This is a genomic window from Acinetobacter sp. ANC 4636, assembly GCF_054454555.1.
In genome coordinates this window covers 1-53,456 of sequence record NZ_JBTKVD010000002.1, presented here as the reverse complement: position 1 = coordinate 53,456, position 53,456 = coordinate 1, and the positions used below count along the sequence as shown (strand labels likewise).

At 41.8% G+C, this 53,456-nt stretch carries 69 protein-coding genes, 4 tRNA genes and 1 pseudogene (1 of these 74 running past the window's edge); 51 read left to right on the top strand and 23 right to left on the bottom strand.

Features of this window, described 5'->3' with window-relative positions:
- Together ACX1N5_RS02415 and ACX1N5_RS02410 are read left to right on the top strand one after the other, a co-directional pair.
- A protein-coding gene (locus ACX1N5_RS02415; RefSeq protein ID WP_458799760.1) for a DUF6586 family protein crosses the window boundary here: on the top strand, window positions 1-49 show its 3' portion. It extends 455 nt beyond the left edge of the window; only the last 49 of its 504 coding nucleotides appear in the window; its start codon lies off the left edge, out of view; the stop codon is at window positions 47-49.
- 75 nt (window positions 50-124) lie between these two features.
- The gene (locus tag ACX1N5_RS02410; protein ID WP_004899321.1) at window positions 125-403 is read left to right on the top strand and encodes a hypothetical protein; all 279 of its coding nucleotides are present in this window, start codon (window positions 125-127) and stop codon (window positions 401-403) included.
- Between the two features lie 73 nt (window positions 404-476).
- Here the strand turns inward: ACX1N5_RS02410 and ACX1N5_RS02405 are convergent, their stop codons facing one another.
- The 4 genes from ACX1N5_RS02405 to ACX1N5_RS02390 all read right to left on the bottom strand — a co-directional run bounded on the left by ACX1N5_RS02405 (window position 477) and on the right by ACX1N5_RS02390 (window position 4,430).
- Window positions 477-2,186, bottom strand: coding sequence for a cation:proton antiporter (locus ACX1N5_RS02405; RefSeq protein WP_458799763.1), 1,710 nt, complete (start codon window positions 2,184-2,186; stop codon window positions 477-479).
- Window positions 2,187-2,421: 235 nt separating this feature from the next.
- A complete protein-coding gene (gene rpmG, locus ACX1N5_RS02400) occupies window positions 2,422-2,577 on the bottom strand; it encodes a 50S ribosomal protein L33 (RefSeq protein WP_001205031.1) in 156 nt (51 codons plus the stop codon).
- A 12-nt stretch (window positions 2,578-2,589) separates the two neighbouring features.
- On the bottom strand, window positions 2,590-2,826 hold the full coding sequence (gene rpmB, locus ACX1N5_RS02395) for a 50S ribosomal protein L28 (protein WP_004754274.1): 237 nt from the start codon (window positions 2,824-2,826) through the stop codon (window positions 2,590-2,592).
- A gap of 167 nt (window positions 2,827-2,993) precedes the next feature.
- Window positions 2,994-4,430 (bottom strand): coniferyl aldehyde dehydrogenase, encoded by a 1,437-nt coding sequence (locus tag ACX1N5_RS02390; RefSeq protein ID WP_458799774.1) that lies wholly within the window; start codon window positions 4,428-4,430, stop codon window positions 2,994-2,996.
- A 120-nt stretch (window positions 4,431-4,550) separates the two neighbouring features.
- Between ACX1N5_RS02390 and ACX1N5_RS02385 the strand changes: the two genes are divergently transcribed.
- Window positions 4,551-5,243 (top strand): TetR/AcrR family transcriptional regulator, encoded by a 693-nt coding sequence (locus tag ACX1N5_RS02385; RefSeq protein WP_131379431.1) that lies wholly within the window; start codon window positions 4,551-4,553, stop codon window positions 5,241-5,243.
- A gap of 78 nt (window positions 5,244-5,321) precedes the next feature.
- On the top strand, window positions 5,322-6,188 hold the full coding sequence (gene purU, locus ACX1N5_RS02380) for a formyltetrahydrofolate deformylase (protein ID WP_034426076.1): 867 nt from the start codon (window positions 5,322-5,324) through the stop codon (window positions 6,186-6,188).
- Between the two features lie 52 nt (window positions 6,189-6,240).
- On the opposite strand, the gene yihA is transcribed toward purU, so the two are convergent.
- The 4 genes from yihA to ACX1N5_RS02360 form a co-directional block, all read right to left on the bottom strand.
- Window positions 6,241-7,062: a ribosome biogenesis GTP-binding protein YihA/YsxC gene (yihA, locus tag ACX1N5_RS02375; protein WP_458799777.1), complete on the bottom strand. Its 822-nt coding sequence runs from the start codon at window positions 7,060-7,062 to the stop codon at window positions 6,241-6,243.
- A gap of 77 nt (window positions 7,063-7,139) precedes the next feature.
- Entirely contained in the window at window positions 7,140-7,583 is a 444-nt protein-coding gene (locus ACX1N5_RS02370) for an RrF2 family transcriptional regulator (RefSeq protein ID WP_131388540.1), read from the bottom strand.
- Window positions 7,584-7,676: 93 nt separating this feature from the next.
- The gene (locus tag ACX1N5_RS02365) at window positions 7,677-8,441 is read right to left on the bottom strand and encodes a globin domain-containing protein (RefSeq protein ID WP_458799779.1); all 765 of its coding nucleotides are present in this window, start codon (window positions 8,439-8,441) and stop codon (window positions 7,677-7,679) included.
- Between the two features lie 222 nt (window positions 8,442-8,663).
- Window positions 8,664-9,848 (bottom strand): PLP-dependent transferase, encoded by a 1,185-nt coding sequence (locus ACX1N5_RS02360; protein ID WP_458799781.1) that lies wholly within the window; start codon window positions 9,846-9,848, stop codon window positions 8,664-8,666.
- 160 nt (window positions 9,849-10,008) lie between these two features.
- Here ACX1N5_RS02360 and ACX1N5_RS02355 point away from each other — a divergent pair, with 160 nt between their 5' ends.
- The 32 genes from ACX1N5_RS02355 to ACX1N5_RS02200 all read left to right on the top strand — a co-directional run bounded on the left by ACX1N5_RS02355 (window position 10,009) and on the right by ACX1N5_RS02200 (window position 27,093).
- Complete coding sequence (locus tag ACX1N5_RS02355; RefSeq protein ID WP_458799783.1) at window positions 10,009-10,740, top strand: type 1 glutamine amidotransferase; 732 nt, start codon at window positions 10,009-10,011, stop codon at window positions 10,738-10,740.
- A gap of 510 nt (window positions 10,741-11,250) precedes the next feature.
- On the top strand, window positions 11,251-11,562 hold the full coding sequence (rpsJ, locus tag ACX1N5_RS02350; protein ID WP_000070912.1) for a 30S ribosomal protein S10: 312 nt from the start codon (window positions 11,251-11,253) through the stop codon (window positions 11,560-11,562).
- 60 nt (window positions 11,563-11,622) lie between these two features.
- On the top strand, window positions 11,623-12,261 hold the full coding sequence (rplC, locus tag ACX1N5_RS02345; RefSeq protein WP_004754255.1) for a 50S ribosomal protein L3: 639 nt from the start codon (window positions 11,623-11,625) through the stop codon (window positions 12,259-12,261).
- Window positions 12,262-12,272: 11 nt separating this feature from the next.
- Complete coding sequence (rplD, locus tag ACX1N5_RS02340; protein ID WP_004754254.1) at window positions 12,273-12,875, top strand: 50S ribosomal protein L4; 603 nt, start codon at window positions 12,273-12,275, stop codon at window positions 12,873-12,875.
- A complete protein-coding gene (gene rplW, locus ACX1N5_RS02335) occupies window positions 12,872-13,192 on the top strand; it encodes a 50S ribosomal protein L23 (protein WP_004754252.1) in 321 nt (106 codons plus the stop codon). Before rplD ends, rplW begins: the two co-directional genes overlap by 4 nt.
- A gap of 11 nt (window positions 13,193-13,203) precedes the next feature.
- Window positions 13,204-14,028, top strand: coding sequence for a 50S ribosomal protein L2 (gene rplB / locus ACX1N5_RS02330; RefSeq protein WP_004754250.1), 825 nt, complete (start codon window positions 13,204-13,206; stop codon window positions 14,026-14,028).
- A gap of 13 nt (window positions 14,029-14,041) precedes the next feature.
- Complete coding sequence (gene rpsS, locus ACX1N5_RS02325) at window positions 14,042-14,317, top strand: 30S ribosomal protein S19 (RefSeq protein ID WP_004754249.1); 276 nt, start codon at window positions 14,042-14,044, stop codon at window positions 14,315-14,317.
- A gap of 11 nt (window positions 14,318-14,328) precedes the next feature.
- Window positions 14,329-14,658, top strand: a complete 330-nt coding sequence (rplV, locus tag ACX1N5_RS02320) for a 50S ribosomal protein L22 (protein ID WP_004754247.1) — start codon at window positions 14,329-14,331, stop codon at window positions 14,656-14,658.
- A 1-nt stretch (window position 14,659) separates the two neighbouring features.
- The gene (rpsC, locus tag ACX1N5_RS02315) at window positions 14,660-15,412 is read left to right on the top strand and encodes a 30S ribosomal protein S3 (RefSeq protein WP_004754245.1); all 753 of its coding nucleotides are present in this window, start codon (window positions 14,660-14,662) and stop codon (window positions 15,410-15,412) included.
- A gap of 3 nt (window positions 15,413-15,415) precedes the next feature.
- On the top strand, window positions 15,416-15,829 hold the full coding sequence (rplP, locus tag ACX1N5_RS02310; RefSeq protein ID WP_004754244.1) for a 50S ribosomal protein L16: 414 nt from the start codon (window positions 15,416-15,418) through the stop codon (window positions 15,827-15,829).
- The gene (gene rpmC / locus ACX1N5_RS02305) at window positions 15,829-16,026 is read left to right on the top strand and encodes a 50S ribosomal protein L29 (protein ID WP_004754241.1); all 198 of its coding nucleotides are present in this window, start codon (window positions 15,829-15,831) and stop codon (window positions 16,024-16,026) included. Before rplP ends, rpmC begins: the two co-directional genes overlap by 1 nt.
- Complete coding sequence (gene rpsQ, locus ACX1N5_RS02300; RefSeq protein ID WP_458799796.1) at window positions 16,023-16,280, top strand: 30S ribosomal protein S17; 258 nt, start codon at window positions 16,023-16,025, stop codon at window positions 16,278-16,280. The genes rpmC and rpsQ overlap by 4 nt, the downstream gene beginning before the upstream one ends.
- A gap of 92 nt (window positions 16,281-16,372) precedes the next feature.
- Entirely contained in the window at window positions 16,373-16,741 is a 369-nt protein-coding gene (gene rplN, locus ACX1N5_RS02295) for a 50S ribosomal protein L14 (protein ID WP_004725701.1), read from the top strand.
- Between the two features lie 9 nt (window positions 16,742-16,750).
- Window positions 16,751-17,068 (top strand): 50S ribosomal protein L24, encoded by a 318-nt coding sequence (rplX, locus tag ACX1N5_RS02290; RefSeq protein ID WP_131379418.1) that lies wholly within the window; start codon window positions 16,751-16,753, stop codon window positions 17,066-17,068.
- A 15-nt stretch (window positions 17,069-17,083) separates the two neighbouring features.
- Window positions 17,084-17,620, top strand: coding sequence for a 50S ribosomal protein L5 (gene rplE, locus ACX1N5_RS02285; RefSeq protein ID WP_004754236.1), 537 nt, complete (start codon window positions 17,084-17,086; stop codon window positions 17,618-17,620).
- A gap of 9 nt (window positions 17,621-17,629) precedes the next feature.
- Complete coding sequence (rpsN, locus tag ACX1N5_RS02280) at window positions 17,630-17,935, top strand: 30S ribosomal protein S14 (protein ID WP_131379416.1); 306 nt, start codon at window positions 17,630-17,632, stop codon at window positions 17,933-17,935.
- A gap of 11 nt (window positions 17,936-17,946) precedes the next feature.
- A complete protein-coding gene (gene rpsH / locus ACX1N5_RS02275; RefSeq protein ID WP_004754231.1) occupies window positions 17,947-18,342 on the top strand; it encodes a 30S ribosomal protein S8 in 396 nt (131 codons plus the stop codon).
- 13 nt (window positions 18,343-18,355) lie between these two features.
- On the top strand, window positions 18,356-18,889 hold the full coding sequence (gene rplF, locus ACX1N5_RS02270; RefSeq protein ID WP_004754229.1) for a 50S ribosomal protein L6: 534 nt from the start codon (window positions 18,356-18,358) through the stop codon (window positions 18,887-18,889).
- A gap of 14 nt (window positions 18,890-18,903) precedes the next feature.
- Window positions 18,904-19,254, top strand: coding sequence for a 50S ribosomal protein L18 (gene rplR / locus ACX1N5_RS02265; RefSeq protein WP_004754227.1), 351 nt, complete (start codon window positions 18,904-18,906; stop codon window positions 19,252-19,254).
- Between the two features lie 2 nt (window positions 19,255-19,256).
- Window positions 19,257-19,754 carry a 30S ribosomal protein S5 gene (rpsE, locus tag ACX1N5_RS02260; RefSeq protein ID WP_004754225.1) on the top strand — a complete coding sequence of 166 codons (498 nt, stop codon included), beginning with the start codon at window positions 19,257-19,259 and terminating at the stop codon, window positions 19,752-19,754.
- 6 nt (window positions 19,755-19,760) lie between these two features.
- Window positions 19,761-19,937: a 50S ribosomal protein L30 gene (rpmD, locus tag ACX1N5_RS02255; RefSeq protein WP_000849088.1), complete on the top strand. Its 177-nt coding sequence runs from the start codon at window positions 19,761-19,763 to the stop codon at window positions 19,935-19,937.
- Between the two features lie 3 nt (window positions 19,938-19,940).
- Window positions 19,941-20,381 (top strand): 50S ribosomal protein L15, encoded by a 441-nt coding sequence (gene rplO / locus ACX1N5_RS02250; protein WP_045792483.1) that lies wholly within the window; start codon window positions 19,941-19,943, stop codon window positions 20,379-20,381.
- A gap of 45 nt (window positions 20,382-20,426) precedes the next feature.
- Window positions 20,427-21,740, top strand: a complete 1,314-nt coding sequence (gene secY, locus ACX1N5_RS02245) for a preprotein translocase subunit SecY (protein ID WP_171063188.1) — start codon at window positions 20,427-20,429, stop codon at window positions 21,738-21,740.
- A gap of 20 nt (window positions 21,741-21,760) precedes the next feature.
- A complete protein-coding gene (gene rpmJ / locus ACX1N5_RS02240) occupies window positions 21,761-21,877 on the top strand; it encodes a 50S ribosomal protein L36 (protein WP_004754219.1) in 117 nt (38 codons plus the stop codon).
- 109 nt (window positions 21,878-21,986) lie between these two features.
- Window positions 21,987-22,343 (top strand): 30S ribosomal protein S13, encoded by a 357-nt coding sequence (rpsM, locus tag ACX1N5_RS02235; RefSeq protein WP_004754218.1) that lies wholly within the window; start codon window positions 21,987-21,989, stop codon window positions 22,341-22,343.
- Between the two features lie 19 nt (window positions 22,344-22,362).
- Window positions 22,363-22,749, top strand: a complete 387-nt coding sequence (gene rpsK / locus ACX1N5_RS02230; RefSeq protein WP_001040166.1) for a 30S ribosomal protein S11 — start codon at window positions 22,363-22,365, stop codon at window positions 22,747-22,749.
- 12 nt (window positions 22,750-22,761) lie between these two features.
- Window positions 22,762-23,385, top strand: a complete 624-nt coding sequence (gene rpsD / locus ACX1N5_RS02225) for a 30S ribosomal protein S4 (RefSeq protein WP_004754216.1) — start codon at window positions 22,762-22,764, stop codon at window positions 23,383-23,385.
- 18 nt (window positions 23,386-23,403) lie between these two features.
- Window positions 23,404-24,411: a DNA-directed RNA polymerase subunit alpha gene (locus ACX1N5_RS02220; RefSeq protein ID WP_004754213.1), complete on the top strand. Its 1,008-nt coding sequence runs from the start codon at window positions 23,404-23,406 to the stop codon at window positions 24,409-24,411.
- Between the two features lie 18 nt (window positions 24,412-24,429).
- Window positions 24,430-24,795, top strand: coding sequence for a 50S ribosomal protein L17 (gene rplQ, locus ACX1N5_RS02215; RefSeq protein ID WP_004754212.1), 366 nt, complete (start codon window positions 24,430-24,432; stop codon window positions 24,793-24,795).
- Window positions 24,796-24,900: 105 nt separating this feature from the next.
- Window positions 24,901-26,352, top strand: a complete 1,452-nt coding sequence (locus ACX1N5_RS02210) for a flavin-containing monooxygenase (protein WP_458799805.1) — start codon at window positions 24,901-24,903, stop codon at window positions 26,350-26,352.
- Window positions 26,353-26,432: 80 nt separating this feature from the next.
- Entirely contained in the window at window positions 26,433-26,690 is a 258-nt protein-coding gene (locus tag ACX1N5_RS02205; RefSeq protein WP_004754208.1) for an FAD assembly factor SdhE, read from the top strand.
- Window positions 26,677-27,093, top strand: coding sequence for a protein YgfX (locus ACX1N5_RS02200; protein WP_458799807.1), 417 nt, complete (start codon window positions 26,677-26,679; stop codon window positions 27,091-27,093). Before ACX1N5_RS02205 ends, ACX1N5_RS02200 begins: the two co-directional genes overlap by 14 nt.
- A 20-nt stretch (window positions 27,094-27,113) precedes the next feature.
- On the opposite strand, the gene ACX1N5_RS02195 is transcribed toward ACX1N5_RS02200, so the two are convergent.
- From ACX1N5_RS02195 to rnr, 4 genes are all read right to left on the bottom strand, one after another.
- Window positions 27,114-27,563 (bottom strand): hypothetical protein, encoded by a 450-nt coding sequence (locus ACX1N5_RS02195; RefSeq protein WP_458799809.1) that lies wholly within the window; start codon window positions 27,561-27,563, stop codon window positions 27,114-27,116.
- 11 nt (window positions 27,564-27,574) lie between these two features.
- On the bottom strand, window positions 27,575-27,796 hold the full coding sequence (locus ACX1N5_RS02190; protein ID WP_004754199.1) for a YheV family putative zinc ribbon protein: 222 nt from the start codon (window positions 27,794-27,796) through the stop codon (window positions 27,575-27,577).
- A gap of 45 nt (window positions 27,797-27,841) precedes the next feature.
- On the bottom strand, window positions 27,842-29,881 hold the full coding sequence (locus tag ACX1N5_RS02185) for a M3 family metallopeptidase (RefSeq protein ID WP_458799811.1): 2,040 nt from the start codon (window positions 29,879-29,881) through the stop codon (window positions 27,842-27,844).
- A gap of 314 nt (window positions 29,882-30,195) precedes the next feature.
- Window positions 30,196-32,640: a ribonuclease R gene (gene rnr, locus ACX1N5_RS02180; protein WP_458799813.1), complete on the bottom strand. Its 2,445-nt coding sequence runs from the start codon at window positions 32,638-32,640 to the stop codon at window positions 30,196-30,198.
- Between the two features lie 265 nt (window positions 32,641-32,905).
- Here rnr and ACX1N5_RS02175 point away from each other — a divergent pair.
- The 4 genes from ACX1N5_RS02175 (at window position 32,906) to ACX1N5_RS02160 (ending at window position 33,861) form a co-directional block, all read left to right on the top strand.
- Window positions 32,906-32,995: transfer RNA gene (locus ACX1N5_RS02175), tRNA-Ser, on the top strand.
- 9 nt (window positions 32,996-33,004) lie between these two features.
- Window positions 33,005-33,081: transfer RNA gene (locus tag ACX1N5_RS02170), tRNA-Arg, on the top strand.
- Between the two features lie 51 nt (window positions 33,082-33,132).
- Window positions 33,133-33,209, top strand: a tRNA-Arg gene (locus ACX1N5_RS02165).
- Window positions 33,210-33,784: 575 nt separating this feature from the next.
- A tRNA-Arg gene (locus ACX1N5_RS02160) sits at window positions 33,785-33,861 on the top strand.
- Window positions 33,862-33,924: 63 nt separating this feature from the next.
- On the opposite strand, the gene ACX1N5_RS02155 is transcribed toward ACX1N5_RS02160, so the two are convergent.
- Window positions 33,925-34,500, bottom strand: a complete 576-nt coding sequence (locus tag ACX1N5_RS02155) for a nitroreductase family protein (protein WP_458799868.1) — start codon at window positions 34,498-34,500, stop codon at window positions 33,925-33,927.
- 284 nt (window positions 34,501-34,784) lie between these two features.
- Between ACX1N5_RS02155 and ACX1N5_RS02150 the strand changes: the two genes are divergently transcribed.
- Both ACX1N5_RS02150 and ACX1N5_RS02145 read left to right on the top strand, forming a co-directional pair.
- Window positions 34,785-35,282: a YcxB family protein gene (locus ACX1N5_RS02150; protein WP_116726794.1), complete on the top strand. Its 498-nt coding sequence runs from the start codon at window positions 34,785-34,787 to the stop codon at window positions 35,280-35,282.
- A 21-nt stretch (window positions 35,283-35,303) separates the two neighbouring features.
- Window positions 35,304-35,951: pseudogene (locus ACX1N5_RS02145) on the top strand (fumarylacetoacetate hydrolase family protein); the annotation flags it as partial.
- 29 nt (window positions 35,952-35,980) lie between these two features.
- Here ACX1N5_RS02145 and ACX1N5_RS02140 read toward each other — a convergent pair.
- Window positions 35,981-37,264 carry a YihY family inner membrane protein gene (locus ACX1N5_RS02140; protein WP_458799815.1) on the bottom strand — a complete coding sequence of 428 codons (1,284 nt, stop codon included), beginning with the start codon at window positions 37,262-37,264 and terminating at the stop codon, window positions 35,981-35,983.
- 108 nt (window positions 37,265-37,372) lie between these two features.
- On the opposite strand from ACX1N5_RS02140, the gene wrbA reads away from it, so the two are divergent.
- Window positions 37,373-37,972: an NAD(P)H:quinone oxidoreductase gene (gene wrbA, locus ACX1N5_RS02135; protein WP_458799817.1), complete on the top strand. Its 600-nt coding sequence runs from the start codon at window positions 37,373-37,375 to the stop codon at window positions 37,970-37,972.
- Between the two features lie 105 nt (window positions 37,973-38,077).
- Here the strand turns inward: wrbA and ACX1N5_RS02130 are convergent, their stop codons facing one another.
- The 3 genes from ACX1N5_RS02130 to ACX1N5_RS02120 form a co-directional block, all read right to left on the bottom strand.
- Entirely contained in the window at window positions 38,078-38,653 is a 576-nt protein-coding gene (locus tag ACX1N5_RS02130; protein ID WP_458799819.1) for a xanthine phosphoribosyltransferase, read from the bottom strand.
- 94 nt (window positions 38,654-38,747) lie between these two features.
- Entirely contained in the window at window positions 38,748-39,452 is a 705-nt protein-coding gene (locus ACX1N5_RS02125; RefSeq protein WP_458799821.1) for a DUF3108 domain-containing protein, read from the bottom strand.
- 93 nt (window positions 39,453-39,545) lie between these two features.
- Complete coding sequence (locus tag ACX1N5_RS02120) at window positions 39,546-40,202, bottom strand: hypothetical protein (protein WP_458799823.1); 657 nt, start codon at window positions 40,200-40,202, stop codon at window positions 39,546-39,548.
- A gap of 206 nt (window positions 40,203-40,408) precedes the next feature.
- On the opposite strand from ACX1N5_RS02120, the gene ACX1N5_RS02115 reads away from it, so the two are divergent.
- Window positions 40,409-41,290, top strand: coding sequence for an energy transducer TonB (locus ACX1N5_RS02115; RefSeq protein ID WP_458799824.1), 882 nt, complete (start codon window positions 40,409-40,411; stop codon window positions 41,288-41,290).
- A 25-nt stretch (window positions 41,291-41,315) separates the two neighbouring features.
- On the opposite strand, the gene ACX1N5_RS02110 is transcribed toward ACX1N5_RS02115, so the two are convergent.
- From ACX1N5_RS02110 to miaB, 4 genes are read right to left on the bottom strand one after another with little or no spacing between them, the layout of a single operon-like run.
- Window positions 41,316-41,615 (bottom strand): antibiotic biosynthesis monooxygenase family protein, encoded by a 300-nt coding sequence (locus ACX1N5_RS02110; protein ID WP_131379393.1) that lies wholly within the window; start codon window positions 41,613-41,615, stop codon window positions 41,316-41,318.
- A gap of 20 nt (window positions 41,616-41,635) precedes the next feature.
- Window positions 41,636-42,115: an rRNA maturation RNase YbeY gene (gene ybeY, locus ACX1N5_RS02105; protein ID WP_458799827.1), complete on the bottom strand. Its 480-nt coding sequence runs from the start codon at window positions 42,113-42,115 to the stop codon at window positions 41,636-41,638.
- A gap of 9 nt (window positions 42,116-42,124) precedes the next feature.
- Window positions 42,125-43,207, bottom strand: a complete 1,083-nt coding sequence (locus ACX1N5_RS02100; RefSeq protein WP_004754169.1) for a PhoH family protein — start codon at window positions 43,205-43,207, stop codon at window positions 42,125-42,127.
- 39 nt (window positions 43,208-43,246) lie between these two features.
- A complete protein-coding gene (gene miaB, locus ACX1N5_RS02095) occupies window positions 43,247-44,704 on the bottom strand; it encodes a tRNA (N6-isopentenyl adenosine(37)-C2)-methylthiotransferase MiaB (protein ID WP_458799829.1) in 1,458 nt (485 codons plus the stop codon).
- A 254-nt stretch (window positions 44,705-44,958) separates the two neighbouring features.
- Between miaB and ACX1N5_RS02090 the strand changes: the two genes are divergently transcribed.
- The 4 genes from ACX1N5_RS02090 to ACX1N5_RS02075 all read left to right on the top strand — a co-directional run bounded on the left by ACX1N5_RS02090 (window position 44,959) and on the right by ACX1N5_RS02075 (window position 49,286).
- A complete protein-coding gene (locus ACX1N5_RS02090; protein WP_458799831.1) occupies window positions 44,959-46,929 on the top strand; it encodes a lytic transglycosylase domain-containing protein in 1,971 nt (656 codons plus the stop codon).
- Window positions 46,930-46,960: 31 nt separating this feature from the next.
- Complete coding sequence (locus tag ACX1N5_RS02085; protein ID WP_458799833.1) at window positions 46,961-47,629, top strand: ribonuclease T2 family protein; 669 nt, start codon at window positions 46,961-46,963, stop codon at window positions 47,627-47,629.
- A 269-nt stretch (window positions 47,630-47,898) separates the two neighbouring features.
- Window positions 47,899-48,885, top strand: coding sequence for a malate dehydrogenase (locus ACX1N5_RS02080; protein WP_004754160.1), 987 nt, complete (start codon window positions 47,899-47,901; stop codon window positions 48,883-48,885).
- A gap of 149 nt (window positions 48,886-49,034) precedes the next feature.
- Window positions 49,035-49,286 carry a DUF2789 family protein gene (locus ACX1N5_RS02075; protein ID WP_458799835.1) on the top strand — a complete coding sequence of 84 codons (252 nt, stop codon included), beginning with the start codon at window positions 49,035-49,037 and terminating at the stop codon, window positions 49,284-49,286.
- A 48-nt stretch (window positions 49,287-49,334) separates the two neighbouring features.
- On the opposite strand, the gene ACX1N5_RS02070 is transcribed toward ACX1N5_RS02075, so the two are convergent.
- Both ACX1N5_RS02070 and ACX1N5_RS02065 read right to left on the bottom strand, forming a co-directional pair.
- Window positions 49,335-49,862, bottom strand: coding sequence for a hypothetical protein (locus ACX1N5_RS02070; protein ID WP_131379384.1), 528 nt, complete (start codon window positions 49,860-49,862; stop codon window positions 49,335-49,337).
- Window positions 49,863-49,942: 80 nt separating this feature from the next.
- Window positions 49,943-50,545, bottom strand: a complete 603-nt coding sequence (locus ACX1N5_RS02065) for a 2OG-Fe(II) oxygenase (protein ID WP_458799838.1) — start codon at window positions 50,543-50,545, stop codon at window positions 49,943-49,945.
- Between the two features lie 118 nt (window positions 50,546-50,663).
- Between ACX1N5_RS02065 and ACX1N5_RS02060 the strand changes: the two genes are divergently transcribed.
- The 3 genes from ACX1N5_RS02060 to ACX1N5_RS02050 form a co-directional block, all read left to right on the top strand.
- Window positions 50,664-51,521, top strand: coding sequence for a 23S rRNA (adenine(2030)-N(6))-methyltransferase RlmJ (locus ACX1N5_RS02060; protein WP_458799840.1), 858 nt, complete (start codon window positions 50,664-50,666; stop codon window positions 51,519-51,521).
- A 41-nt stretch (window positions 51,522-51,562) separates the two neighbouring features.
- The gene (pssA, locus tag ACX1N5_RS02055) at window positions 51,563-52,378 is read left to right on the top strand and encodes a CDP-diacylglycerol--serine O-phosphatidyltransferase (RefSeq protein WP_131379380.1); all 816 of its coding nucleotides are present in this window, start codon (window positions 51,563-51,565) and stop codon (window positions 52,376-52,378) included.
- 29 nt (window positions 52,379-52,407) lie between these two features.
- Window positions 52,408-53,456: DUF6670 family protein (locus tag ACX1N5_RS02050; RefSeq protein WP_458799842.1), on the top strand; the 1,049-nt coding region annotated here is incomplete at its 3' end.

The following is a 53,456-nucleotide window of genomic DNA, read 5'->3' as shown; positions in this document are numbered from 1 at the left end:
GTTAAGCCGCCTGATCGATGGTTTTCGTAATGAAATGGTCGAATTTTAACACCTTGAATTTTGCATTTTTGCACCGATATAAGTTAGTGTAAATCTTTGCATTTCTGGTGCGTATGGAGGTCGTATGTCTATACAGCAATTGAAAGAGTTATTTGGTAATCAAGACGCGGTTCTTGAGCTTGTACAGCTAGAAAATGGTGAGTTGGCACTACGTAATGCGGGCTCCGAAAATGCACCTCTAGTTACGATTCAGTTTAATGATGAAGTTCGTGCATTGCTTGGTGAGAACACGGCTATGGTTGCACAGCACATGATTCAGGCAGCACTTTTGGGGCTGATTGAAAAACAGGCTAACCAATGGCAGGCTGAAGTCATGGATGAACCCCCGAAAATCTTCAGTTAATTTCAAATCCATATAAAAAAACGTACAGTCAACACTGTACGTTTTTTTATATCACGGTATTGAGTTTTAATATCTAATGCTGATGCGCCAGTTCAATCTGATGCAAAATATGCTTGCTCATATTGATTGCCATTTCTTCCTTGGCATAAAACACCTCGCCAATCGCATCCGCCCGAATCACTTCAGCTTCTTCTTTATTTTCAGCGCAAACCAAAACTTGAATTTGAGGATTAAGCTGCTTGGCAATATCGACAATACGATGAATGTCGAGAATATCCATAGGCGATATAATTAGCATACGTGCATGCATGATATGGGCTTGGATCAGAACGCTAGGCTCAGTCGCAGCACCACTTACCGCGGCAATTTCTTTTCCTCGCAGTTTTTCTACAATTTCACGATTTTCTTCGGCAATGACCACTTTAATATTTTGTTCCATCAATGTTTTGGTAACACGCCGCCCAACTTCACCATAACCCACAATTACGACTTGATCACGCAAATAAGATTGATCCATCTCATCGGGTAACATTGCAAGAGGGTCACTGCTGCGTTCGAGTAATCGAGCCAGATGCGAACGTGCTCGGATCCAGCGTTGTGCTGGCTCGATTGCTGAAAATACAAATGAATTTAAGGTAATCGAGAATAAGGCACCTGCCAAAATCAGGTTTTGCGCTGAGGTGGTTAATAACCCTAAGGAAATACCGAGCGTTGCGAGAATAAATGAAAATTCGCCAATTTGTGCCAGACTTGCTCCAACAGTGAGTGCAGTATTGATCGGGTAGCGGAAAAACAACACAAGCCCCATTGCTGCGAGGGTTTTACCCAACATGATAATCGCAACAACAGCCAAAATATGTAAGGGTTGCTCGACGATAATATGCGGGTCAAACAGCATGCCAACCGACACAAAAAATAAAATAGAAAAAACTTCACGCAGAGGGAGTGTTTCTTCTTCGGCACGGTGACTAAAATCAGACTCCTTGACCACCATTCCTGCAAAGAATGCACCCAAAGCCATGGATACCCCAAAAATGGCGTAAGAACCGTAGGCAATTGACACGGCACAGGCAACCACAGTCAGGGTAAATAACTCACGAGAGCCTAAGCGGACAACAAACTGCATGATCATCGGCACAAGGCGCTTACCAATAATCAGCATGAAGGCAATAAAGCCAGCAACTTTGAGTAATGTTAGCCCCAGTGTTAGCCAAATGCTGGTTGATGCTGCATGACCATGATCTAACGCTTTACCTCCCAGCAAAACGGCGGTTGCGGGCAAAATCACCAGAACCAAGACCATGACCAAATCTTCGACCAAGAGCCAGCCTACAGCGATTTTACCATTCACAGATTCGAGTAATCCCTGATCACTGAGTGCTTTAAGCAGGACAACGGTACTTGCGCATGACAAACTCAGACCAAATACCAACGCTGAACCCAAAGACCATCCCCAAAACATGGCAACAGCCAGACCGAGTAAAGTGGCAACAGCAATTTGCAGGATGGCGCCAGGTAAGGCAATGCGTCTGACTTGGAGTAAGTCCTTGAGCGAGAAATGCATACCTACGCCAAACATCAAAAACATGACGCCTAGTTCAGCCAGTTGGTTGGCAAGACCTAAATCAGCTTCAATGCCTGGAGTATTGGGGCTAATTAAAATCCCTGCGATTAAATAGCCGATGAGTGGGGGGAGTCGTAGTCGTGCAGAGATATAGCCACACAATAACGCTAGACCAAAACCCACAGCGAGTAAAACAATCAGGTCAACATTATGCGGCACAACTGGCTCCTCAAAAGTGTGAGAAAAATATAAAAATTAAAGATGAGGTTTGTTTCGTCCGTCTATTTGCTTGCTCTTGTACACCATTGAAACAGATTTCAATGTTACTCAGAGAGAAAAAATAAAGAAGGTGTAAATTATTGTGAAAAAACCTATTTTATAGATATTAACCATAACCTTAAAAAAAAGGCAAAAAAAACGACTCCAGTAGGAGTCGTTTTTTCGAAAACTAAAATTATTTGATTTTAGCTTCTTTGAAAATAACGTGTTGACGGATTTTTGGATCAAATTTTTTGATTTCCATTTTTTCCGGCATAGTACGTTTGTTCTTCGTAGTCGTATAGAAATAACCTGTACCTGCTGAAGAAACTAGGCGAATTTTGTCACGCATTACGATGACTCCTTAGATCTTTTGACCTTGAGCACGAAGATCAGCTACAACCTTTTCAATGCCCAATTTGTCGATGATACGCATACCCTTAGTAGACAAACGAATACGTACAAAACGTTTTTCGCTTTCTAACCAAAAACGGTGGTGGTGCAGGTTCGGCTCGAACCGGCGCTTGGTTTTGTTGTTTGCGTGTGAGACGTTGTTACCAACGACTGGACGCTTGCCGGTAACTTGGCAAACCTTAGACATGGTGGAACTCCATTGATGATTTAGCCAACAGCAAGCCTGTGGCCAGTCATAAAACAAACAGATTGAATTTATTCAAGGGGCGTTTTATACCAAAAATGCGATTAAAAGACAAGCAATTTTGTTGAAAACACCACATGACTTGAAACGATAGCTCATGCCTTGATCATTTAGCGCAGCAAAGCTTTGGAAATCAATTTGTAAATCGGTTTATTAAACGGCGGTAGTACAAATTTTAAACTATAGAGTTTAGGATTTGACATCATCGAGCGTTCATGTGACAAATTGAAAAAGCCTTCTGGTCCATGATATTTTCCCATGCCTGATGCACCGATGCCGCCGAAAGGCAAATCATCTTGTGCAACATGGCTGAGAACCATGTTTTGACCAAAGTGTCCTGAGTGGGTTCGTTCAGCGACATAATCGGCACGAGCCTGATCAAAGTCGAAGTAGTATAACGCAAGTGGGCGCGGTCTGCGATTAATAAAGTCGATGACTTGCTCAATATCTTCATATTCCATAATTGGAAGAATAGGCCCAAAGATCTCATGTTGCATGAGCTGCATCTCGGTGGTGGCGCCTGCAACCAACGTCGGTGCAATTTTACGCTGAGTGCTGAGTAATTCATTTTTTGGATTAATTTCAATCACTTTTGCACCTGAAAGCTGGGCATCTTCCAAATAGCGGTGCAAGCGTAAATATTGTTTGTCGTTAATAATCGCGGTGTAGTCTTGATTGTTGGCAATATCGGGGTACATGTGTTGTACTGCAATCTTGAAATGCTCTACAAATTCGGCAGTTTTACCTTTAGGCAAGAAAATATAATCAGGTGCAACACAGGTTTGTCCTGCATTCCACAATTTTCCTGCAGCTACCCGTAACGCTACATCTTTCATGTTCATGGAATGATGCACTAAAACAGGCGACTTACCCCCTAATTCCAAAATCACAGGGACTAGGTTTTTTGCAGCTGCCTGCATGACTGTTTTACCGACATTGGTTGAGCCAGTAAAAATTATTTTGTCAAAAGGCAAATGGCTAAATGCATCGGAAATCGCACCGCCGCCATTAACAACAGCGACCAATTCACAAGGAAAAGCCTCTGACAAGGCTTTATCGAGCATTTTGCCAAAATGTGCAGATGCACTCGAAATTTTGATCATGGCATGATTGCCTGCAGCAAGCGCACAGATCAATGGACCAATTGACAATAGTAATGGGTAATTCCACGGTGCAATAATTCCGACAACCCCAAGTGGTTGATATTGCACCCAGCCTTTTGCAGGTTGGTGTAACCAGCTAATGTGGCGTTTTTCAGGTTTCATCCATGCGGTCAGATGTTTACGGTAATAGCGAATCTGTTCAAGACAGGTAAGAATTTCACCGATACGCGTTTCGCCAAATGCACGATTGCCAAAATCCTGATTGATCGCTTCAGCAAATTGATCTTGATATTTCACCAAAATTGCTTTGAGTCGGTTTAAACGTTCGATACGATCTTTTGCCGATGGCATTGGATAAAGCTGATAGGCTTGTTTTTGCTGTTGTAGAATTTGAATCAATTGTTGCTCAATAAGCTCAGGAGAGTTTGAGGTCATGGTTTGCATGTGAGATGCCTCCTTTGCATATTGTTGATGAAAGATATTTTTAGAGTAAAAACTCTAATCAGTCAAGCGTAGAATTGTGCTAGGCTGTAACGGTTTTTGGGTAAAATTTGGTTGTAGTGAATGTCGCAAACAAAAACAGTAAAAACGAAACAGCGTATCTTAAATTTGAGTCTGCAATTGTTTAATGAGCGTGGTGAGCGTGCCGTGACCACCAATCATATTGCTTCGGCTCTCGAGATGAGCCCTGGTAATTTGTATTATCATTTTCGTAATAAACAGGAAATTATAAAAGCACTGACGGATCAGTATCAGCGTGAAACTTTAGAGATGTTGGCACTTCCGCAAAACCGCCTAGTCAATGCGGATGATAAGATTCATTACTTTCAGGTGCTGAGCGAGCAACTCTGGCGTTATCGGTTTTTGCATCGGGATGTGTATCATCTGGCAGAAAATGATGACAATTTTAAGCAGCAGTATGCACAGTTTGCGCGTCAGGTGATGCATCAAGGGCAGTGTATTTATCAGGCATTTGTTGATGCTGGGCTGATGAAAATGACGACTGTAGAAATTGAGGCGCTCATTGTTAATATCTGGATTGTACTGACCAACTGGACCAATTTCCTGTTTATGACAGGGCATTTGGATGACCAGAACCAGCTTGAAGACAAATGGATCTGGCAGGCACTACGCCAGATGTTGTTTTTGGAAGGACCTTATTTGCTGGGCGAAAGCCGAGCAACTTATGAGGAATTGCTGACCAGTATTGAGTCATCGGATTGGTTTACTCAACTCAAGCTCAAGGCATCGCAATAAAAAGCTATATGTGAATATTCAAAAAAAGAGTATAATACTCGGCTATCTTTTTTGTATGAATAAGTGATATAGAGCAACATGAACATGACCACTGCCAATACTGCACGTTTGCTGATTACTTGCGAAGACAAGCCAGGAATCGTGCAAGCTGTATCGAGTTTTTTGTATCATCAAGGCGCGAACATTACCGCACTTGACCAATATGCTACAGAAGCTCAGGGCGGGCGTTACTTCATGCGTGTTGAGTTTGAGCTTGATCATTTACAAACCCGCCGAGAAACCTTGCTGCAAACGTTTGGTAGCAATGTGGCGCAGCGTTACGAAATGCAGTGGCGTTTGGCACTGGTCAGCGATGTGAAAAAAGTCGGTATTTTGGTTTCAAAAGTTGATCATGCACTGCTTGAGTTGTTATGGCGTCATGCACGTGGCTCATTGTCATGTGAAATTACCCAAGTCATTTCCAATCATGAAGATCTTCGTGAAGCTGTCGAAAATTTCGGTATTCCATTTACGGTAGTAAAAGTAAGCAAAGACAATAAAGCCGAAGCATATGCGCAAATTGACGAGTTGATGCAAGGGAATGACTTGCTAGTTCTTGCACGTTATATGCAGATCTTAAATGAAGATTTTGTCAAAAAATGGCCGATGAAAATTATCAATATTCACCATTCATTCCTGCCTGCTTTTGTGGGAGCAAATCCTTACAAACAAGCATATGAAAAAGGCGTGAAACTGATCGGTGCAACAGCACACTACGTGACTGCTGAACTGGATCAAGGGCCGATTATTGAGCAGGGTGTTGAGCGTGTTGGTCACCAGTATAATGTTGAGCAACTGCGTGAACTGGGCGAAGATGTAGAGCGTAATGTACTGGCCCGTGCAGTGAAATGGCATTTGGAAGATCGTGTGATTGTCGATGGCAATAAAACAGTGGTATTCCAATAACGCAGAATTTTGCTCAATAAAAAAAGGCATGTCATGAACATGCCTTTTTTATTTATGGTGCTACTGATTCAGCATCATCTTCGCTATCGTCGTCAGCGTCATCTATATCTGCATCTGATGCTTCAGGAATACTATTAATATCAATGACCTGATTATTATCATCTAAAATATAGTGCAGGCGTCCCGCCATAACTGATGCTAGTTCTTCAAGACCTTGTTTGTTGAGTGAAGAAAACAGTTGGATGGAAAACTGTAGCTTCATTTTCTTGAGGGCTTGCTTGACTTCAATCAGTGCTTTACTGGCTGGGCCTCGGTTGAGCTTGTCGGCTTTGGTCAATAAGATATGCACAAACAGTTTACGTGAATGTGCCCACTCTAGCATCATCAAGTCAAAATGTTGTAATGGGTGGCGAATATCCATCAACAGCACCAAGCCTTGCAGACTTTCACGGTGAATCAAATAATTTTCTAGCTCTTTTTGCCAAACGCGCTTCATTTCTTCAGGAACTGCAGCATAACCGTAACCCGGTAAGTCTACGAGGCGCTGATTGGGATTACCTAAGCTAAAAAAGTTGATCATTTGGGTGCGTCCTGGTCTTTTGGACGCACGAGCCAGTTGCTTTTGATTGGTTAAGGCATTAATTGCACTGGATTTTCCAGCGTTAGACCGACCTGCAAATGCAATTTCATAACCTGTATCTTCGACACAAAGTGCGAGTTTAGGTGCACTCATTAAGAATTCGGCTTGTCGTAACCAGTTGAGAGACTGCACCGCATAACCTGTAATGGCAGGATCAGGCTGTTTTTCATAGCTAATCTTTTGTTTGGGTGCGAGTCTCGCTTTGGTGTCTTTAGATTTTGCATAACGATGCATAGATAGATTTCACGCGAGATAAAAAATGTCCTGCATAGTATAAAGCAAGCTGCACTGTGGTGCGAATTTTCAATTTTTTATAAGTTCAGCAATGAAATAGGTGAGTGCTCTGCCACACTATTGGGGGTTGATGTGTCGAGAACTTGCCCAAGTGTGTAGGCGTTGAGGCTTAAATAAAATTGATCTACTGCCTGATCGAGAATGCCTTTAAGACCACATTTGGAACGCAGTACACAAGGTGGATTGTTGCATTCCACAATATTGACTTCACCTTGCAGAATTTTAACTAAATCGCCAAGGTGAATACTGAGAGCATCTGGATTTAGACGAATACCGCCACCTTTACCACGAGTGGTGATGATCCAGTGTTGTTTTGCCATAAAATGCACAATTTTAACCAGATGATTGGCTGGTACATACAGACAGTCTGCAAGCTCGGCAATGGTATAGGGAGCTTGACGTGTTTGCGCAATCGTAATCAGAATGCGTAATGCATAATCGGTAAACTTATTTAATTGCATAGGTGGAAATTGATAATATTTATGTGCAGATATTAATACTAAAGCAAGAAAAACGAAACTTTTGTTAATGACTGCACATAAATCACGACACAATTAGTCAGCTAAAGGTGCAGATACCTGAACCTGATCGCCGATTTGATAGTTTGCCAACAAGATATTAGCAACATCATATTCGCTATGATTTGCTTCAGGAAGTACTTCAATATGATATTCGGTATTGTCTTGTTGTGCTGAAAATTTGAATTGTTGAGGTTGTTCAATCCCCTGAGCAGGTACTTTGACTTTGACCGAAATATAAGCGCCTTCTTTGCCTGTAGCAACAGCATGACTATCAGTTGGTTTCAAGGTGAAGCGTTTCCCTGATTCAAGTGCATCAATCGCGGTGATTTCAAAACTACGCCAGCCAGCCCAGCCACCTGTTTGTGTAGCGAGTTGCTCATATTTTTGTTTTTCAGCATTAATTAAAATATCGGCAAGTTGTAAATATGCCTGTTTCCATGCTTCGATCAACTCAGATTCAAACGGAACATTTAGCACTTCGCTAATGGAGTGCAGCAGATTTTCACCAACAATCGAGTATTGATCGGCTTGAATGTTGAGGCTGACATGCTTGTTGGTAATATGGTCTACAGCTTTAGCAAGAATACTTGGGTTTTCAATGTGTTCTGCATAGGCCAAAACTGCTGCGGCAAGAGCGCGAGGCTGACGACCAGTGCTTTGGTGATCAAGGTTAAAGACATTTTTTAATTCAGGATGGTTGCCCAACATACGTTTATAAAAATATGAGGTCAGTGCAACCCCATTTTCACGAAGTACAGGAACAGTAGATTTTACAAGTTCGATATGCTCTGGAGTCATGTTGAGGCCTTTATAATGGTTTTTACTATTAAAGATACTTTTAAAATATATTTTTAAAAATTAAAAAACAATAGCTATTGAAGAAAAATACAGAATTTATTTATGGATTTTTTTTAACCAATTCATGATTATTGTCATAAAAGCTTTATAATAATGAAAAATAAATAAATTTTATGAGTTTCTGCTTGGTTTTTGTCTTACTGACCAAGCAGAATACATAATTTATAGAGCTTGCAAAGCCTGTTTAATATCTCTGATCAAGTCTTCGCTAGATTCTAGTCCGATACAAAAACGAACCAAGAAACCCTGTGCAAGATGTGCTGACTTTAAGCTGCGCATTTCGGTTAAGTCGTATAGCATCGCGAGGCTAACGGGGCCACCCCAGCTAAATCCGAGCTTAAACAGTTGTAAGGCATCACAGAAGCGTTGTATGGATTCAAGCGTGTAATTTCCTTGAAAGATTACACTGACTAAACCTGCACTTTTCTGACTCGGGCAAACTTGCTGCCAATATTGATGTCCAGGTGATAAAGCGTCACTTGGATGAAGGACTTGCTGAAACTGGGGTTGTTGCTTTAACCAATGTAGAATTTCTTGGGCGCTATGCGATTGCTGTTCATAACGCAGTTGCATATGTGCAAGGCTACGCTGAATTTGCGCGCAGTCATCACCAGAAACCGCAATGCCTTGGGTTGCATGCATATGTAATAATTTTAAGTGTAGCTTATGTTCTTGTGTTACTACGCTGCCCATTAAAATATCCCCACCACCGCTTGGGTATTTGGTGAGAGCATGTACAGTGATATCGACAGCCAAATGCTCATCGGAAAAATCAAAAGCATTAAACGCCAGTCCTGCACCCCAAGTATTATCAAGCACAGTCACAATTTGATGCTGTTTGGCTTTTTTAACCAGATTAATTAAGTCTGGAAACTCTAAAGTGACGGAACCTGCTGCTTCTAACCAGACCAGTTTGGCTTTTGCCGAGGGTTGAAAACTGTGATGGTCAAGTGGATCATATACTTGGACGATAACACCAAAACTTTGTTGTAAATAACGCAAATGCGCCATGCCTGGGCCATAAATATTATCAGGAACCCAAACCTCATCGCCCGATTGCAATAATGCAGAATTCACCAAATTAATCGCAGATAAACCGCTTGGTGCTAACAAACAATAATTGCCATTTTCTAGTTGTGCAATTTTATCTGCAAGCGTGTAGGTGGTAGGTGTGCCATGCGTCCCGTAACTATAATCGTAACGATCATTCCAGTGTCGATCAAAGAGCTTGGTGGTGTTTTCAAAAATAATGGTTGATGCGCGATAAAGGGGAGGCTGAATGGTTTCAATATATTGTGGCGCTAATCTTGGTGCGTGGATCAGCTCGGTTTGTGGAGATTTTTTCAAAGTTCATACTCTGCAAAGCAAAAGGCTGATATTAATTTAAGCGATTCACGTATAAAAAATAATAGAAATAAAAAAAATTCAAAAAACCTGATTTTTTCTAAAAGTTGGCGTCATTTTTGCTAATTAAAGCTTAATCATTGCAATTATAGGATAATAATGCATGAAATCAGGTTTAAAAGTTCATTACTTTCAACATATTGCAGGAGAGGGGTTTGGAAGCTGCTATGATTTTTTAAAAGCCCATCAAGCTAGAATCACTGCGACCGAATTTTTTGCCTTACCTGGCGATACCTTGCTGGAAATTGAAGCGCTGCCTCAAATTGAAGATGTGGATTTGCTGATCATTATGGGCGGTGAAATGAGTGTCAATGATGAGGTGAATTACCCGTGGCTAAGGCTAGAAAAGCGCTGGATTCGGCGTTATTTGGCAACAGGTAAGCCTGCCATAGGTTTGTGTTTGGGAGGGCAGCTGATTGCGAATGCTTTGGGGGCGACGGTGAATCGCCATGTGCACAAAGAATTAGGTTGGACAACCGTTTATCGTATTGATAATGTGCCCAAGCATTGTTTTGAATTACCTAAAGAATTTAAGGTTTTACAATGGCACAGTGAAACTTTTGATCTTCCAAAAGGTGCGATTCATTTAGCGGAAAATTCCGCTTGCCGTAATCAGATGTATCAGATTAGCCATAATATTTTGGGATTTCAATTTCATCCTGAGATGACACCAGAAGTTTTACAAAAATTCCTAGATGATGATGACAAAATTGCCATCTTTGATGGTGAGCAAATTCAGCATATTGACCATTTAAAAAAATCTCCATTGCACTATTTTTTACAGGGGAATGACCTACTCAATCGGGCCATTGAATTTGTATTAAAAACGGCTTAGTGCAACTCAGAATAATTAGCTTAAATATGAAAAAGTAAACCTACGTACATACACATAATGATTGACCAGATTGGCAGGTACTGATTGTTATCATCAGGGATGAGTTAATCTGTAAAAAAACTCATAATTTTAAAAAAATGAACCTGTGTTTTGATACTTGGAATTGTTAATAGCAGGTTGATCCGTAATGCCGATGTTATTGGTGGAGGCTTAATTTAGTTACTCATCAAACATTTCCATGACTGCGCCATTTTAGCTTGCTCTACAACTGGTTTATGAAGTGTCGTCAGACCTGAAAAATATATGTAAAAGACATTTGCGTAATGATTGAACAGTGGTTATAATGAGCGACCTCTCAAAAAGAGAGTGGTTATTGAAAAATATAACCAAATCGTAACAGTCGTGGCATCGATCATGACCTTAGTGATTTTCACTGCCCTTGACACTTGCCCTTATAAGTGAGATGCGTCATGGGTGATTCTTTATATATTTGGCTTGGAGTTAACTGGTATGTCTAACCAGAGAATTCGTATCCGTCTTAAGTCTTTTGATCACCGTTTAATTGATCAATCAGCTCAAGAAATCGTGGAAACTGCAAAACGTACTGGCGCACAAGTGTGTGGTCCAATCCCGATGCCAACTCGCATCGAACGTTTTAACGTTTTAACATCACCACACGTTAACAAAGATGCGCGTGACCAATACGAGATCCGTACTTATAAACGTTTGATCGATATCGTTCAACCTACAGATAAAACTGTTGATGCGTTGATGAAATTGGATCTTGCAGCTGGTGTTGATGTTCAGATCGCATTGGGTTAAGACTTTCGGTTAATTAACACTCTCAAGTTAATTAGGCCGCTTTTTTAGAGGTTTATGCACATGGCTATTGGTTTAGTCGGTCGCAAGTGCGGTATGACCCGTATCTTTACAGATGCTGGTGTTTCTGTGCCTGTAACAGTGATTGAGGTTGATCCAAACCGCATCACTCAAATCAAAACGCTTGAAACTGATGGTTATCAAGCGATTCAAATCACTACTGGTGAACGTCGCGAATCTCGCGTAACTAATGCTCAGAAAGGTCATTTTGCGAAAGCTGGTGTTGCTGCTGGTCGTTTGGTTAAAGAATTCCGCGTTGCAGAAGCTGAGCTTGAAGGTCGTGAAGTTGGTAGTACTATCGGCGTTGACTTGTTTACAGTTGGTCAAATTGTTGACGTAACTGGCCAGTCTAAAGGTAAAGGCTTCCAAGGTGGTGTTAAGCGTTGGAACTTCCGTACGCAAGACGCAACTCATGGTAACTCTGTATCTCACCGTGTTTTAGGTTCTACAGGTCAAAACCAGACTCCTGGTCGCGTGTTCAAAGGCAAAAAAATGGCTGGTCACTTAGGTGATGAACGCGTAACAGTACAAGGTCTTGAAGTTGTATCTATCGACACAGAACGTTCAGTTCTTGTTGTTAAAGGTGCGATTCCTGGTGCTACTGGCGGCGACGTTATCGTTCGTCCTACGATCAAGGCCTGAGGGGAAATAACGTGAATTTAAAAACTGTTTCCGGCTCTGCTGTTGAATTGTCTGAAGTTGCTTTCGGACGTGAATTTAACGAAGCTCTTGTACACCAAGTTGTAACTGCTTATTTGGCAGGTGGTCGTCAAGGTTCTCGTGCACAAAAATCACGTGCAGACGTTTCTGGTGGTGGTAAAAAACCATTCCGCCAAAAAGGTACTGGCCGTGCTCGTGCAGGTTCTATTCGTAGCCCAATCTGGGTTGGCGGTGGTAAAACATTTGCTGCTCGTCCACAAGACTGGTCTCAAAAAGTTAACCGTAAAATGTACCGCGGTGCAATGCAATGTATCTTAGCTGAACTTGTTCGCCAAGATCGTCTTGTATTAGTTGAAGAGATTGCTGTTGCAGCTCCAAAAACTAAAGAATTGCTTGCAAAGCTTAACGACTTGAACGCTCCTCGTGCATTGATCGTTACAGAAGCTGTAGAAGAGAATTTATATCTTGCAGCACGTAACCTTCCACACGTTGATGTGGTTGATGCAGCTGCAATCGATCCAGTTAGCTTGATCGCGTTCGATAAAGTTGTTATGTCTGTGGCTGCTGCTAAGAAAATTGAGGTAGAACTCGGATGAACAACGAACGTATCTATCAAGTCCTAAAAGGACCAGTATTCTCAGAAAAAGCACAAGTTTTAGGTGAAACTGCTGGTGTTCAAGTATTTAAAGTTGCACTTGATGCAAACAAACTTGAAATCAAAAAAGCAGTTGAACAACTATTTGGTGTTCAAGTTGTGAAAGTAAATACAACGATCACTAAAGGTAAGACTAAGCGCTTTGGTAAAACATTAGGACGTCGTTCTGATGTTAAAAAAGCATACGTCACCCTGAAAGCTGGCCAAGATGTTGAAATGGCTGACTTGGGCGATACCGCTGAAAGCGCAGCGGAATAAGGACGAAAATTATGCCGATTCAAAAATGTAAGCCAACGTCTCCAGGGCGTCGCTTTGTTGAAAAAGTGGTTCATAACCATCTTCACAAAGGTGCACCTTATGCTCCGTTGGTTGAAGCTAAGAAACGCACTGGTGGCCGTAATAACAATGGTCACATTACGACTCGCCATGTAGGTGGTGGTCATAAACAGCACTATCGTCTTGTTGACTTTAAACGTAACAAAGATGGTATTCCTGCTACTGTAGAACGTATTGAATACGATCCTAACCGTACTGCACACATTGCATTAGTTTTGTATGCTGACGGTGAACGTCGCTATATCATTGCGCCTAAAGGCTTGCGTGCTGGTGATAAAGTACAATCTGGTAACGATGCTCCAATTCGTCCAGGTAACTGCTTACCACTTCGTAACATGCCAATCGGTTCTACACTACACAACGTTGAACTTAAAATCGGTAAAGGTGCTCAGTTAGCACGTTCTGCTGGTACTTCAGTTCAATTGTTAGGTCGTGATGGTTCTTACGCAATTGTTCGTCTACGTTCAGGCGAAATGCGTAAAATTCATGTTGAATGTCGCGCTGTAATTGGTGAAGTTTCTAACCAAGAAAACAACCTTCGCTCATTGGGTAAAGCTGGTGCTGCGCGCTGGCGTGGTGTTCGTCCTACCGTACGTGGTATGGCAATGAACCCAGTTGATCACCCACATGGTGGTGGTGAAGGGCGTAACAAAGGTATTCAACCTGTGAGCCCATGGGGTCAAAAAGCTAAAGGGTACAAGACACGTACCAATAAGCGTACGACTAAGATGATTATTCGCGACCGTCGCGTCAAGTAAAGGAATCTGACTAATGCCTCGTTCTCTGAAAAAAGGTCCATTCGTCGATGCGCACTTGTTCGCTAAGGTTGAAGCGGCTGTTGCGGCTAATAACCGTAAGCCGATCAAGACTTGGTCTCGTCGTTCGATGATCCTTCCAGATTTTGTTGGTCTAACAATTTCTGTTCACAATGGTCGTAACCATGTTCCAGTAATTATTTCTGAGCATATGGTTGGTCATAAACTCGGTGAATTCGCGCCAACTCGTACCTATCGTGGTCACGGTGTTGATAAGAAATCTAAACGTTAATAGGTGCTATGATGGAAGTAACTGCTAAATTACGCGGTGCCGCTATCTCGGCACAGAAAGCTCGTTTGGTTGCAGATCTAATTCGTGGCAAATCTGTTGCTCACGCTTTAAACATCTTAAACTTCAGCAACAAAAAAGCTGCAGTTTTGGTGAAAAAAGCGTTGGAATCTGCAATTGCAAACGCTGAACACAATAACAGTTTAGATGTTGACGATCTTAAAGTTTCTACGATCTACGTTGATGAAGGCATCAGCCTTAAACGTATTATGCCACGTGCTAAAGGCCGTGCAGATCGTATTACTAAGCGTACTTGTCACATCACCGTTAAGGTAGGGGTTTGATATGGGTCAGAAGGTTCATCCAATCGGTATCCGCCTAGGTGTTGTGAAACGTCATAACGCTAACTGGTATGCGAGTCCGAAACAATACGCTGAATACTTGCTTAAAGATTTGCAAGTTCGTGAGTTTTTAACTAAAAAACTTAAGAATGCAATGATCAGCAATATTCTTATCGAACGCCCTACAGGCGCGGCTAAAGTAACAATTAGCACTGCGCGTCCTGGTATCGTAATCGGTAAAAAAGGCGAAGACATTGAAAAATTACAGCGCGAACTTACCAATATTATGGGTGTTCCAGCGCAAGTAAGCATCAACGAAATTGATCGCCCTGACTTGGACGCTCGTCTAGTTGCTGAAGCTATCGCTTCTCAATTGGAAAAACGTGTAATGTTCCGTCGTGCTATGAAACGTGCGGTTCAAAATACGATGCGTGCTGGTGCTAAAGGTATCAAAGTTGAAGTTTCTGGTCGTTTAGGTGGTGCGGAAATCGCACGTACTGAATGGTATCGTGAAGGTCGTGTACCTTTGCATACACTTCGTGCTGACATCGACTACGCGACTATGCGTGCAGAAACTACTTACGGTACGATTGGTGTTAAAGTTTGGATTTTCCGTGGTGAAATCTTGGGCGGCATGAAACAAGTCATGAACCCAGCACCAGCTGAGGAACGTCCAGCTAAGCGCGGTCGTGGTCGTGGTGAAGGTCAAGAGCGTCGTGGTCGTCGTTCAGACCGTGCTGCAGACAAGGGAGAATAATCCATGTTGCAACCAAAACGTACCAAATTCCGTAAAGTGCAAAAAGGCCGTAACACTGGTCTAGCACATCGTGGTAGTACAGTATCATTTGGTTCGATTGCGATTAAAGCTACTGAACGTGGTCGTATGACTGCTCGTCAGATCGAAGCTGCGCGTCGTACCATTAGCCGTCGTATTAAACGTGGTGGTAAAATCTTCATCCGCGTATTTCCAGACAAACCAATTACCGAAAAACCATTAGAAGTACGTATGGGTAACGGTAAAGGTAATGTGGAATACTGGGTTTGCGAGATCAAACCAGGTAAGATCCTGTACGAAATTGAAGGTGTGAACGAAGAATTAGCGCGTGAAGCATTTGCTTTGGCTGCTGCTAAACTTCCGTTTAAAACCACTATCGTGACTCGGACGGTAATGTAATGAAAACTAAAGATCTACGTGAAAAATCGGTAGAAGAGTTGAAAGCTTTGCTTGATGAGCAACAGCTTAACCAATTCCGTCTTCGTATGGCAAAGGCAACTGGTCAATTGGGTAAATCTCATGAAGTACAAGTTGCTCGCAAAGCGATTGCTCGTATTAAGACACTCCTTACCGAAAAACAGGGGAACGGACAATGAATGAAAAAACAGTCCGCACGTTAACCGGCAAAGTTGTAAGCGACAAAATGGACAAGTCTATTGTTGTTCTTATTGAACGCCGAGTTCAACACCCGTTGTATGGCAAATCAATCCGCCGTTCAACAAAATTACACGCTCATGATGAGAACAATACTGCTAAAACTGGCGATATCGTAACCATCAAAGAAAGCCGCCCAATTTCTAAAACTAAAGCTTGGGCTTTAGTGGAAGTAGTTGAAGCAGCTGCTGAGTAATTAGACGTTCTTGTTGCATCATCGGTCAATTTCGAGTACGCTATGCGTCTTTCGAAATTGTGACCGGTGATGCTCGGTTTTGGAGTAGGGCAATGATTCAAACCGAAAGTATGCTCGACGTAGCAGACAACAGTGGTGCTCGCCGCGTACAATGTATTAAAGTACTTGGTGGTTCACATCGTCGTTATGCATCTGTTGGCGACATTATTAAAGTTACTGTAAAAGAAGCAATTCCGCGTGGCCGTGTTAAAAAAGGTGACGTGATGAATGCTGTAGTTGTACGTACAAAATTCGGCATCCGTCGTCCAGATGGTTCTGTTATCCGTTTTGATGATAACGCAGCTGTTATTTTGAACAACAACAAAGCTCCGATTGCAACTCGTATCTTCGGACCAGTGACTCGTGAACTTCGTACTGAACAGTTCATGAAAATCATTTCATTGGCTCCTGAAGTTCTATAAGAGGCGATCATGGCTAAGATTAAAAAAGGCGATCAGGTTCTCGTGATCGCAGGTAAAGAAAAAGGCAAACAGGGTGCTGTTCTGTCTGTTTCTGAAGACCGTGTTAAGGTTGAAGGCCTTAACTTAGTGAAGAAGCATCAAAAGCCAAACCGTGTAACTGGCGCTGAAGGCGGTATTGTTACTCAGGAAGCTTCGCTTCATATCTCAAACGTGGCAATTTTAAATGCTACAACCCAAAAGGCTGACCGTATTGGTTACCAAGTGATTGAAGGCGTGAAAACTCGCGTTTATAAATCAAATGGTGAACCAGTGGCGGTAGCGAAGTAATAGGTTGAAACGGCAATGGCCAGACTTAAAACACGTTACAATGAAGAACTTAAAGCTCAATTGCAAGAGCAATTGGGCGTTAAGAATGTGATGGAAATTCCTCGCATTACAAAAATCACTCTTAACATGGGTGTGGGTGCTGCATCAGCTGATAAAAAATTATTAGATGGCGCACTTTCTGACATGCAAGCAATTGCTGGTCAAAAACCAGTGCTTACACTTGCACGTAAATCTATCGCTGGTTTCAAAATCCGTGATGGTTGGCCAATCGGTTGTAAAGTGACTTTACGTGGCGAACGTATGTACGAATTCTTGGACCGTTTGATCGCAATCGCAATCCCTCGTATCCGTGACTTCCGTGGTTTCTCAGCGAAATCTTTCGACGGTCGTGGTAACTACTCGATGGGTTTGAAAGAGCAAATCGTTTTCCCTGAAATCGATTTTGACAAGATTGATCGTATTCGTGGTATGGATATTACTATCACTACTACTGCTCGCACCGATGACGAAGGCCGTGCGCTTATGCGTGCATTCGGCTTCCCGTTCAAATAAGAGGTCGATATGGCTAAGAAAGGTATGATTAATCGCGAATTAAAACGCGAAAAAACTGTTGCTAAATTTGCTACCAAACGTGCTGAATTAAAAGCTACGATTGCAAATGTAAATGCAAGCGACGAAGAGCGTTTTGAAGCGATGATGAAGTTACAAGCATTGCCACGTAATGCATCTCCTGTACGTCTTCGCAACCGTTGTGGTTTAACTGGTCGTCCTCATGGTTATTTCCGTAAGTTCGGTCTAAGCCGTAACAAATTACGTGATACTGTGATGCAAGGTGATGTACCAGGCGTTGTTAAGGCAAGCTGGTAAGGAGCGACTAAATGAGTATGCAAGATACCGTTGCCGACATGCTAACACGTGTTCGTAACGCACAAATGGCTAAGAAATCAACTGTTTCTATGCCAAGCTCTAAATTGAAAGTTGCTATTGCAAACGTATTAGAGCAAGAAGGTTATATTTCAAATGTAGATGTTGCTGATAACGAAGGCAAAGCTACTTTGACTATTACTTTAAAATATTTTGAAGGCAAGCCAGTTATTGAAACTGTGAAACGCGTAAGCCGTCCAGGTCTTCGCCAATATCGCGGTAAAGATAAACTTCCTAGCGTTAAGCAAGGTTTGGGTATTGCAATTGTTTCTACAAGCAAAGGCATCATGACTGATCGCGCTGCACGTGCTGCAGGTGTTGGTGGTGAAGTTATTGCTTTTGTTTCTTAATAGGTGATTCCTCATGTCTCGTGTGGCTAAAGCCCCAGTAACTGTACCTAACGGTGTAACAGTTACTCAGAACGGCCGGCAGGTCGAAGTGAAAGGCACTAAAGGTACATTGTCTTTCAACCTGCATGCGCTGGTCGAGCTAGAACAGGAAGAAGGTAAACTTCAAATTGCTCCAGTTAAAGAGTCAAAAGACGCTTGGATGCAAGCTGGTACTGCTCGCGCTGTATTGAACAACCTTGTTAAGGGTGTTAACGAAGGTTTTGAACGTAAGTTGCAACTTATCGGTGTCGGTTACAAAGCTGCGATCAAAGGAAATGTGGTTAATTTAAACCTAGGTTTCTCGCATCCAATCGACTACGTATTGCCTGAAGGTGTAACTGCAGAAACTCCAACAGCAACTGAAATCGTTTTGAAATCAGCGAATAAGCAATTGTTGGGTCAAGTGGCTGCAAATATCCGTTCTTACCGTTCACCAGAGCCGTATAAAGGTAAAGGTGTTCGTTACTCGGATGAAGTTGTTCTTCGTAAAGAAGCTAAGAAGAAATAAGGCGCGAGGTTCTTATGAACGAAAAGAAACAATCCCGTTTGCGTCGTGCGAAAAGCACACGCTTGCACATTCGTGCATTGGGTGCGACTCGTTTGTGTGTAAACCGCACTCCGCGTCACATCTATGCTCAAGTTATCTCAGCAGATGGTGGCAAAGTTTTAGCGCAAGCTTCTACTTTGGATGCATCTTTACGTGCTGGTGCAACTGGTAACATTGAAGCAGCGACTAAAGTTGGTGCATTAATCGCAGAACGTGCGAAAGCAGCTGGTGTAACTAAAGTTGCATTTGACCGTTCTGGTTTTAAATATCATGGTCGTATTAAAGCCTTGGCTGATGCTGCTCGTGAAGGCGGCTTGGAGTTCTAATCATGGCGAAAGTTGAACAAAACGAAGGTCTCGTTGAGAAGCTGGTTGCCGTTGATCGTGTAGCCAAGGTTGTTAAAGGTGGTCGTATCTTCTCTTTCACAGCATTGACTGTGGTTGGTGATGGTAATGGTCGTGTAGGTTTTGGTCGTGGTAAAGCACGTGAAGTTCCAGCTGCTATTTCTAAAGCACTTGAAGCTGCTCGTCGTAACATGATCACTGTAGACCTTGCTGGTACTACTTTACAACATCCTGTGAATGCTCGTCATGGTGCAAGCCGTGTATATATGCAACCTGCTTCAGAAGGTACTGGCGTAATTGCTGGTGGCGCTATGCGTGCTGTTCTTGAAGCTGCAGGTGTACATAACGTACTTGCTAAATGTTATGGTTCTACCAATGCTGCAAACGTAGTAAACGCAACTTTTAAAGGTTTGCGTGACATGACTTCTCCTGAGAAAGTCGCTGCGAAACGTGGTAAATCAGTAGAACAAATTCAAGGGTAATCGATCATGAAAACGATTAAAGTTACCCAGACTAAATCTAGCTCGCATCGTTTAAAAAATCATAAACTTTGCCTTCAAGGTCTAGGTCTGCGTCGCATCGGTCATACTGTAGAAGTGCAAGACACTCCTTCTAACCGTGGTATGATCAATAAAGTCTACTATATGGTTAGTGTAGAGGAATAAGCCATGACTCTGCGTTTAAACGAACTTGCGCCTGCAGAAGGTGCTAAACGCGAACATCGTCGTCTTGGCCGTGGTATCGGTTCAGGTGTTGGTAAGACTGGTGGTCGTGGTGTTAAAGGTCAGAAATCACGTAAGAGCGGTGGTGTACGTCCAGGTTTTGAAGGTGGTCAAACAGCGATTTATCGTCGTTTACCTAAATTTGGTTTCACTAGCCAAATCGCTTTAAAAACTGCTGAAGTACGTCTATCTGAACTTACTAAAGTGGAAGGCGACATTGTTAGCCTTGAAACTTTAAAAGCTGCAAACGTGGTACGTCGTGATCAAATTCGTGCTCGCGTTGTACTTTCTGGTGAAGTAACTCGTGCATTTACTGTTAAAGGTGTTGCATTGACTAAAGGCGCACAGGCTGCAATTGAAGCTGCTGGCGGTAAAGTCGAGGAGTAATCACTAGTGTCTATGTCTCCTAGTTCCTCAGGTCATGTTAACATGATGAAAGGTCAACCATTTCACGTGAAATATCGTGAAATTATTCGGCGGATGGTTTTTCTTATCTGTGCCTTGTTGGTCTTTCGGCTAGGATCGCATATTCCAGTACCAGGCATTAATAATGCTGCACTTGAACGACTTTTTAATGCAAACCAAGGGACTATCCTTGGTTTGTTTAACATGTTTTCAGGTGGTGCATTACAACGAATGTCTATTCTTGCCCTAGGGATCATGCCATACATCTCTGCATCAATTATTGTGCAGTTAATGTCTACCGTGATTCCTTCGCTCGAAGCTTTGAAAAAAGAAGGTGAGCAAGGTAAGCGTAAAATTAACCAGTATACACGTCAAGGCACATTATTACTTGCAGTTGTACAAGCAACGGGGATGTGTGCTGGTCTGATTAGTCAAGGGATTACCTTGACGAATGGTCTGGCATTTTATGTACCTGCAGTGAGTTCGCTTGTTGCAGGCACAATGTTCTTGATGTGGCTTGGAGAGCAAATTACCGAGCGTGGAATTGGTAATGGCATCTCAATGATTATTTTTGCTGGAATTGTTGCCAATTTACCAAATATGGTTTTGCAATTTTTCTCAGCTGATAGTCAGACAAGCATGATTGGCGTGGTTGTTTTTGCTTTGATTGCGCTTGCTGTCTTGGCTGCAATCGTATTTATCGAAAAGGCACAACGTCGTATTTCGGTAAACTATGCACAAAAACAGCAAGGTCGTCGTATTTTTACGGCTCAGCAAACACATTTGCCATTAAAAATTAATATGGCAGGGGTGATTCCTGCAATTTTTGCAAGCTCATTGTTATTATTTCCAGCAAGTTTGGGACAATGGGTTGGAAGCGCTGATCCGAATGCTGGTGTAATAAAGCGTACACTGCAAGATTTGGCACTTGTTTTGTCGCCTGGACATACTTTGTATTTGGTGCTCTTTGGTGCGTTAATTATCTTTTTCTGTTATTTTTATACGGCGCTTGTATTTAGTCCAAAAGAAGTAGCGGAAAACTTAAAACGCAGCGGAGCTTATGTGCCTGGTATTCGCCCAGGTGAGCAAACTGCTCGTTATTTAGATTATATTCTCAATCGTTTGACCTTTATTGGGGCAATATATATTACAGTGATCTGTTTGATGCCAATGATTTTACAAAGTGCCTTTGGTATGACTGTAAATATTGGTGGTACATCGCTGTTAATTGTTGTTGTTGTTGTGATGGATTTTATGGCGCAGTTACAAGCCCATTTGACTTCACACCAATATGATAATCAGACGCTCATGAGAAAAACGACTGCTCATCCGAAGGGATAAGCGCACTTAGAGGTTTCATCATGAAAGTACAGGCTTCTGTAAAGAAAATTTGTGGTAGCTGTAAAGTTATCCGTCGTAATGGGGTAGTTCGCGTAATTTGTAGCGCTGAACCCCGTCATAAGCAGCGTCAAGGTTAATTTGTAATTAAGACCTGTTGATTTCAGTAGGCGAATTGGGTTACTATCCGCCCCTCAAGATTTTTGTGGGGCGGTTGATTATCTCGACCTGCCTTTTTGGAGAAAGTGAATGGCTCGTATTGCCGGTGTAAACATTCCGGATAACAAGCATGCTGTTATCTCCCTCACGTACATTTTTGGTGTTGGTCGCCACACTGCTAAGAATATCTTGGCTGCTGTTGGTATTGCTACAACAACTAAAGTGCGTGAATTGGATGATGCTCAGCTTGATGCGATTCGTGCAGAAGTTGCTAAGGTTCCTACCGAAGGTGACTTACGTCGCGAAATTTCCATGAACATTAAACGTTTAATGGATTTAGGCTGCTATCGCGGTCTTCGTCATCGTCGTAGCTTGCCTGTCCGCGGTCAACGCACCAAAACTAACGCACGTACCCGTAAAGGTCCGCGCAAACCGATTAAAAAGTAAGATTTCTGGAAGCTAAAAGATGGCTAAAGATACTCGCACACGCAAGAAGGTCACTCGTACCGTCTCTGAAGGTGTTGCACACATTCACGCGTCTTTTAATAACACCATTGTAACGATTACCGATCGTCAAGGTAATGCATTGGCTTGGGCTACCTCTGGTGGACAAGGCTTCCGTGGTTCACGTAAATCAACTCCGTTTGCTGCTCAGGTAGCTGCTGAAGTTGCTGGTAAAGCAGCTTTGGATTACGGTTTGAAAAATCTGGACGTCCTTGTAAAAGGTCCTGGTCCTGGTCGTGAGTCTGCGGTTCGTGCATTAGGTGCAGTGGGTTATAAAATTAACAGCATTACCGATGTGACGCCTATCCCTCACAACGGTTGCCGTCCACCTAAAAAACGTCGCGTGTAAGGAGAAACATTCATGGCTCGTTATATTGGTCCAAAATGCAAACTCTCTCGCCGCGAAGGGACAGACCTGCAACTTAAATCTGGCGTTAAACCATTTGACGTCAAAACTAAAAAGCATGCAAAAGCGCCTGGTCAACATGGCCAAGCTCGCGGAAAGCAATCTGAGTATTCACTACAATTACGTGAAAAACAAAAAGTCCGTCGTATGTACGGCGTGTTAGAGCGTCAATTTAGTAACTACTATAAAGAAGCAGCTCGTGTTAGAGGTGCAACAGGTGAAAACTTGTTGAAACTGCTTGAAAGCCGCCTTGATAACGTAGTTTATCGCATGGGTTTCGGTTCTACACGTGCAGAAGCTCGTCAGCTTGTAAGTCACCGTTCTATTACATTGAATGGTCGTCGCGTTAACATCGCGTCTATTCAAGTTAAAGCGGGTGATGTAATTGCTGTTCATGAAGGTGCTAAACAACAATTGCGTATTAAAAATGCAATTGAGTTAGCGACTCAACGTGGTATTCCTGCTTGGATTGAAGTTGATCACTCTAAGTTTGAAGGTACGTTCAAAGCTGCACCAGATCGTTCAGATCTACCTGCTGAAATCAATGAAAGCTTGATTGTAGAATTGTATTCTAAATAATCCTTGAGGTAGCAATAAATGACGCGTACTGCAAACGAGTTTCTAACTCCGCAAGCGATCAAGGTCGAAGCGGCAAGCGGGACCTCGGCAAAAGTGATTCTGGAACCTTTAGAGCGTGGCTTTGGTCACACTCTTGGTAATGCTTTACGTCGCATTCTATTGTCTTCTTTACCTGGCGCTGCTGTGGTTGAAGTAGAGATAGAAGGTGTCGAGCACGAGTACAGTACTTTAGAAGGCTTGCAGCAGGACATCGTCGAGCTCTTGCTGAACCTTAAAGGATTGTCTATTAAGCTGTTCGATCAAAACGAAGCTTACCTGACATTAGAAAAACAAGGTCCAGGAGATGTAACAGCTGCTGACCTTCGTTTACCTCATAATGTTGAATTGGTGAATCCTGAGCATTTGATCGGCACGTTAAGTGCTACAGGCGCATTAAAAATGCGTTTGAAAGTGTCTCAAGGTCGCGGTTATGAAACATCTGACTCACGTTTCCCTGAAGGTGAAACACGTCCGGTAGGTCGTTTGCAGTTAGATGCTTCTTATAGCCCAATCAAGCGTGTGTCTTATACCGTTGAAAATGCGCGTGTAGAACAACGTACAGACCTTGATAAGCTGGTCATTGATCTTGAAACCAACGGTACAGTTGATCCTGAAGAAGCTATCCGCAAAGCGGCAACAATCTTGCAACAACAAATTGCAATTTTTGTTGATCTTCAGAAAGATCAAGCTCCTGTTGCTCAAGAACCTCGCGAAGAAGTCGATCCAATTTTGCTTCGTCCAGTAGATGATCTCGAGCTTACTGTTCGTTCTGCTAACTGTTTGAAAGCAGAAAATATTTACTACATTGGTGATCTTGTACAACGCACTGAAGTTGAGTTGTTAAAAACTCCTAACTTAGGTAAAAAATCGTTGACTGAGATTAAAGATGTTTTAGCTTCGAAAGGCTTGCAGCTCGGCATGCGCTTAGAAAACTGGCCACCAGCTAGTTTGCGTATGGACGATCGTTTCGCCTATCGTAGCCGTTAATTAAGTAGGACTATCACCATGCGTCATCGTAATAGTGGTGTGAAATTAGGCCGTACAAGCAGCCATCGTAAGGCGTTGTTCCAAAATTTAACGAATGCTTTAGTTGAGCACGAGTTAATTAAAACAACTTTGCCTAAAGCGAAAGAACTTCGCCGCGTTGCTGAGCCTTTAATCACTTTAGCTAAAAACGATACAGTAGCAAACCGCCGTTTAGCGTTTGCTCGTACTCGTAATGCAGCAACTGTTGGTAAATTATTTACCGTTCTTGGCCCTCGTTACAAAGAACGTAATGGCGGTTATCTACGTGTTCTTAAAGCGGGCTTTCGTGCAGGTGATGCTGCACCGATGGCTTACGTTGAACTTGTAGATCGCGAAGTTAAATAATTTCGCAACAAGAACGTAGTTGTTCAGAAAAAGGTCGGTTTTTACCGACCTTTTTTTATGCAAAATTGGGCTTATAATTAATTAAATTTCAAAAAACTGATGCTTATGACATATGAAGTTGATGTACTGATAATTGGAGCTGGAATTTCGGGTATAGGTGCGGCAGTACATTTGCAACAACATTGCCCACAACTGAGTTTTAAGATATTAGAACGCCGACAAAATATTGGGGGGACTTGGGATTTATTTCGATATCCCGGGATTCGTTCCGATTCTGATATGTCTACATTGAGTTATCAGTTTTATCCTTGGCTTAAAGATCAGACATTAGCAGACGGACAGTCTATTCAAAAATATTTATATGACGTCGTAGAACATTATAAATTATTCGATAAAATTTCCTTTGGGCAGCAAGTTGTTGCAGCAAATTACAGCACACAACAAAAATGCTGGCAGCTTAAAACTCAAAATGCACAGCAGCAGAGTGAAGTATGGAAAGCTCGATTTATTATCAGTTGCACTGGTTATTATAATTATGACCAAGGTTATCTTCCCCAATTTCCCAAACAACAAGACTTTCAGGGCTCTATTGTCCATCCACAACAATGGTCATCAGACACTGAATATCAAGGTAAAAATATTATTGTGATTGGCAGTGGAGCAACTGCCGTAACATTGGTTCCTGCTTTGGTAAAAGGTGGGGCAAAACAGGTGACGATGTTGCAACGCTCTCCTAGCTATGTGGCGAGCGTCTCTGCATACGACAAAACTTATCAGTATTTACGTCAGCACCTGCCTGTTAAATGGGCATATCGCTGGGTGCGTGGACGCAATATTGTATTGCAAAGAGCAGTTTACTCTGTTGCACGTCGAGCACCACAATTGACCAAACGATTATTGTTAAAAGCAGTTGCACAGGAGTTGCAAGGTCAGGTGGATATGCGCCATTTTACTCCAAGTTATGCACCTTGGGATCAACGTCTGTGTGCTGTCCCTGATGGTGATCTGTTCCAGGTGTTGCGAAATGGCCAGGCTCAAATTTGTACCGATCAGATTGATTATTTTACTGCCTCAGGAATTCGGTTAAAGTCTGGGCAACATTTGGAAGCTGATCTGGTTGTTGCAGCAACAGGCTTACAAATACAGTTGCTTGGAGGTTTAAAGTTAACGGTTGATCATCAACCTGTCGATCTTGCTGAAAAAATGTTGTATCAGGGGACTTTGTTAAGTGATGTACCTAATTTTGCTTTGATGATTGGTTATAGCAATGCATCGTGGACACTTAAAGTAGATATTGCAGCAGATTATATTTGCCGACTACTGAACTATATGCACAAGCATGCTTATCGAGAAGTGATGCCTATGACTGATGTAACCCAGCGTCTGTCTGGAACGGTTATGGGAGCGCTTTCTGCGGGTTATTTGCAACGTGCCGCTGAACATATGCCAAAACAGGGGCGGCAGTTACCATGGAGAATCTCGCATAATTATTTACTAGATAAACTGGTGCTGAAATATGCAGGTTTTCGGGATAAAAATTTAAAATTTGGTCGCTAAATAAAATCATGATGCTGGCTATTTAGTTTTTTCAAATTCTTGTTACACTACTTGGCATAACAATGGGACTGGAAATAATTATGTCAGACGATATCAGTTTAGAAGAACGCAAAGTGATCTACCGTGCACGTCGTGGATTGAAAGAAATTGATGTTTATTTTGACCCGTATGTTCGACAATATTATTTGCATGCGAGCCCTGAAGAAAAAGCTTTATTTGCAGAGTTGATTGATCAGGAAGATCCAGATTTGCTGGATTGGTTTATGGACGTTGGCGAACCGCCACGTGCCGAATTAAAAGAATTAATTATCAAGCTTAAACATTATGTTCACCAGTAATTTAAGTTTTCAGTTAAAGCCAAGCAAAGTTGCTTGGTTTTTTCAATTTGGGCTATATAGCTTGCTCATGTTGCTCTGTTATTTGACATTGGCTTGGTATCTTGTAGTACTCGTTGGTTTGTTGGCATTACTGGCATGGTATGTCTTTATGAAACAACGACAGGTCGTTGCATTTGCACAATTAAAAGAAAATGAATGGACAGCTAAATACACAAGAACATCTCAGATTCAGCACCTGAGTTTAAAAAAATTACTGGATCATGAGATTTATATTGTGTTGTATTGGCAGGAAGAAGCGCAGCCTTGTATTGTTTGGAGAGATCAACTGACTTTAAAGGAATGGAAGCAACTAAAAATTTTAGCAAAACTGCATCGAGCTAGTGTGCCTATAATGGCAGACTGAGCCTGAATGTAGGCGAATTTTTATTTTGATGATTTTTGCTGTCCTGCAAGTTGCTGCTCAAGTAGTTTGATTTGTTGTTGTTTGAGTTCGATGATGCGATCAGCATCGGTATGTTGAGCTTTGAGCGTTGCTTCTTGCTCTTTTAACTGTTGTTGAATATCTTCAAGTTTGGAGACCTCTTCTTTAGCCAAAGCAGGGTTTTGCGGTATCGGCTGTTTAAGCGTCTCATCATTCAGAAGTGATTTAGGTTGTTCAGTATGTGTTGGCTGTACTTTAGGTATTACCGCTGGTTCTGAAACAGGTCGGGCCATAGGTGGCGCCTGAGTTTTTGAGTGTACGGTTGCTTGTTGGGTTGGTGGAGCGGGATGGTTTACAAACCATGATTGCCAAACAAATATACCAGCACAAATGGCAAAAAGGACGCCAATAAGAATCCAAAGCAATAAAGAATTTGATTTATTTGTTTTCATAATCAGGTCAATTAATGATTTGACGGGTTGGATTGGCGTGGGCGAAATTGAATTACGCCCACGTCATCAGCGACAGCTGGAGTTTCTGGTTGATCGATATGGGTTGGTCGATTTTCACTGTAACCACATTCGATGCATTCAATCCATTCATGTTCATTTTCGGTCAGCATGACAACGCGGTCTAACGCTTCACATTTAGGACATTTCGCACCTGCAATGAATCGTTTTTTCATAAAATGCTACCTTAAACCATGAGTCATGAATTTTGAGTGCATAGTTTAAGCGTTTTTAGGCACTTTCGTCCAACCCTGATGGCGTAATAACGCATCAATTTTAGGCTCACGACCACGAAAATGCACGAAGGCATCCAAAGCTGTATCTTGACCACCCACAGCTAAAATGGCCTTGCGGAAATCATTTCCTGTAGAGGTATTAAAAATACCTTCATTTTCAAAGCGGTCAAAAGCATCACTGGCTAAAACCTCTGCCCATTTATAAGAATAGTAGCCAGCAGCGTAGCCACCTGCAAAAATATGGCTAAAACTATGCTGGAAACGGTTATAAGGTGTTGTTGGTAAAACCGCAACACGTTGACGAATGTGGTTGAGAGTCTGTTGGATTTGCGGTGTGCTTAATGCAGGAGTATGTTGATGAATTTCTAAATCAAACAGGGCAAACTCAAGTTGACGTAAAGTTTGCATACCTGATTGGAAGAAGCGCGCATCAAGCAATGCGTTTAATAAATTCTGTGGCAGAGTTTGTTTCGTTTCAACATGTTCACTGATTAGATCCAGACTGGCTTTGTCCCATGTCCAAAACTCCATAAACTGGCTTGGCAATTCTACTGCATCCCATGCCACGCCATGTGTTCCAGCAACAGAAATATTATCCACTTCGGTCAGCAGGTGGTGTAAACCATGCCCAAACTCATGGAATAGCGTGGTGACTTCATCATGAGTGAGTAATGCAGGCTGCTCGCCAACAGGTGGCGTAAAGTTGCAGACCATATAGCAAATCGGTTTTTGTAATGCAGTTGGAGTTTGCATGCGGGAACGGAAACCGCTCATCCATGCACCGCCACGCTTACCGCTGCGCGCATAGAGGTCTAAGTAAAAACCTCCAATGATTTGCCCCTGATCTTCGATTTCAAAGTAACGCACGTCAGATTGCCAGACTGGCGCAGAGCGTTCCTGAATCTGAATACCATATAAGCGCTGTACGATTTCAAATAAACCTTGTACGACTTTTGGTGCAGGGAAATAAGGCTTTAAGGCTTCTTGGGATAGGTTGAATTGCTGCTGTTTAAGTTTTTCAGAATAAAAACTGCTGTCCCAAGGTTGTAGTTCTTCAATCCCATCTTGTTGGGCTATCGCTTTGAGTTCCGCAATTTCTTGCAAGGCAGGTGCACGCGCATGCTCAGCCAGCTCATTTAAGAAGTCAAAAACGGTCTGAACATTTGGTGCCATTTTGCTGGCAAGGGAATATGCTGCATAATTTTCAAACCCGAGCAGTTGAGCTATTTCCTGACGTAAACTCAAGATCTCTTGCATGATTTCAGAGTTGTCAAATTCAGTATGCTCAGCTTGCTCAGAGGCACGTGTAGTGTAGGCTTTATATAGCTCTTCACGTAAAGCACGATCTTGAGCATAAGTCATGATTGCCAAGTACGATGGAAAATCCAGTGTAGCGACAGGCTGGTCGAGTTCACGCTGCTGACCGTATTGTTTAAGCAGGGCAATGCTGCTGTCTGGTAAGCCTTTAAGTTGTGCTTCGGTTAGAGGTTTAAAATAGGCTTGGGTTGCATCTAATACATGGTTGGAAAAGTCTGAAGCAAGCTGTGACAAGCGTGCTGAAATTTCTGCATAGCGCTGTTTCGCTGCACCTTCAAGTGCAACACCTGACAGTTTGAAATCGCGTAAGCCAAGTTTAATGGCACTTTGCTGTGCAGCACTTAAGCTAGAAAATTCGCTGCGGTCATGTAAATGCTGATAAGTTTGGTATAGCGCTGTGTGTTGACCGAGCTGTGTATAGTATTCGCTTAATGCGGGCAAGAGCGATTGATAGACTTCCCGAGTTGTCGCATTGTTCATCACTGCATTTAAATGTGACAAAATGCCCCATGATTCATTCAGATTATTTTCAAGCGAGTCCATTTGCTGGAGTACTTGAGTTTGGGCATTAAAATCATCAGGGGCTTGAGTTAGCTCAACAAGAAACTTTAACCCATCTTGGATATGCTGTTGAATCTGTGTTTTTAATGTATCGAGGTGGATTTTGTCGAACTGGGGGACGGGAAGGGTTGCTTGTTGTAATGTCATTGTCTGAGCCATCAAATATAAACTATATTGCTAGATTTAAGGTTTAGGACAGAGGAAATCAAGGGAAACTTTGTCTGTTATGAACTTATATCCATATATTTAGTTTATTTGAGTTGAATCAAGATCTGTTCGAAGGAGATTTCACCATAATGGGAATTTACTTCATCTGAATATTACGCAATGCTGTCTTTAATACAGTGACGCTAAAATAAATAGAATTTTTTAAATCTACTTCTTCATCAAAATCGTTTGTTCTTTTCAGTGTTAAAGCGTGAAAAAAAGTAAAAGAGCCGAAGCTCTTTTACTTAGATGGGTTAATCCTGCCGAGATTTAGCATTGGCTTTTTTCTTCTTCACTTTATCTTTTTTCTTGGCTTTGTCTTTGCTTTTAGTCTCAGCTTTACCAGAGGATTTCTTGTCCGATTTTTTGTTGTAAGAAATCGGTTTATTTTTTTCCTTTTTCTTACGAACAGGCTGCTCACCATCTTGCTGCTCTGTTGTAACTGCAGTCACCTGATTATTAAAGACTTGCTCCTGTACTTCTCGAACAACAGGTTTTGTGGCACGTGGCGCGCGGCTGCGAATGGCACGGCCTGCGTGGCTAATTTGCTTGAGTAATTCAAAGTCAATTTTACGTTCTGCAAGATTCACGCCAGCAACTTTAATATTGAGTTCATCACCTAAACCAAAAATTTGACCACGGTTTTGTCCAATTAAAGTTTGGCTAGCAGGGTCATAAATAAAGAAATCATCACCGAGCTGGCTAATGTGAATCATGCCATCGACATATAGATCTTTAAGCGTGACAAATAAACCAAACTCAGTGACTGCGCTGATGATGCCAACAAACTCCTCACCCAGATGCTGTTGCATATAATGACATTTCAGCCATGTGGTGACGCTACGCGATGCTTCATCGGCACGGCGTTCAGTTTGTGAGAAATGTTCACCTGCATCATCAAGGGCAGCACCAGACAAGGCATACTTTTTCTGATGCAAATGTGCTTTGATCGCACGGTGTAATAACAAGTCAGGGTAGCGGCGAATTGGCGAGGTAAAATGAGTATAGGCTTCATATGCTAGACCATAGTGTCCTGCATTTTTTGCGCCGTAGAAGGCTTGCATCATAGAGCGTAATAACACGGCATGAATGCTGGGTGCATCAATGCGGTCTTTGGTCGCTTCAATGACTTTCTGATAATCCGCTTGAGTTGGCTGTTCAGGGAAATGAATGCCTAAATTTAGCAATTTTACAAAGTCACGAACTTTTTTGATACGTGAGAATTCGGGTGCTTCATGTACACGGTACAACATTGGAATGTCATGTTCCAAGGCATATTCGGCTGCTGCGACATTGGCAAGCAACATACATTCTTCGATTAACTTATGTGCGTCATTACGGCTACGCGGCAAAATTTCTTTAATGCCACCTAGTTCATCAAAAGTCATATAAGTTTCAACAGTTTCAAATTCCATCGCGTGGCGATCTGCACGCAAGTCTTTTAAAATTTGATAAAGCTGAAACAACGTATTAATTGATTTGTGAATTTCACGGCTTTCAGGAATCGCTTGTGAATCACCTTCTAAATACTGATTGACTTGGTTATAGGTTAAACGCGCTTTAGAATGCATTACCGCAGGGTAGAACTCATAACCTGTCACTCGCCCTGTACGAGAAAGTTTCAGGTCACAGACCATACATAAACGGTCAACATGTGGGTTCAGTGAACATAAACCATTGGAAAGTGCTTCTGGCAGCATTGGCAAGACAAAATGCGGGAAATACACGGATGTGCCACGTTCCTGCGCTTCATGATCCAGAGGTTTTTCTAAACGCACATAATGGCTGACATCTGCAATCGCGACCACCACACGATAACCGCCACCTGGGCGTTTTTCTGCATAGACTGCATCATCGAAGTCACGGGCGTCTTCGCCGTCAATTGTCACTAAAGCCAAATCTCGGACATCGACACGCCCTTGAGCATCTTTGGCTGAAGGTTCTTTAAAGCTCGCAGCTTCTTGAAGAACCTCTTCAGGGAATTCGTATGGTAATCCAAACTCTAGAATAGTTTGTGGAATAATAATTTCGGTATCTGCTTTGTCCGCCATCGACTGTACAATATGCCCTGTGGCAAATTCTTCGCGGGTTGGATAAGTGTCGATTGCGACACGTAAGCTATCACCGACTTTGGCTTGAGCATGTTCGATGAGTTGCTTTTCCAAAGTAATCGGTTGATGGTTATTTGGCGTGTTAGGTTGAATGAAATATTCACCCTCGTGCTCGGCAACTTTACCAATCAGCTGTTTGACCCGATGCTGTACAACCTCAGTAATATGCCCCCATGCTTTACCTTTACGATCTACGGAGGTTTGGCGTACCTTGACACGGTCACCATTAAAAACCAAACGTAACTCACGTTCAGGCAGAAGCAGGTCATCTTGACCGTCAATATGGGCTGAGCCTAAACCTTTACTATTAATATAAACGGTGGCTTCGTAACTCGGTTGATCTTTAAGCAGTTGGAACTTTAAGCCGTCCTTGCCCAGTTGACCATCACGTACCATTGCACTTAAACGGTGACTCAGTGCTTCGATACTTTTCTCATCTTGCAGATTAAAATGATCAACCAGTTCAGCATGTGATTGTGCTGTTTGTAATTGTTCAAGGCTGGTTAAAATTAAAGTACGGCTAGGAATTGGATTGTCGTAACGTTCCGCTTCCGCTTTGGCTTCAGGATCGACCCAGTTTTTCATCATATTATATAGCTTCTTATCAGCAGATAGGTTTAGCATAAGTCATGCAGAAATAGACTGCACGTAAATCATTGCAAGAATGTGTTGAAATGTCAGTTTTTATGCATGCAGAGCTAAGTACAAACAATTTTAACAAGAAAGTCGCCTAAAAAATCAGCGTGTTGTTTGAAATCGCTTAAAAAATAGGTGATTGAGTGAAAAAAATAGAAAAAATAGTAATCTTGACTTGAACAGCTGCGCTTTAGTTTGTATTATTGCGTCCTGTTACGGTGAGATGGGTGAGTGGCTGAAACCACGTCCCTGCTAAGGACGCATACGGGTAACTGTATCGAGGGTTCGAATCCCTCTCTCACCGCCATTTACTTACGCGCTCATAGCTCAGCTGGATAGAGCACTTGGCTACGAACTAAGGGGTCGGGAGTTCGAATCTCTCTGAGCGCACCAAGTAAATTAAATAGGCAAAAGTAACACCGCCGATATAGGCAACAAGTATACGCGCTCATAGCTCAGCTGGATAGAGCACTTGGCTACGAACTAAGGGGTCGGGAGTTCGAATCTCTCTGAGCGCACCAACTTGATAAATTACCGCTTTTAAAGCGGTTTTTTTATGCCTGAAATTTATAAAAATAAGTTACCTATAAAAATTACCCTGTCAAAAAACTAGAGCAGCAGGGACAGCAACTTTCTCAAACAGTTTTATTTAATTTGCTACATGCCCAGTAAAAAATCGCATTGCATCAACAACAAGGTTATGAAGTAGTCGTGGATGATCTTCTTTAGATATGTATTTACAGTAGTGGTGCCAGTAGTCGGGATAGGCCTGATCTGTACCCACTCGAAGTTCAGACTAGGTATCAGGCGAATTGCAACAAGGCGATTGTGGTTATGCTGAAAAAGCCCGACGAGTGTAGCAGCAATATTGTCTGAATGATTTTGATCTGGTTTGTGCTTATGCAGATAGTTCAAATGACCATGCTGTTGACACTGGCTGATAAAAAATTATCAGTGGTGGGAAGTTTTTAATTAAGTTGTATTTTTAGCCAGTAATCACTCATTTTGCTTAATAATTATGCACTTGTAATTAATCTGTCAAAAAAGACTAGGTTTTTTGCAAAAAGTACGTATAATGCCCATCCATCAAGACAATGCGCTCATAGCTCAGCTGGATAGAGCACTTGGCTACGAACTAAGGGGTCGGGAGTTCGAATCTCTCTGAGCGCACCAACTTGATGAAAATGAAAAAAACCGCATTGATTGCGGTTTTTTTGTGCCTGCTGTTTTTGTGACTTAAGCAAAGGTTTTAAAACGATCAGCATCATCCATAAATGTTTTTTCACCTGCTTCAGCTCCAATTGAACCAAACACCAATTGCGCACGTAATTTCCAGTGTTCAGGTACAGCAAATGTTTGTGCCACTTCCTGATCAATAATTGGATTGTAGTGTTGTAATGATGCACCAATATTTTGTTCAGCTAGGGCTGACCATACCGCAAATTGGGCAATGGCAGTTGAATGCTCTGACCAAACAGGGAAATTATCAGCATAAGCGGTAAATTGTTCCTGTAAGCCTTTCACCACATTTTGATCTTCATAAAATAAAACAGTACCTGCGCCTGCAGAAAAGCTTTGAATTTTTTGTTGAGTGGCAGCAAAAGCCTCATTTGGCACAAGTTTACGCAATGTTTCCAATACGATTGACCAAAAATTTTCATGGGATTGACCAAATAAAATCACAGCACGTGAAGACTGTGAGTTAAATGATGATGGACTGGCTTTGATGGCATTCTGGATGAGCTGTTCAATTTCGGCAGGAGATTGGCTGAGGTTACGACCAATCGCATAAATTGAGCGGCGTTTTTCCATGATTTCTAAAAAAGATAAAGTTGCGATTTCAGTTGAAGATTCGACAGGTTTATTGTTTAAACCAAAAAGTTTAGCAAAGAAAGACATTCGTTTATTCCTAAAATATGCGGTGCTTGAGATTTATTGTATAGTTTTACATTTATGGTTAAATAACATATTTACAATTGAATGTTCTATTTATGCAATGATGGGGAGGCTGTTGCAAAATAGCACAGAGATTGATTTTAAAAGCGGAGGGGATTGTGGTCTAATAGCGATACTTTCTTGAGTATTTGCAGCATGTTATGACAGATCAGAAACCTGCCTTATCTTTGCGTTATGCCCTAAATTTAGAAGAATCACAAGATGGTTTTGGGCTTGCAACTTTTGGTAAAAAACAAATTACCCGTTTTCTTACACCACTCATTAGTTTGGGAATTATTGTGTATGGCTTTTACATCGGTTTTTCTGGTGTAGGTCGCTATTATGTCGGTCTGGGTGTTTTCTTTTTAGTTTTACAAATTGCCATGCGTTATTGGTTGTTGCCAACCTTGTTTAAACGTCAGTTCGTCAAATATCAGGCTGCCAGAAGTGAGCAGGGTATTGATCTATATCAGCATTATTTTGAATTATATTCGGGTGGGCGTAAGCAGCAGTACCCGTATAGTGAAGTTCAAAATTTTGCTCAAGGTAAACTGACGTATATGCTGGAACTTAAAACCCGTAATGTGGTGATTGTACCAAAACGTGTTTTTACCCAGCCTGATGAACAACGTCTTTTTGAACATAGCTTTAAAAAATAAACGAACCAAGAGAGCAAAGGAAGTCGTATGAGTTATCGTCCAAATAAAATCGTTTGTGTGGGCCGTAGTTACGCAGATCATGCCAAAGAATTGGGTAATGCCGTTCCAGATCGCCCAGTGCTATTTATTAAACCTGCCAGTAGTTTGATTGGTTTGGGCGATGGAATTTCATGGAATGAGGCGCTTGGTAGTTGTCATCATGAGTGTGAGCTGACTCTGCGTATAGATCAGACTTTAAAGGCGGAAACTGATCCAGTAAAAGCTCTTGAAGCGATTGGTGCAGTGACTTTAGGTTTGGATTTAACTTTACGTGATTTGCAGACAGAACTGAAAAACAAAGGTCAGCCGTGGGAGCGCGCCAAGTCATTTGATGGTGCTTGTGTGCTTGCCGATTGGGTCTATGTCAGTGAAATCGAAGATTGGAAAAATGTACATTACACGCTAGAAGTGAATGACGCTGTTCGTCAGTCAGGCGATACGGCATTTTTATTGTTCCCGATTGGGGAAATGCTGTGTGACATGAGTCAGGCATTTACCATTGAAGCAGGTGATGTCGTGATGACAGGTACACCTGCGGGCGTTGCAGCGCTTACAGCAGGTGATCAGCTTACGATGACACTCAAGGGTAAGACTCAGGATTTTGTTTGGAAAACTTTCGTTAAAGCCTAACTGATGTATATTGAAAAAACCGAGTGTGATCACTCGGTTTTTTTATGCAAGGTAATTTGTGTTGTAGTGTCATTGGCTTCAAACAAACTCGACAGTGGTACTGATAAATGGCTGCTTAAATAATCATCTGCATTATTGAGGAGCGGAGCGAGTTGTTTTACCCATTCATCATCATCGTGGATATTGCAGACATCCTGACGTAGTGGAAGGGTAAATGGCAAGGCATTGTAAAAACTCCAGAAATCGACCTGAGAAAGATTGCGAATCAGTGCGTATTCATCACCATCGATACGTTTAATCAGATGTTGACGTTGCAGCAGTTCAACATAAGCAGGCCAGCGTCCAATTTCACCTCGCCCCAAAATTTTTAAAGCTTCTTTATCGTTGACGGTTTCTCCAAGTTTTTGCTTGTTGTAAAACATTTCTAAAATGTCGAGCAGCATAATGACAGGATGACGTTTCTGGCGATTACCTGTGCTAAATGAGGTGAGGGCAAAACTGACTTCAACACCGAGTAAGACAATATTCCATGATAAATAAATCCATAACAGGAAAATCGGCACAGCAGCAAACGCGCCGTAAATGAGTTCATAACTGGTAAAATTTGCCATCATGAAGCCGAAAAAACTTTTCAGTAACTGAAATACAGTGCCGCTGAATAATCCTGCCATTGCTGCTGCTGTTATGGGTACGGAGCGATTGGGAATGGTCCAGTAAAGAATAAAAAAACCAAGTATAATCAGTATGTAAGATATAAATCCTAAAAAAAGAGTGCCATCGATTTCATAACCCACAAAGTTATTACTGAGAATGTTGAGTGATGCAACGGTTGAGGAAATCACAAAAGCACTGCCAAGCAGAATTGGTCCAAGTGAAATAATTGTCCAGTAACGCATAAAACCAATGATGCCACCACGTTGCTGCTTGACTCGCCAAATGCGGTTAAAAGCTTCTTCGATACTGGTCAGCATCATCAGTGAGGTCATAAATAAAAACAGAATACCAATGGTGGTCAGATTGCTAGATTTTTCAGCAAAAGAGTTAAAGGCTTGATCAAAGGCAATACTGCTTCGGGGAAGAAAATTACTATAAATTAAATGTTGTACCTGCTGCCGAGCAGGTTCGAGTGCTTTAATTGATGAAATGATCACGAGAAAAACCGTGAGCATGGGGACAACGGCAAACAAAGTTGTATAGGTGAGCGATGCCGCTTTGTCACGGCAGCGATCATTTTCAAAACGCATAATCGTAAATAAGATAAATTGAAACCATTTTTTTTCATAAAATGGTAAGCGTGTCATGAGTTTTTGCATAACCTAGACCTAATTGTTTTAATGCGCATTTATGTAATATTGCTCTAAGGCTACCAAAAAATTGCCAAAATACCGTATAGTTTTCTTTTTTATTATCTTTCAGACCTAATGCAAGCTTATATTTTAGTACTTTATTACAGCAAATATGGTTCAACCAAAGACATGGCACATTTAATTGCCGATGGAATTGAAACTGTCGGGATGTCTGCCAAAATTCGTACTGTTCCGCAGCTTGCAACGTCAGTTGAAGTTGCCGCACCGAGTATTCCTGAAGACGGCGATATTTACTGTAGTTTAGATGATCTTGCAGGATGTGCTGGTTTGGCGCTCGGTTCACCAACGCGTTTTGGTAATATGGCCAGTGAAATGAAATATTTTTGGGATCAAACCACGACTTTATGGCTGAGTGGTGCATTGCATAACAAACCTGCCTGTGTGTTTACATCATCGGGTTCCATGCATGGTGGACAGGAAAGTACTTTGTTGAGCATGTTACCGCCATTGTTTCATCATGGCATGATGATTTTGGGATTAACCAATGCACATCCTGCATTGTCTAATACCAAGTCGGGTGGGACGCCGTATGGTGCAACTCATGTCAGTGGCGCACGTCATGATCAAGGCTTAACTGCGGAAGAAAAAGCTTTATGTTTTGAGCAGGGTAAGCGTTTAGGTGATGTAGCCATCAAGCTGCTGGGTGGGCAATAAATCGTTCAATGCCGAGCAATCAACGGTGGATTTATTTGGGCAAGCATTCCAACTTAAATCCACCATATGGTCAAAAAAAAGAGCGAATAAATCGCTCTTTTTTATTTAATCTCTAACGAAAGTTACCTGACTATCATTTAATGACTCGACACGTGCGAGTGATTCAACGCGGTAGCCTTTGTCCAGCAATAACTGACGTCCAGTTTGGAAGGATTTTTCAATCACAATACCAATACCAACGACTTCCGCTTGGGCCTGATGGATCAAATCAATCAAACCGAGCGCAGCTTGACCATTTGCCAAGAAATCATCAATCACAAGAACTTTATCAGTTGCATGTAAGTACTTGTTTGAAATGGCGATGGTACTTGTAGTCTGTTTGGTAAATGAATGTACCTGAGCTTTGTACAAATCATTTTTCAGCGTTAAAGACTGATGTTTACGTGCGAAAATCACAGGAACACCAAGCTCTAAACCTGCCATGACCGCAGGTGCGATACCTGAAGCTTCAATGGTAATGATTTTGGTAATTCCTTGATCTTTAAAACGAGCAGCAAATTCATGCCCGATCTGTTGCATCAACACAGGGTCAATTTGATGATTTAAGAAAGCGTCTACTTTGAGAACTTGATCAGATAGAACGATACCTTCACTTAAGATTTTCTGTTCTAGTGCTTGCACAGGGAGGAACCTCTAAGGAACGGATGCTTTTTTAAGCAAAGGCGTATTTTAAAAAGCATCCGAAAAATTGCAAGTCAAAATTGCAAAAATACGGTTATTTGGTCGCCCCTTGATAACCTGTGAGCAGAATTCCATACGAGCTACGACCATCATTATGTGCGACTTTGACTGGTAAATAGTCCAGTTTTGGTGCTAACCAGAAAATGGTATTACGCTCATCTTTTCCATGATCCAGTTTGACTTTAATGGTGCTAAATGTGCCGTAAGGTGTTACGAGATTTTCCGTGCCCAGTTTAATAAATTTGCGTTGGGCAACGCCTTTAGCATCGGTAATATAATAGTTGTTTTTCAGCCCCGTTTTTTTTAAGTCTTCACGAATTTGTACTTCGGCATTGAGCTCATCTAAAGCACCTGATTTCCATGCGAAAGAATTTGCTTTACCTTTACGATTGGTCGCAATGGTTTTTCCTGCAGGATTAAAATGAATTTTAAAGGAGTCTGACAGCCCAATATAATTAGCATTACGGGTAAAACTATTGGAAATCACATGATCATCCAGTAACGAGAAGTTACTGGTTTCGGTTGCTGATGCTAAAATACCTGCTTTTGCTGCAAAGACATACGTCCAGTTATTGCCATTTTGTTGAAGGATCCGTGTTGCAGAACCCATATTGTGACCATTATAGGAAAATTGATAGGTGGCCTTAAATGGGCTCAGCGCCATAGCTTGGCTTGAGCAGATCAATGCTGCTCCAGCAAGTACAACGGCAGATAAAGAGGTAAGTTGTTGCTTGAGCATAAATATATCCTGGAACTTTTAATATTTTATGGTGATATAAATTAATCTGAAAAACTGGATCAATCGCATATTTTTTGTATGTTTATGATCACATTATGTGGTTGTTTTGCTTACAGGTGTTGCTTCTGCGTCGTCAGTACTGCTGTTAACTTTTCTAAAAAGTGCTTCCAAATTAACATTACCTAAAACCACCAGTTCGGCTTCACGTAGTACGGCATGATTGACATGGACTTTGCCTAAGGTTTCAATAATTGACGGGTTTTTACCCAGCCAGCGATTTAGATCAAGATAGAGTAAATCGTCTTTCACTTCGACAACATTGAAGCGCTGCAAAATCGTACCTAGCGGATCTTTATCCAAGACCTTCTGATAAAAAAACAGAGCAAATTTAAAGCCTATTTTTTGTAAAATATTTTTAAATTTGGCTTCAATGACTTGAGTCTGGCTGATTTGCTCAAATACGAGTAACTGTGTATCTTTGTTCAGTTCCATTTGTAAAAGCTTTAAATCAACTGACAGAGTAGTATCTAAGCCTTTAACATTGAGCGTGGCATACAGGCGTAGCCAATCATCATGCACGTCTGCATGCAAGTCCTGTAAAATCTTGACGTTATCGGTCACAAAACGTTTGAAGGTTGCATTTAAAAATACTTGTGACAATGCAAATTCGCGCTCTTCTTCAATAAATCCCCCAGCCTTACGGTATACCTCGCGGATACGTTTAGAAAAATTGGAAATTAGCGTCTGCATAGATCAGGTCCAAAAAATAGTTTTTTATACTGGTTGCAATCTTATTGAATTAGATGAAAAATTCACATCTATTTTTTATACTCGTTCTTGCAAAATGAACATTTGATGTTTTTGTGCAAAAAAGAGTATAAAACTGCATTTTTCTCTAAAAAATCGCATATTTATATGTTACGTGTATTTTTGGCAAGTTTGGTCGTTTTAATGTTATGACAAAGCAACACTCGATTCAGCAAAAAATAACACTGTCTTGGTGGCAAGATTCAGTATTTATGGTGGCAGCCCTTTCAGCGTTGCTACTGCATTTGGTTTTGCTGTGCATACGTTTTGCCATGCCTCAAGCCGATCAGTCTTTGCATCAGGAAATTGCCGTGACGATTCGACCAAGCAAAGAGGCTGTTGAAAAAGCAGACTTTATTGCACAGGAAGATCAACAAGGTTCAGGCATTTTTCGACAAAAACACCGTACGTCAACCAATCTTGCTCCAGCAGATGAGTCTCAATCAGCAGGAGATCAACAATTACAACAACTAGAAATGGTAAAGCAGCAGCGCGAGTTAAAATTTGAAGAAAAAGTACTCATGACAGTCTTGAGCTGGCAAAAGCAAAGTGAGGATCAGCACCGTAAAAAAGCTATGGATGAATTACAAAGCCAGTATCAAGCTAAGGCCGCGATGGTTGCCAGCTTAGAAGCACAATATTTGCAACGCCAGCAGGATTTTAGCCGCCAGCAAAAAATTAAGACAGTCGATGGTATTCAGGCAAAGCGTGATGCGTCTGCTGCATACTTAAATAAATTTCGTGAAAAAGTTGAATTGTATGGCAACCGTTATTATCCAGAGCAGGCAAAACAACAGCACTGGTCGGGTGAGGTTCGCCTCATGGTGATTCTCAACAGTGAGGGTGGGGTGCGTGCAATTCACTTATTGCAAAGCTCTGGGCATGCTGTTTTAGATGAGGCAGCAAAGAATTCCGTACGCCGTGGTGCACCTTTCGGGCGTTTTGACGCCAGTATGAAAGATATTTCTGAGCTACGTATTGTTCGGACGTGGCGCTTTGATCCTGCTGAGGCAGAGTTTGAAGTAAAATAAAAAATCGGGAGTAAATCCCGATTTTTTATTTTAAGTTGCGATGTTGGTACTGGCGCTGTATTTCACAGACTTCAACGCTATAGTGCTTATACCAGCGTTTCTGTCCAGTTTGTTGAGCCACTATATGTTCACGATCTTGTTGCCAACGCTGAATACTTTTAAGGTCAGACCAGTAAGACAGCGCTAGCTCCTGTCCATTTTCCGTATAAGACTCAAACTTGAGACAGTCATATTCAGACAAGGCTTTTTGTCTTAGATGTTGTGCAAGCTGGCTGTATTCATGATCAAGCTGTGCAATCTCAGCTTTGAAAATCACCACAAACATCAGATTGCACTCCAACGCATTTATAGATCTTGATAGGGATTATCTAAACTGAGTTTACTGAGGATCTCAACTTCGAGATTCTCCATTTCTTCAGCGTCCTGTTCGCCAGTTTCATGGTCATAGCCCAACAAATGTAGCGTACCATGTACCAGCATATGGGTAAAATGAACCAGAGGTTTTTTCTTTTGCTGATCTGCTTCATGAAGCACAACAGGAATACAGATCACCAAATCACCTAATGGGAAAGCGTCCAGCATCGGCAGTACTTCTTCAGGAATATCACTGGGAAAAGATAAAACATTGGTCGGTTTATCTTTTTGGCGATACTGCAAATTCAGCGCGTGGCTTTCTGTATTATCCACACAAGCGATGCCGATCTCACAATCTTGCTGCATGCCAACATGACGTAAAGTAGTCTCAATGACTTTTTTTATATAACTGCGTTTTAGCACCAATTCAGGTGCTAAAACGTCTTGTTGTAACGAAAGATTAAGTTTCAAAATTTGTCCTTAAGCGTCCTGATGCTGAGCATCTGCTGCTACATCATTTTCCTGAACTAGAGCTTCGTGACGTGCTTTACGTGCAGCACGTTCTTCAGCACCAATTCGGTGTTGCTCACTGTCCCAGCCTTCATAGGCCTCGACAATTTTTTGTACCAGCTGATGACGCACCACATCACGTGAGTGGAAGCGGGTAATATGAATTTCGGTCACAGGTTCAAGTACACGTAAAGCATGAGCTAAACCTGACTGCTGGCCACGTGGCAAGTCAACTTGAGTAATATCACCTGTAATGACGGCACGTGAACCAAAACCTAAACGGGTGAGGAACATTTTCATTTGTTCAGGTGTGGTGTTTTGGGCTTCATCCAAAATCACGAAGGAGTGATTCAAGGTACGACCACGCATGTAGGCCAAAGGCGCAACTTCAATCACTTGGCGTTCAATCAGTTTCGCTACCTTTTCAAAGCCTAGCATTTCATACAATGCATCGTAGAGTGGGCGTAAATACGGGTCAATTTTCTGGCTTAAATCACCTGGCAAGAAACCCAGTTTTTCACCTGCTTCAACCGCAGGTCGAACCAGTAAAATACGCTGGATTTCATTACGTTCCAGCATATCGACAGCTGCGGCAACGGCTAAATAGGTTTTACCTGTCCCCGCAGGACCAATACCAAAGGAAATGTCACTTTGCAAAATACGTTGTACATAGCGTTTTTGGTTTGCACCACGTGGGTTAATCCGCCCTTTTCGTGTTTGCAACCAGATACTATCCAACCCGGTATGTTCCTGACCTTCATCATCCATGAGATCACGTTCGGTCTGGCTACCTTGAATCATCATGTGTAACTGATCTGCACTCACGGAAGAGGACAGTTCTGCTTCTTCATGCAGTCGCTGTAGGAGAGTTTCTGCTCTCTCCACCGCTTCAATATCCCCATCGATATAGAAAACATCACCTCGATGAGTAATTTGGACATCTAAACGTTGTTCGATTTGTTTCAAGTGAGCGTTATAAGCACCCAACATGCTTTTTAAACGCTCCATTGAAATACCCGGAAAAGATACTGTACGTCGGATCGCTGCAGTCAAGACAATTCCTTTAAGTGTTGTTTAGTCTATAGCCCTACATTACGCCACGTCAGGCTCAAGATTCAAGAGCTCTCCATAGACTAAATTTAAAGTTTTGATTTCAGTAATCTCGATTTCTGCAAAACGACCCAGCCATGCTACATCGCCAATAAATGTGACTAAGCGGGTATTGTCTGCCGTGCCGACTAACAGGTTTGGATCTTTCTCGGAAACATTTTCGATCAGGACACGTTGAACAGTACCAAGCATGGCATCTGTCTTGTCGATACTGGACTGCTTAATGACTTTTTGTACCTGTGCCAGACGCTCTTTTTTCACGTCTTCAGGTGTCGTGTCTTCAAGCTCTGAAGCAGGTGTACCTGGGCGTTTAGAGTAAATGAAGCTATAAGAATGATCGAAATCTAAATCTTTAATGAACTGCAAAGTTTCAGCAAAATGTTCATCAGTTTCACCTGGGAAACCGATAATAAAGTCACTCGATAAATGCATGTCTGGGCGGATTGCACGTAACTTTTCAATTTTATTGATATAAACATCAATCGTGTGGTTACGTTTCATTGCCTGTAACACTGCATTTGAGCCGCTTTGCACAGGTAAGTGTAAATGCGACACCATTTGCGGCAGGTCACGGTAACATTGGATCAGGTCATCCGAAAATTCAAGTGGATGCGATGTTGTGTAGCGTAAACGGCCAATGCCCGGGATTTCCGAGACCAAACGCAACAAGTCTGCAAAAGTACAGATATTGCCATCGAAGGTTTCACCCCGATAACCATTGACATTTTGTCCAAGCAGGCTGATTTCACGTACGCCTTTTTCTGCAAGTCCTGCAATTTCTGCCAAGACATCGTCTAGTGGACGTGAAACTTCCTCACCACGGGTATACGGTACAACACAGAAAGAACAGTATTTTGAGCAGCCTTCCATAATTGAAACAAAGGCTTTGTAACCTTCAACACGCGGTTCAGGCAAGAAGTCGAATTTTTCAATATCAGGGAAGGAAATATCGACCAGTTTTATTTTATCTTGCTTTGGTTTTTCAATCTGTTCTTGGTGCTGGTCCAGCATTTGCGGTAAACGGTGCAAAGTTTGCGGACCAAAAACCATATCGACATACGGCGCACGTTTTTGGATGTTGTCACCTTCTTGTGATGCGACACAACCACCCACACCAATAATCAGGTCAGGATTTTTTTCTTTAAGTTTGCGCCAGCGCCCAAGTTCACTGAATACTTTTTCCTGTGCTTTTTCGCGAATCGAACAGGTGTTCATCAGTAAGATGTCGGCATCTTTCGGATCATTGGTGAGCTCGTAACCATGCGAGTCGCCGAGCAAGTCTGCCATACGGTGACTGTCATATTCATTCATTTGACACCCTTGAGTTTCAATGTACAGCTTTTTGACTGTATTTGAAGCATCAGAGGTGTGCAAAGGCTGGGTGACAGTGTTTTCTGAGGCAGCTTCGGCACGTGCTGGAATGAAGGTCTGAACCGTCATGTAGGCTCCTGAAAAATAGGGCTAAGTGATCAGATGCTGAGAAGCATGATGCTGAAACACTTTGGCAGAGAATAAAAGGAGCGGTATTTTAGCATTTTTTGTTTTGAAGCTATAGCTCTTTTAGTTTTTCCCAATCAGTAGAAAATTGCTGATTATTTGTGCAAAATTATTACATAACATAACAACAACAATGCATGTATTAACATTAAACTGAGGGCAAAAATTGCAGGGCAAGCGAAGGTGTATTCGGCTATATGAACAGATTGCGGGTTTTATGTGCAACAACATATCAATTTTATGGCCGTTTACTTGCCTTGGGATGTGTTTTGGGGACAAGTTGTGTCGCATCTGCTGCCGAAGAGCAGTTTAATGATGCATTAAGAGCTGCCAGCTCAGGAAATACCGCATTATTAGACCAGTATTCTGCCAGTATGCAACAAGATAGCTTGGGATATTATCCTGAATATTGGAAGCTTAACATGAGCTTAGGTTATCAACCTTCAGGTAATATTATCGACTTTGCCAAACGTTACCCACAGTCGACGATGGCTGAAAAACTTGCCGCAGATTATGTCGAAGAAAAAGTTAAACAAGCTGATTATAATAATGCTCGACCTGTTATTCCTTATGTAACTAATCCTGATCAGGCAGAAAGCTGTGCAGTCGCACAGGTACGTGCGAAGTCAGATGATCCACTGGTTTTTGCTGAGTTTAAAGATCTTTGGTTAAATACAGGTAATTTGCCTGAATCTTGTCAGGGGCTTGGGCAAATGATGCTGACTAGCCCCTTGATGAGCACACAAGATAAACAGCAGCGCTTGTGGGGGGAGTTACGTGCTGGACAAATAGGTAAGGCGCAAGTGACAGCGAGTGCTATGGGGGTGAATCTCTCCTTGGCGCAGTTCAACCAAATTCAAAGTAATCCGTTAAATTATTTATGGTCAGCACCTAAAAACAATGACGCGGACTATGCCTATCTGATTTTTGCGCTTGCTCGCTTGACTGAGACCGATCTGGATTCGGGTTTAAGTGCCACCAATCGTGCTGCGGAAAATGTGCCTGAAGCTGTACAGAAATATTTGTATCGAACAGTAGCTTATATTGGTGGAACAACCGTACTCAAAAATAATTTTAACCGTATTGTATTGAACTATTTTGATGCCAGTTATGGTGGTTTGCCATTTAGCCCAGAAGAAGCTGAAGTCTATGCGCGCCAAGCAGTACGTTTTGGCGCTTGGAACAGTGTGATGCGTGCTATTGGCAGTATGACCATCACCCAGCAGCAGGAAGATCGCTGGCAGTATTGGTTAGGTCGGGCTTATGAGCAGCGCGGCGATGCCAATTCAAAACGCATTGCGATGGGGATTTATCAGCGGTTGGCGCAAAGTGGTGATGATTATCATAACTTGTTAGCGCAAGAGCGTTTAGGTAAAAATTATAACAAACGTGAACAAGCTCAACCTTCAAGCCGCGATTTTCAACGTTTAGATCAAGATATTCATTTTCGCCGTGCATTTACCCTGAAAAAAATTAATGCACCCGACAGTTATACTAACCGCGAATGGAACTGGGCAGTACGTCAGGCATACTTGCGTGAAGATGATGGATTATTGCTAGCTGCTGCTCAGCGTGCTGCTGATTTAGGGTGGTATGATCGGGCAATTTATGCTGCGAACCGCACAGTGAAGAAACATAATGACAATTTGAGCTATTTGACACCGCATCAGAATACCGTGCTGAGTTATAGTCAAAATGTTAATTTAGACCCTGCCTGGGCTTATGGTTTAATGCGTCAGGAAAGTCGTTTTGTGACTCGTGCACGTTCCAATGTTGGAGCGGGAGGTTTAATGCAAATTATGCCTGCAACTGCGAAACAAGTCGCAAAACAAATGGGGGAAACGTATAATCCTGCAGTATTGACGGACATGAATACCAATATTCGTTATGGCACGTATTATTTATCGATGATTCAAGGGCAGCTCAATGGCAATGCTGTCTTGGCAACAGCAGGTTATAATGCTGGCCCAAATCGGGCACGCCGTTGGCAAGCCAATACGGGGGCAATCGCTGCAGATCAATATGTGGAAAGTATTCCGTTGTCAGAAACACGTGATTATGTGAAAAATGTAATGACCAATGCAACGCATTACGGTGCCGTGCTTGGTCAGGGAATACAAAATATTGGTAAATGGATGCGTGCTATTCCAGCACGTATAGAGCAATAAATCTGAGAGATGTAAGATTTTGGTTTTCTACATGGCTAAACAAGGATGTCTAGAGCATTCAGCTTCTCTAATCGTGAGTTTATTGATTGCTATTGGTTTTTTGGTTATTTTCTCTTCAGCCCATGCACAGCCAACCTCAAACCCAAGCCGAGGCTACATTTTACATGTTCAAATGACACCAGCCGTTTGTGCGCTTGACCCTAATCGTAAAAAGCAGCGCAAATGTTTAGAAGGTTATGCCCTGACTGTTGCAGGTTTAGTTCCTGAAGGTCGCTATACGGGATGTGAAACCACTAGCTCGGCAATTTTACCACCGTTACAAGCCAAGGTTGTTGCGCGTATTATTCCTGATGAAGTGTCACGTATTCAGCTTTGGCATAGTGTTGGTGACTGTATGTCTATGTCTGCGGCACAGTATTTTAGAACAATTATTAACTACGCCCAGCGCTTAAAAATTCCCGCTGTTCTAACTGATGCTTCATCACATACGATTCAGCGTCAAACCTTGTTGGCACAGTTTCTGAAACTTAATTCAGGATTGCCTGTCGATGGGATTGAATTTTCCTGTCAAAATAATCATGGAACAACTTTATTGACCCATGTGAGTGTTTGTTACAATAGCAATGGTTCTTATAAGTCATGTACAAGTCATGAACTGTCTAACTGCTCGAAAAATTTCACTATTCAGGGAACGTATTAGTGATGGTGATGATGAGTCATCTGAAGCTCATTTGATGGCTTTAAAAAGATAAAAATACTTGTCAGATACCTTCAGGTTTTTGTTTTGAGCAAATTTAGCTATTAATAAGCCTAATTTTGTTTAAATTATCTATCAGACTTTTGTTGCAAATCATTCTATTTTTTATGCAGGACTCGCAAGATTGGAGTACAATTATTGCCGTTTATGATTAACGATTAAATGGAAAAACTGTTTAATCATATCAACGATCCTCAATTGGAGATAATTACATGAAGCAACCCGTTCGTGTTGCCGTTACTGGCGCTGCAGGTCAAATTGGTTATAGCTTGTTATTCCGTATCGCAAGCGGCGAAATGTTAGGGAAAGACCAACCAGTTATTTTACAATTGCTTGAAATTCCAGTTGAGAAAGCTCAACAAGCGCTTAAAGGCGTGATGATGGAACTTGATGACTGTGCGTTCCCATTATTGGCAGGCATGATCGGTACTGATGATCCAAAAGTTGCATTTAAAGATGCTGACTATGCATTATTGGTTGGTTCACGTCCACGTGGTCCTGGTATGGAACGTGCTGACTTACTTAAAGTAAACGGCGAAATCTTCATTGGTCAAGGTAAAGCACTTAACGAAGTTGCTAGCCGTGATGTTAAAGTGCTTGTTGTAGGTAACCCTGCGAACACTAACGCTTACATCGCAATGAAATCTGCTCCAGATCTTCCAGCGAAAAACTTTACAGCTATGTTGCGTCTTGACCACAACCGTGCGTTGACTCAACTTGCTCAAAAAGCTGGCGTTGCTGTAGCTGACATCGAAAACATGACAGTTTGGGGTAACCACTCTCCAACTATGTATGCTGACTACCGTTTTGCAAATGTAAACGGCGAAAGCTTAAAAGACAAAATCAACGATGCAGCATGGAATAAAGACGTATTCCTTCCTACAGTTGGTAAACGTGGTGCTGCGATCATTGAAGCGCGTGGTTTGTCTTCTGCTGCTTCTGCTGCAAATGCTGCAATCGACCATATGCATGACTGGGCGCTTGGTACAAACGGTCAATGGGTAACTATGGGTATTCCTTCTGACGGTTCTTATGGTATCCCTGAAGGCGTAATGTTCGGTTTCCCTGTAACAACTGAAAACGGTGAATACAAAATCGTTCAAGGTTTGGAAATTGATGAATTCAGCCGTGAACGTATTAACTTTACGTTGAACGAGCTTGAAGAAGAGCGCGCAGCAATTGCTGATATGCTTAAATAATTAAAATTTAATCTTCAAGATTAAATTTGAAAAAGCACTCCATTTTCGGGGTGCTTTTTTTATGGCTTTACACGAATTCAACTGAGTATTGCTCAACAAAAGTGCAGTAATTCCTTAGAATAAAACTAGGTCGCTTTGGAGAATAAAAAATGTTTGAACAACAACCAACACTAAAATTACTGTTTCAACAACTCGGCTTGGCTGCAGAAGCAGAAGCGATAGAGGAGTTTGTCACAACACATCAACTGGCACAAAATGTTGATCTAGCAGATGCTCCATTCTGGAGTGCATCGCAACGCGAGTTTTTACAACATCGTTGTGACCAAGATGATGAATGGGCAATTGTTGTCGATGAACTCAATGAACTATTACATACAGATGCTCAGTATCCTTTGTCTTGATATCGACAACTAAAAAACCTCTATGTGTTGTCATAGAGGTTTTTTTATTTAATGGAACTGCGTTTTAATCAATTCGATAAACCAGATTTCTTGACGCAGCGGCTTAAAGGCTGGATGTGTGTGTAGAAGCTCATGATCATATTCGGAACTGACAACATATTTACGCAGCCAGTGCTTGGTAAGCGCCTGTTCTTTTTTTACCATTGAAGCATATGCCAAGAAGAAATATAAATCGCCGTAGGGTAAATGGGATAATGGTTTTAAAATTTGCTGGGTAATCAGTGCGAATTTATTATCCTGACTGAGCTCAAAATAGATCATATATGCTTTGGCAAGCTGTAAAGATAAATCCACATACAATTGGATCGAGATTTCTTCAAACTCGATCCGAGCCTGTTCCAAAATAGCCAAAGCTTCGTGTAAAAAATAAAGCTGTTCTTGACGATTGTGGCTGAACGTTACCAGCTGCAAGCGTAAATTACCGCGTTCCAAAGCCAGTTCGGGGCTATTGGCTTCTAAATAAAGTTGGTCGGTTTCCCCGATCCGCGCAATAATCTCTTGGCTATTATTCGACATACTTCAATCCTCAATCGCTTATTTGCAGTATATGCGGATATCCCGACACTTTTAAAGTGAGAAAATATTAACTGTGGTGACTATGACCAAATCGAGTGATTGCTACGCATCCATGCTGTAATTGATAAGCGCTGCTGTTTCGCCGCCAAGACTTCATGCAATAAATCACTTTGAAAAAGTGCAATACGATTTGGCTTAGGTTCTAAAATATGCCAGTTTTGCTGTTTATCTTGCAGGCGTAATTGCCCACCCCAGTCTTCATGCCATTCTGCATGTAAATACAATACCGCCGAAATCATACGATCATTCTTTTTCTGAGGGTTATCTCGGTGTAGGGCATAAAATTCACCTGCGTTATAACAGGCAAAGTGTGCTTCCACTTCACGAATCCCGAAGAAAAATGCCTGATTGAGTTCCTGAGCCAGATGCATCAGTGTTGTAACGTGTTGTTCAGCAATCGGCAAATTGTCATTGATCCATAAAATATGATCACTACGAATTTGGCTGACTACGCCATTTTGAATGGCAGCATCCCGAAATTCATTTAAATGGTGCATACATTCCTGATGGACTGATTGTAAATATTCTTCAGAATACGCCTGATCAATCACACTGAATCCAGTGTCATCCAAATCATTGATAATTTTATTAATATCCCATAGGTTTGATAAAGTTTCAGCCATAATTCTCCAAAAAATCTAATCATATAAAAAAGCTGAGCCATTTTAGAACAAGTGCTCAATCCGCATCGATGTTTTTTTCATGTTAAGATAGCTGTTGATTTTAGGAATTGATACAAACATGAATTATCGTCACCATTTTCATGCTGGCAACTTCGCGGATGTCATGAAGCATGTACTTTTGTTACAACTTCTGACGCGCCTGAATGCAAAAGATAAACCTTATCGTTATATTGACACGCATGGCGGTGCGGGAAAATATGACTTGTCAGAAGCGCCTGCCCAAAAGTCAGGGGAATACCTTTCAGGCATTCATCGTCTGGTGCAATTGCCTTCAATTCAGAAACGTCAAGCACCCGAAGCTGTGCAGCAGTATTTGAATTTGGTTGAAAGCATGCGTGCCGAAGACGGGCGTGGTGCTTACCCAGGTTCACCATGGTTTGCTTTGCAAGGTATGCGTGACATCGACAAAGCCACCATTTTTGAAATGCAGCGTGATGTGTTTGAGCAATTACGCCACAATATTCGTGACAAACGTGCAGGCTTGCATGAGCGTGATGCTTATGAAGGATTGCTCGGTGTGATTCCACCGAAAGAAAAACGTGGTTTGGTGATGATTGACCCACCTTACGAATTAGAACGTAAGGATTTTCCTCAATTGGTTGAGCTGTTGGTGAATGCCTATAAAAAATGGCCAACAGGCGTATTTGCGGTATGGTACCCAATTAAAGATCGCCCGATGATTGAACGTTTCGAGAAAAAAATGAGTAAAACGGGGATTCGCCGTCAGCTCGTTTGTGAAATCTGTGTTTGGCCAGATGATACCCCAGTAGGCTTAAATGGCTGTGGTATGTTGATTATTAATCCACCTTGGCAGTTTGCTGAACAAGCAGATCAAGCATTACATTGGTTACTCCCACATTTGCGCATGCAAGAGAACAGTGGTTCAGTTGCAGTCAAATGGTTAGTGGGTGAATAATACATACGGTTTCAATCAAACAATATTGGGGAAGCAACAACATGACCAATGTGCCCAAACACAACGGAGATTGCTCAGATGATGCTTATGATGGGCTAACATTTGAAGTCATCGAAGAAGAACATACGCATGAAGGGCAGCGCATCAAGCGGCGCGGGATTTATTTATGGCCTAACCTGATTACAACAGCAGCATTGTTGTCTGGATTTTATTCGATTATTTCGAGTATGGATGGCCAATTTATACATGCGATTTATGCCATATTTCTGGCAGCATTGTTCGATGGGCTTGATGGTCGTGTGGCACGGGCAATTGGTGCACAAAGTGCTTTTGGTGAGCAATTTGATTCACTTTCCGATTTGATCGCTTTTGGTCTTGCTCCTGCAATCCTGATGTATAGCTGGAGTTTGCACGGTTTGGGGCGTATAGGTTTGGCTTGTTGTTTTGTCTATACTGCGTGTGCTGCCTTTCGTCTGGCACGTTTCAACGTGCAAATCGGCGTGGTCGACAAACGCTACTTTATTGGTGTTGCCAGTCCTTTAGCTGCAATTTTAGTGATCTGTTTGGTTTGGGTGAGTCGTGATTATTCATATGTCTTCAATGTCAAAGAATTATCCACTCAAATCGGATATGCGATTTTTATGGTTGTTGTTGGCTTGCTGATGATTTCCAATATGAAGTATTACTCGTTTAAACAGATGGATCGCAGACGCGTTCCTTTTGTAGTGATGTTGCCTGTAGTACTGATTTTAGCGGCAATGACCTATAACATTCCTGTAGGCATACTGGTGGTTGCAAGTATTTACGCGCTTTCAGGGATTGTGACTACTTTTTTAGCCAGGAAAAAAGTAACATAAAAATAAACACCGAGCTCAAGGAGGTTGTAATGAAGTGGAACAGTTTTTCCAAATCTGCCAAACAGCCTCCAAGCCTTGCAAAATTACAATGGTTGCCAAACGTCCAATATAAAACACTACATTATGGTTTGGTTTTTCTGAATTTACCTCCGCCACTCTATTATCTAAATTTCTTAACTTTGCTTGGCGTTCCCAATATTCCCGTTCTCTATAATCCATCTGAAATTGTTACAACAGAGCTAGATACAGCTTTGGTGTTTAATTCTTGTAGCCTAAATCATTTGAGTTGTTTGCATAGCTATTCAATTCAGGATGATTGTGGGCAAACACCAGAGTTTTTGGACTTCGCACAAAATATAAAAATTATTAAAAATTCAAATGGCTTAAAGCTGATTCAGCAACAGAGTGAATTACAGTTTGAGCTCAATATTCAGTTGCATGCACCTAAATATAAAAATCATCTATTCAATTTGGGTATTGCAGAACAATGGCTTTGCCCGATTGAGATGCACGGAACATTGAGTGATAAACATCAACACTATCAAATTCAAACTACAGGATTATGGAGTTATGCCCGTACAGTTCAGCTACCATTCTGGAACTGGCATTTTTATACAAGACAAATCATACAGGTTGAACAGTGGCAATTTATTTTTTATCAGGTCCGTAATCGATTTAACCAAATTATTCATAGCAAACTTATTGTTTTTGACTTGCAGGAGCAAAAAACTCAGGTATATAACCGAGATGTAGAATTTGAAACTGCCAGAGTCTATCCTAAGGTTATAACTCCAAATGGTGTGAGTATGTATTTACCACGTGAATTTTCATGGCATTTACAACATTCTCAAATTCAATTGCAGCTTTTTGCAACTGCACGAGGCGATTATAAGTTTGGATTTGGTGCAGGATATGTTGGTAGCTTTAGCTATCGGCTCAAATTTAATCAGAAAAATTACCAGTCTGATGCGGGCTATTGTGAATATGTTGATTGCCGTGCATTGAAATGGCAAGAAATAGATCGATCTGAAAAAGAATTTTTATTTCATCTAGCTCAAAATTTAGCCTTCCAACCATT

What these genes read in the sequence shown, in the direction of transcription:
- ACX1N5_RS02190 (WP_004754199.1), bottom strand. Translation starts at nt 27,796, where the DNA reads ATGAAAAAACGATTCATTGCAGGTGCGAAATGTCCTAAATGTGAAGCG.
- ACX1N5_RS02090 (WP_458799831.1), top strand. Translation starts at nt 44,959, where the DNA reads ATGAACAGATTGCGGGTTTTATGTGCAACAACATATCAATTTTATGGC.
- rpmG (WP_001205031.1), bottom strand. Translation starts at nt 2,577, where the DNA reads ATGCGTGACAAAATTCGCCTAGTTTCTTCAGCAGGTACAGGTTATTTC.
- rpsK (WP_001040166.1), top strand. Translation starts at nt 22,363, where the DNA reads ATGGCTAAAGATACTCGCACACGCAAGAAGGTCACTCGTACCGTCTCT.
- rplW (WP_004754252.1), top strand. Translation starts at nt 12,872, where the DNA reads ATGAACAACGAACGTATCTATCAAGTCCTAAAAGGACCAGTATTCTCA.
- rpsM (WP_004754218.1), top strand. Translation starts at nt 21,987, where the DNA reads ATGGCTCGTATTGCCGGTGTAAACATTCCGGATAACAAGCATGCTGTT.
- rplF (WP_004754229.1), top strand. Translation starts at nt 18,356, where the DNA reads ATGTCTCGTGTGGCTAAAGCCCCAGTAACTGTACCTAACGGTGTAACA.
- ACX1N5_RS02390 (WP_458799774.1), bottom strand. Translation starts at nt 4,430, where the DNA reads ATGCAAACCATGACCTCAAACTCTCCTGAGCTTATTGAGCAACAATTG.
- ACX1N5_RS02185 (WP_458799811.1), bottom strand. Translation starts at nt 29,881, where the DNA reads ATGACATTACAACAAGCAACCCTTCCCGTCCCCCAGTTCGACAAAATC.
- ACX1N5_RS02410 (WP_004899321.1), top strand. Translation starts at nt 125, where the DNA reads ATGTCTATACAGCAATTGAAAGAGTTATTTGGTAATCAAGACGCGGTT.
- rplC (WP_004754255.1), top strand. Translation starts at nt 11,623, where the DNA reads ATGGCTATTGGTTTAGTCGGTCGCAAGTGCGGTATGACCCGTATCTTT.
- rplV (WP_004754247.1), top strand. Translation starts at nt 14,329, where the DNA reads ATGGAAGTAACTGCTAAATTACGCGGTGCCGCTATCTCGGCACAGAAA.
- rpsH (WP_004754231.1), top strand. Translation starts at nt 17,947, where the DNA reads ATGAGTATGCAAGATACCGTTGCCGACATGCTAACACGTGTTCGTAAC.
- rpmB (WP_004754274.1), bottom strand. Translation starts at nt 2,826, where the DNA reads ATGTCTAAGGTTTGCCAAGTTACCGGCAAGCGTCCAGTCGTTGGTAAC.
- ACX1N5_RS02065 (WP_458799838.1), bottom strand. Translation starts at nt 50,545, where the DNA reads ATGGCTGAAACTTTATCAAACCTATGGGATATTAATAAAATTATCAAT.
- ACX1N5_RS02060 (WP_458799840.1), top strand. Translation starts at nt 50,664, where the DNA reads ATGAATTATCGTCACCATTTTCATGCTGGCAACTTCGCGGATGTCATG.
- rpmD (WP_000849088.1), top strand. Translation starts at nt 19,761, where the DNA reads ATGAAAACGATTAAAGTTACCCAGACTAAATCTAGCTCGCATCGTTTA.
- rpsE (WP_004754225.1), top strand. Translation starts at nt 19,257, where the DNA reads ATGGCGAAAGTTGAACAAAACGAAGGTCTCGTTGAGAAGCTGGTTGCC.
- rpmC (WP_004754241.1), top strand. Translation starts at nt 15,829, where the DNA reads ATGAAAACTAAAGATCTACGTGAAAAATCGGTAGAAGAGTTGAAAGCT.
- ACX1N5_RS02070 (WP_131379384.1), bottom strand. Translation starts at nt 49,862, where the DNA reads ATGTCGAATAATAGCCAAGAGATTATTGCGCGGATCGGGGAAACCGAC.
- rplB (WP_004754250.1), top strand. Translation starts at nt 13,204, where the DNA reads ATGCCGATTCAAAAATGTAAGCCAACGTCTCCAGGGCGTCGCTTTGTT.
- rplE (WP_004754236.1), top strand. Translation starts at nt 17,084, where the DNA reads ATGGCCAGACTTAAAACACGTTACAATGAAGAACTTAAAGCTCAATTG.
- ACX1N5_RS02120 (WP_458799823.1), bottom strand. Translation starts at nt 40,202, where the DNA reads ATGCAGACGCTAATTTCCAATTTTTCTAAACGTATCCGCGAGGTATAC.
- ACX1N5_RS02150 (WP_116726794.1), top strand. Translation starts at nt 34,785, where the DNA reads ATGACAGATCAGAAACCTGCCTTATCTTTGCGTTATGCCCTAAATTTA.
- yihA (WP_458799777.1), bottom strand. Translation starts at nt 7,062, where the DNA reads ATGCATCGTTATGCAAAATCTAAAGACACCAAAGCGAGACTCGCACCC.
- rpmJ (WP_004754219.1), top strand. Translation starts at nt 21,761, where the DNA reads ATGAAAGTACAGGCTTCTGTAAAGAAAATTTGTGGTAGCTGTAAAGTT.
- ACX1N5_RS02110 (WP_131379393.1), bottom strand. Translation starts at nt 41,615, where the DNA reads ATGTTTGTGGTGATTTTCAAAGCTGAGATTGCACAGCTTGATCATGAA.
- ACX1N5_RS02220 (WP_004754213.1), top strand. Translation starts at nt 23,404, where the DNA reads ATGACGCGTACTGCAAACGAGTTTCTAACTCCGCAAGCGATCAAGGTC.
- purU (WP_034426076.1), top strand. Translation starts at nt 5,322, where the DNA reads ATGAACATGACCACTGCCAATACTGCACGTTTGCTGATTACTTGCGAA.
- ACX1N5_RS02370 (WP_131388540.1), bottom strand. Translation starts at nt 7,583, where the DNA reads ATGCAATTAAATAAGTTTACCGATTATGCATTACGCATTCTGATTACG.
- rpsS (WP_004754249.1), top strand. Translation starts at nt 14,042, where the DNA reads ATGCCTCGTTCTCTGAAAAAAGGTCCATTCGTCGATGCGCACTTGTTC.
- rplX (WP_131379418.1), top strand. Translation starts at nt 16,751, where the DNA reads ATGGCTAAGATTAAAAAAGGCGATCAGGTTCTCGTGATCGCAGGTAAA.
- ACX1N5_RS02365 (WP_458799779.1), bottom strand. Translation starts at nt 8,441, where the DNA reads ATGACTCCAGAGCATATCGAACTTGTAAAATCTACTGTTCCTGTACTT.
- rplP (WP_004754244.1), top strand. Translation starts at nt 15,416, where the DNA reads ATGTTGCAACCAAAACGTACCAAATTCCGTAAAGTGCAAAAAGGCCGT.
- ACX1N5_RS02210 (WP_458799805.1), top strand. Translation starts at nt 24,901, where the DNA reads ATGACATATGAAGTTGATGTACTGATAATTGGAGCTGGAATTTCGGGT.
- rpsD (WP_004754216.1), top strand. Translation starts at nt 22,762, where the DNA reads ATGGCTCGTTATATTGGTCCAAAATGCAAACTCTCTCGCCGCGAAGGG.
- rpsC (WP_004754245.1), top strand. Translation starts at nt 14,660, where the DNA reads ATGGGTCAGAAGGTTCATCCAATCGGTATCCGCCTAGGTGTTGTGAAA.
- ACX1N5_RS02140 (WP_458799815.1), bottom strand. Translation starts at nt 37,264, where the DNA reads ATGCAAAAACTCATGACACGCTTACCATTTTATGAAAAAAAATGGTTT.
- ACX1N5_RS02200 (WP_458799807.1), top strand. Translation starts at nt 26,677, where the DNA reads ATGTTCACCAGTAATTTAAGTTTTCAGTTAAAGCCAAGCAAAGTTGCT.
- ACX1N5_RS02155 (WP_458799868.1), bottom strand. Translation starts at nt 34,500, where the DNA reads ATGGAAAAACGCCGCTCAATTTATGCGATTGGTCGTAACCTCAGCCAA.
- ACX1N5_RS02125 (WP_458799821.1), bottom strand. Translation starts at nt 39,452, where the DNA reads ATGCTCAAGCAACAACTTACCTCTTTATCTGCCGTTGTACTTGCTGGA.
- rplQ (WP_004754212.1), top strand. Translation starts at nt 24,430, where the DNA reads ATGCGTCATCGTAATAGTGGTGTGAAATTAGGCCGTACAAGCAGCCAT.
- ACX1N5_RS02385 (WP_131379431.1), top strand. Translation starts at nt 4,551, where the DNA reads ATGTCGCAAACAAAAACAGTAAAAACGAAACAGCGTATCTTAAATTTG.
- ACX1N5_RS02080 (WP_004754160.1), top strand. Translation starts at nt 47,899, where the DNA reads ATGAAGCAACCCGTTCGTGTTGCCGTTACTGGCGCTGCAGGTCAAATT.
- wrbA (WP_458799817.1), top strand. Translation starts at nt 37,373, where the DNA reads ATGCAAGCTTATATTTTAGTACTTTATTACAGCAAATATGGTTCAACC.
- rplR (WP_004754227.1), top strand. Translation starts at nt 18,904, where the DNA reads ATGAACGAAAAGAAACAATCCCGTTTGCGTCGTGCGAAAAGCACACGC.
- ACX1N5_RS02115 (WP_458799824.1), top strand. Translation starts at nt 40,409, where the DNA reads ATGACAAAGCAACACTCGATTCAGCAAAAAATAACACTGTCTTGGTGG.
- rplO (WP_045792483.1), top strand. Translation starts at nt 19,941, where the DNA reads ATGACTCTGCGTTTAAACGAACTTGCGCCTGCAGAAGGTGCTAAACGC.
- rpsN (WP_131379416.1), top strand. Translation starts at nt 17,630, where the DNA reads ATGGCTAAGAAAGGTATGATTAATCGCGAATTAAAACGCGAAAAAACT.
- ACX1N5_RS02355 (WP_458799783.1), top strand. Translation starts at nt 10,009, where the DNA reads ATGAAATCAGGTTTAAAAGTTCATTACTTTCAACATATTGCAGGAGAG.
- rpsJ (WP_000070912.1), top strand. Translation starts at nt 11,251, where the DNA reads ATGTCTAACCAGAGAATTCGTATCCGTCTTAAGTCTTTTGATCACCGT.
- ACX1N5_RS02195 (WP_458799809.1), bottom strand. Translation starts at nt 27,563, where the DNA reads ATGAAAACAAATAAATCAAATTCTTTATTGCTTTGGATTCTTATTGGC.
- pssA (WP_131379380.1), top strand. Translation starts at nt 51,563, where the DNA reads ATGACCAATGTGCCCAAACACAACGGAGATTGCTCAGATGATGCTTAT.
- ACX1N5_RS02085 (WP_458799833.1), top strand. Translation starts at nt 46,961, where the DNA reads ATGGCTAAACAAGGATGTCTAGAGCATTCAGCTTCTCTAATCGTGAGT.
- secY (WP_171063188.1), top strand. Translation starts at nt 20,427, where the DNA reads ATGAAAGGTCAACCATTTCACGTGAAATATCGTGAAATTATTCGGCGG.
- ACX1N5_RS02075 (WP_458799835.1), top strand. Translation starts at nt 49,035, where the DNA reads ATGTTTGAACAACAACCAACACTAAAATTACTGTTTCAACAACTCGGC.
- rplN (WP_004725701.1), top strand. Translation starts at nt 16,373, where the DNA reads ATGATTCAAACCGAAAGTATGCTCGACGTAGCAGACAACAGTGGTGCT.
- miaB (WP_458799829.1), bottom strand. Translation starts at nt 44,704, where the DNA reads ATGACGGTTCAGACCTTCATTCCAGCACGTGCCGAAGCTGCCTCAGAA.
- rnr (WP_458799813.1), bottom strand. Translation starts at nt 32,640, where the DNA reads ATGATGAAAAACTGGGTCGATCCTGAAGCCAAAGCGGAAGCGGAACGT.
- ACX1N5_RS02205 (WP_004754208.1), top strand. Translation starts at nt 26,433, where the DNA reads ATGTCAGACGATATCAGTTTAGAAGAACGCAAAGTGATCTACCGTGCA.
- rpsQ (WP_458799796.1), top strand. Translation starts at nt 16,023, where the DNA reads ATGAATGAAAAAACAGTCCGCACGTTAACCGGCAAAGTTGTAAGCGAC.